General features: G+C 38.0%; 48 protein-coding genes and 1 other annotated feature (1 of these 49 only partly in view). Of the genes, 8 read left to right on the top strand and 40 right to left on the bottom strand.

The features are described from left to right. Positions 1-105: 105 nt before the first annotated feature. From priA to ACIPKN_RS05635, 5 genes are all read right to left on the bottom strand, one after another. Entirely contained in the window at positions 106-2520 is a 2415-nt protein-coding gene (gene priA / locus ACIPKN_RS05655) for a primosomal protein N' (RefSeq protein WP_400934224.1), read from the bottom strand. Continuing rightward, positions 2517-3527 (bottom strand): bifunctional phosphopantothenoylcysteine decarboxylase/phosphopantothenate--cysteine ligase CoaBC, encoded by a 1011-nt coding sequence (gene coaBC, locus ACIPKN_RS05650; protein WP_400934223.1) that lies wholly within the window; start codon positions 3525-3527, stop codon positions 2517-2519. Before coaBC ends, priA begins: the two co-directional genes overlap by 4 nt. 465 nt (positions 3528-3992) lie before the next feature. Next, positions 3993-4220 carry a DNA-directed RNA polymerase subunit omega gene (gene rpoZ / locus ACIPKN_RS05645; protein WP_053483349.1) on the bottom strand — a complete coding sequence of 76 codons (228 nt, stop codon included), beginning with the start codon at positions 4218-4220 and terminating at the stop codon, positions 3993-3995. Between the two features lie 4 nt (positions 4221-4224). Continuing rightward, positions 4225-4842 (bottom strand): guanylate kinase, encoded by a 618-nt coding sequence (gmk, locus tag ACIPKN_RS05640; protein ID WP_132357484.1) that lies wholly within the window; start codon positions 4840-4842, stop codon positions 4225-4227. Between the two features lie 43 nt (positions 4843-4885). Further along, positions 4886-5761, bottom strand: coding sequence for a YicC/YloC family endoribonuclease (locus ACIPKN_RS05635; protein ID WP_400934221.1), 876 nt, complete (start codon positions 5759-5761; stop codon positions 4886-4888). Positions 5762-6367: 606 nt separating this feature from the next. Here ACIPKN_RS05635 and ACIPKN_RS05630 point away from each other — a divergent pair. The 6 genes from ACIPKN_RS05630 to ACIPKN_RS05605 all read left to right on the top strand — a co-directional run bounded on the left by ACIPKN_RS05630 (position 6368) and on the right by ACIPKN_RS05605 (position 14982). Continuing rightward, entirely contained in the window at positions 6368-8065 is a 1698-nt protein-coding gene (locus tag ACIPKN_RS05630; protein ID WP_400934220.1) for an Rqc2 family fibronectin-binding protein, read from the top strand. A 1306-nt stretch (positions 8066-9371) separates the two neighbouring features. Continuing rightward, entirely contained in the window at positions 9372-11021 is a 1650-nt protein-coding gene (locus ACIPKN_RS05625) for a peptide ABC transporter substrate-binding protein (protein ID WP_400934219.1), read from the top strand. A 122-nt stretch (positions 11022-11143) separates the two neighbouring features. Further along, positions 11144-12073: an ABC transporter permease gene (locus ACIPKN_RS05620; protein ID WP_132357488.1), complete on the top strand. Its 930-nt coding sequence runs from the start codon at positions 11144-11146 to the stop codon at positions 12071-12073. Then, the gene (locus ACIPKN_RS05615; protein WP_400934217.1) at positions 12073-12993 is read left to right on the top strand and encodes an ABC transporter permease; all 921 of its coding nucleotides are present in this window, start codon (positions 12073-12075) and stop codon (positions 12991-12993) included. Before ACIPKN_RS05620 ends, ACIPKN_RS05615 begins: the two co-directional genes overlap by 1 nt. A gap of 14 nt (positions 12994-13007) precedes the next feature. Then, a complete protein-coding gene (locus ACIPKN_RS05610; protein ID WP_400934215.1) occupies positions 13008-14063 on the top strand; it encodes an ABC transporter ATP-binding protein in 1056 nt (351 codons plus the stop codon). Beyond that, the gene (locus ACIPKN_RS05605; protein ID WP_142507514.1) at positions 14056-14982 is read left to right on the top strand and encodes an ABC transporter ATP-binding protein; all 927 of its coding nucleotides are present in this window, start codon (positions 14056-14058) and stop codon (positions 14980-14982) included. The genes ACIPKN_RS05610 and ACIPKN_RS05605 overlap by 8 nt, the downstream gene beginning before the upstream one ends. 152 nt (positions 14983-15134) lie before the next feature. Here ACIPKN_RS05605 and opp4C read toward each other — a convergent pair whose 3' ends face one another. The 10 genes from opp4C to ACIPKN_RS05555 all read right to left on the bottom strand — a co-directional run bounded on the left by opp4C (position 15135) and on the right by ACIPKN_RS05555 (position 27806). Further along, positions 15135-16043: an oligopeptide ABC transporter permease gene (gene opp4C / locus ACIPKN_RS05600; protein ID WP_400934213.1), complete on the bottom strand. Its 909-nt coding sequence runs from the start codon at positions 16041-16043 to the stop codon at positions 15135-15137. A 12-nt stretch (positions 16044-16055) separates the two neighbouring features. Next, on the bottom strand, positions 16056-17021 hold the full coding sequence (opp4B, locus tag ACIPKN_RS05595) for an oligopeptide ABC transporter permease (RefSeq protein WP_274066577.1): 966 nt from the start codon (positions 17019-17021) through the stop codon (positions 16056-16058). Between the two features lie 82 nt (positions 17022-17103). Further along, positions 17104-18828 carry an oligopeptide ABC transporter substrate-binding protein gene (gene opp4A, locus ACIPKN_RS05590; RefSeq protein WP_400934211.1) on the bottom strand — a complete coding sequence of 575 codons (1725 nt, stop codon included), beginning with the start codon at positions 18826-18828 and terminating at the stop codon, positions 17104-17106. A 61-nt stretch (positions 18829-18889) separates the two neighbouring features. Continuing rightward, entirely contained in the window at positions 18890-19873 is a 984-nt protein-coding gene (locus tag ACIPKN_RS05585) for an ABC transporter ATP-binding protein (protein WP_400934210.1), read from the bottom strand. Next, the gene (locus tag ACIPKN_RS05580) at positions 19854-20873 is read right to left on the bottom strand and encodes an ABC transporter ATP-binding protein (protein WP_400934209.1); all 1020 of its coding nucleotides are present in this window, start codon (positions 20871-20873) and stop codon (positions 19854-19856) included. The genes ACIPKN_RS05585 and ACIPKN_RS05580 overlap by 20 nt, the downstream gene beginning before the upstream one ends. Positions 20874-22178: 1305 nt before the next feature. Then, entirely contained in the window at positions 22179-23963 is a 1785-nt protein-coding gene (locus ACIPKN_RS05575; RefSeq protein WP_400934207.1) for an oligopeptide ABC transporter substrate-binding protein, read from the bottom strand. A gap of 13 nt (positions 23964-23976) precedes the next feature. Beyond that, a complete protein-coding gene (locus ACIPKN_RS05570; protein ID WP_400934206.1) occupies positions 23977-24879 on the bottom strand; it encodes an ABC transporter permease in 903 nt (300 codons plus the stop codon). A 26-nt stretch (positions 24880-24905) separates the two neighbouring features. After that, positions 24906-25868, bottom strand: coding sequence for an oligopeptide ABC transporter permease (gene opp4B, locus ACIPKN_RS05565; RefSeq protein ID WP_142507522.1), 963 nt, complete (start codon positions 25866-25868; stop codon positions 24906-24908). A 2-nt stretch (positions 25869-25870) separates the two neighbouring features. Continuing rightward, complete coding sequence (locus ACIPKN_RS05560) at positions 25871-26815, bottom strand: ATP-binding cassette domain-containing protein (protein ID WP_142507523.1); 945 nt, start codon at positions 26813-26815, stop codon at positions 25871-25873. Between the two features lies 1 nt (position 26816). Continuing rightward, positions 26817-27806 (bottom strand): ABC transporter ATP-binding protein, encoded by a 990-nt coding sequence (locus tag ACIPKN_RS05555; protein WP_400934517.1) that lies wholly within the window; start codon positions 27804-27806, stop codon positions 26817-26819. Between the two features lie 1172 nt (positions 27807-28978). Here ACIPKN_RS05555 and ACIPKN_RS05550 point away from each other — a divergent pair. Together ACIPKN_RS05550 and ACIPKN_RS05545 are read left to right on the top strand one after the other, a co-directional pair. After that, the gene (locus ACIPKN_RS05550) at positions 28979-30508 is read left to right on the top strand and encodes a cardiolipin synthase (RefSeq protein ID WP_400934203.1); all 1530 of its coding nucleotides are present in this window, start codon (positions 28979-28981) and stop codon (positions 30506-30508) included. Positions 30509-30523: 15 nt separating this feature from the next. Next, positions 30524-30781: a hypothetical protein gene (locus tag ACIPKN_RS05545; protein ID WP_400934202.1), complete on the top strand. Its 258-nt coding sequence runs from the start codon at positions 30524-30526 to the stop codon at positions 30779-30781. 244 nt (positions 30782-31025) lie between these two features. Here ACIPKN_RS05545 and pyrE read toward each other — a convergent pair whose 3' ends face one another. From pyrE to ftsA, 25 genes are all read right to left on the bottom strand, one after another. Beyond that, a complete protein-coding gene (gene pyrE / locus ACIPKN_RS05540) occupies positions 31026-31655 on the bottom strand; it encodes an orotate phosphoribosyltransferase (protein WP_142507525.1) in 630 nt (209 codons plus the stop codon). Positions 31656-31657: 2 nt separating this feature from the next. Next, positions 31658-32362, bottom strand: a complete 705-nt coding sequence (gene pyrF / locus ACIPKN_RS05535; protein WP_400934200.1) for an orotidine-5'-phosphate decarboxylase — start codon at positions 32360-32362, stop codon at positions 31658-31660. After that, positions 32359-33273, bottom strand: coding sequence for a dihydroorotate dehydrogenase (locus tag ACIPKN_RS05530; RefSeq protein ID WP_400934199.1), 915 nt, complete (start codon positions 33271-33273; stop codon positions 32359-32361). The genes pyrF and ACIPKN_RS05530 overlap by 4 nt, the downstream gene beginning before the upstream one ends. Continuing rightward, positions 33270-34043 (bottom strand): dihydroorotate dehydrogenase electron transfer subunit, encoded by a 774-nt coding sequence (locus ACIPKN_RS05525; protein WP_400934197.1) that lies wholly within the window; start codon positions 34041-34043, stop codon positions 33270-33272. The genes ACIPKN_RS05530 and ACIPKN_RS05525 overlap by 4 nt, the downstream gene beginning before the upstream one ends. 1 nt (position 34044) lies before the next feature. Further along, positions 34045-37242, bottom strand: a complete 3198-nt coding sequence (gene carB / locus ACIPKN_RS05520; RefSeq protein ID WP_400934195.1) for a carbamoyl-phosphate synthase large subunit — start codon at positions 37240-37242, stop codon at positions 34045-34047. Next, the gene (locus ACIPKN_RS05515; RefSeq protein WP_400934193.1) at positions 37235-38335 is read right to left on the bottom strand and encodes a carbamoyl phosphate synthase small subunit; all 1101 of its coding nucleotides are present in this window, start codon (positions 38333-38335) and stop codon (positions 37235-37237) included. Before ACIPKN_RS05515 ends, carB begins: the two co-directional genes overlap by 8 nt. Then, positions 38335-39612, bottom strand: coding sequence for a dihydroorotase (locus tag ACIPKN_RS05510; RefSeq protein WP_400934191.1), 1278 nt, complete (start codon positions 39610-39612; stop codon positions 38335-38337). Before ACIPKN_RS05510 ends, ACIPKN_RS05515 begins: the two co-directional genes overlap by 1 nt. A 1-nt stretch (position 39613) precedes the next feature. Next, a complete protein-coding gene (locus tag ACIPKN_RS05505; protein WP_142507632.1) occupies positions 39614-40492 on the bottom strand; it encodes an aspartate carbamoyltransferase catalytic subunit in 879 nt (292 codons plus the stop codon). A gap of 388 nt (positions 40493-40880) precedes the next feature. Then, a complete protein-coding gene (locus ACIPKN_RS05500) occupies positions 40881-42191 on the bottom strand; it encodes a solute carrier family 23 protein (RefSeq protein WP_400934189.1) in 1311 nt (436 codons plus the stop codon). Between the two features lie 20 nt (positions 42192-42211). Beyond that, positions 42212-42754 (bottom strand): bifunctional pyr operon transcriptional regulator/uracil phosphoribosyltransferase PyrR, encoded by a 543-nt coding sequence (pyrR, locus tag ACIPKN_RS05495; protein ID WP_142507533.1) that lies wholly within the window; start codon positions 42752-42754, stop codon positions 42212-42214. 240 nt (positions 42755-42994) lie between these two features. After that, on the bottom strand, positions 42995-43906 hold the full coding sequence (locus tag ACIPKN_RS05490; RefSeq protein WP_400934187.1) for an RluA family pseudouridine synthase: 912 nt from the start codon (positions 43904-43906) through the stop codon (positions 42995-42997). Then, positions 43903-44382, bottom strand: a complete 480-nt coding sequence (gene lspA, locus ACIPKN_RS05485) for a signal peptidase II (protein WP_400934186.1) — start codon at positions 44380-44382, stop codon at positions 43903-43905. The genes ACIPKN_RS05490 and lspA overlap by 4 nt, the downstream gene beginning before the upstream one ends. A 350-nt stretch (positions 44383-44732) precedes the next feature. After that, a complete protein-coding gene (locus tag ACIPKN_RS05480; RefSeq protein WP_400934184.1) occupies positions 44733-45044 on the bottom strand; it encodes a hypothetical protein in 312 nt (103 codons plus the stop codon). A gap of 343 nt (positions 45045-45387) precedes the next feature. Next, entirely contained in the window at positions 45388-48156 is a 2769-nt protein-coding gene (ileS, locus tag ACIPKN_RS05475) for an isoleucine--tRNA ligase (RefSeq protein WP_400934183.1), read from the bottom strand. Between the two features lie 294 nt (positions 48157-48450). Continuing rightward, positions 48451-48672: a binding site (T-box leader), on the bottom strand. A 90-nt stretch (positions 48673-48762) separates the two neighbouring features. After that, on the bottom strand, positions 48763-49287 hold the full coding sequence (locus tag ACIPKN_RS05470) for a DivIVA domain-containing protein (protein WP_100544018.1): 525 nt from the start codon (positions 49285-49287) through the stop codon (positions 48763-48765). Between the two features lie 95 nt (positions 49288-49382). Then, on the bottom strand, positions 49383-50171 hold the full coding sequence (locus ACIPKN_RS05465) for a YlmH family RNA-binding protein (protein WP_400934181.1): 789 nt from the start codon (positions 50169-50171) through the stop codon (positions 49383-49385). A gap of 217 nt (positions 50172-50388) precedes the next feature. Beyond that, a complete protein-coding gene (locus tag ACIPKN_RS05460) occupies positions 50389-50667 on the bottom strand; it encodes a YggT family protein (RefSeq protein WP_142507540.1) in 279 nt (92 codons plus the stop codon). A 20-nt stretch (positions 50668-50687) separates the two neighbouring features. After that, complete coding sequence (locus ACIPKN_RS05455; RefSeq protein ID WP_400934179.1) at positions 50688-51185, bottom strand: cell division protein SepF; 498 nt, start codon at positions 51183-51185, stop codon at positions 50688-50690. Continuing rightward, positions 51169-51873: a YggS family pyridoxal phosphate-dependent enzyme gene (locus ACIPKN_RS05450; RefSeq protein WP_400934178.1), complete on the bottom strand. Its 705-nt coding sequence runs from the start codon at positions 51871-51873 to the stop codon at positions 51169-51171. Before ACIPKN_RS05450 ends, ACIPKN_RS05455 begins: the two co-directional genes overlap by 17 nt. Before the next feature lie 143 nt (positions 51874-52016). Next, positions 52017-52253 (bottom strand): PRC-barrel domain-containing protein, encoded by a 237-nt coding sequence (locus ACIPKN_RS05445; protein ID WP_049668351.1) that lies wholly within the window; start codon positions 52251-52253, stop codon positions 52017-52019. Between the two features lie 767 nt (positions 52254-53020). Beyond that, entirely contained in the window at positions 53021-53794 is a 774-nt protein-coding gene (sigG, locus tag ACIPKN_RS05440) for an RNA polymerase sporulation sigma factor SigG (protein ID WP_142507543.1), read from the bottom strand. Positions 53795-53908: 114 nt separating this feature from the next. Then, the gene (gene sigE, locus ACIPKN_RS05435) at positions 53909-54616 is read right to left on the bottom strand and encodes an RNA polymerase sporulation sigma factor SigE (RefSeq protein ID WP_049668349.1); all 708 of its coding nucleotides are present in this window, start codon (positions 54614-54616) and stop codon (positions 53909-53911) included. 13 nt (positions 54617-54629) lie between these two features. After that, the gene (locus ACIPKN_RS05430; protein ID WP_142507544.1) at positions 54630-55463 is read right to left on the bottom strand and encodes a sigma-E processing peptidase SpoIIGA; all 834 of its coding nucleotides are present in this window, start codon (positions 55461-55463) and stop codon (positions 54630-54632) included. A gap of 622 nt (positions 55464-56085) precedes the next feature. Then, complete coding sequence (gene ftsZ, locus ACIPKN_RS05425; RefSeq protein ID WP_100544024.1) at positions 56086-57243, bottom strand: cell division protein FtsZ; 1158 nt, start codon at positions 57241-57243, stop codon at positions 56086-56088. A 342-nt stretch (positions 57244-57585) separates the two neighbouring features. Further along, positions 57586-57671 carry the 3' end of a cell division protein FtsA gene (gene ftsA / locus ACIPKN_RS05420; RefSeq protein WP_142507546.1) on the bottom strand. The gene runs 1198 nt beyond the window's last position, so 86 of the gene's 1284 nt are visible here — the last part of the coding sequence; its start codon lies beyond the right edge, outside the window; its stop codon occupies positions 57586-57588.

The following is a 57671-nucleotide window of genomic DNA, read 5'->3' as shown; positions in this document are numbered from 1 at the left end:
TCGTTCTATTGCTCATCCCCAAGAAGTCGCCCAACTCCAATCAACTAATCCACATGACATCAGTTTTAACAAAATGTCATCCCAAACTTTGAGTGATGGAGCATTTTATATAGTTGACGGGTCTAAATCTACCGTCATTAATATACCCTGTTTAATCCATTCCGCTCGATACATCGCTAAAAGGCGCTGTAATACAGGAATGAGATTTGGTTCAATTTTATATTTTATCAAACATTGATAACGATATCTATTTTGGAGACGACTAATGCTTGCAGTTGTCGGTCCAATAATGGCTACCCGGTTTGATAAGTTTTCCCTTAGCCAATCCGCTGCACGTCCAGCATACTCTGCTGCCAGCATGACATCCTCATGAGATATTTGAACAAGTGCTACATAATAATACGGTGGATAGCTAGAACGGCGACGTAAAAACATTTCACGTTCGTAAAATGGCTCATAATCTTGTATTTTGGCCAATTCAATTGCATAATGTTCAGGTGTATACGATTGAACAATAACCTCACCATGCTTTTCATGACGTCCAGCTCTACCACTAACCTGCGTTAATAATTGGAATGTACGCTCCGCTGCACGGTAGTCGGGTAAATGCAGAGATGTATCTGCACTAAGTACACCAACAAGCGTAATATTAGGGAAATCAAGACCTTTAGCAATCATTTGCGTCCCGAGCAAAATATCTGCCTGTCCTTCTCCAAATGACTGCAAAATTTCTTCATGTGCACCTTTTTGTTTCGTTGTATCCACATCCATTCGGAGAACCCTTGCCTCAGGAAATAGCTTATAAATTTCTTCCTCGACTTTTTGTGTTCCCGTACCAAAATAACGAATATGCTCACTCTGGCATTGGGGACATATTTGAGGAACACGCTCCTCATAACCGCAATAATGACATTTTAATTTCTCGGTTGTTCGATGATACGTTAACGAGATGTCACAGTTCGGACATTGTACAACCGTTCCACAATCACGGCAAAGCACAAAAGAAGAATAGCCACGACGATTTAAAAATAGCACCATCTGTTCTTTTTTCTCAAGCCGTACACGTATTGCATCAATAAGCTGCTCCGAAAACATAGAACGATTCCCTTTTTGAAGTTCTTCACGCATATCAGCAATATAAACGGTTGGTAACGCTTGATGCAAAGCACGTTGCTTTAAGGATAGCAAACTATATACACCTTTCTTTGCTCTCGCAAATGATTCAAGTGCAGGCGTTGCACTACCTAATATAACAGGACATTTGTAAAATTTACTTCGCCAAATCGCTACATCTCTAGCATGATAACGAGGTGAATCTTCTTGCTTGTAGGTTGATTCATGCTCTTCATCTAAAATAATGAGGCCTAAATTTGTAAAAGGTGCGAAAATGGCTGAACGAGCTCCAACAACAACGCTTACTTTTCCTTGCTGAATTTTTCGCCATTCATCATACTTTTCACCGACAGATAATCCACTATGCATCACAGCCACCATCTCACCAAAACGACTACGAAAACGCTCTGTCATTTGTGGTGTTAATGATATTTCAGGTACTAACATAATAGCTTCCTTACCTTCATCTAACACCTTTTGTATCGCTTGCAAATATATTTCAGTTTTACCGCTTCCCGTGACACCGTGTAGTAAAAAAGTTTGCGCCGTTTGTTCTTCCATCGATCTAGTAATAGCCTTAAGTGCAATGTGCTGCTCATTCGTCAACTGTAAAGATTGAGTACGGGAAACCTCCTTCGTAAAGGGGTCACGATATACCTCTTCTTGTATAAAATGGGCGGCCCCTTTGTCAATAACTGACTGTAAGACCGCGGAAGATGCACCTGTTTCCTCATAGATTTTCTGTGGCAAAAGGACCTCTCCAAGATGTCTGCTCATCCATTCAATCAGTTGGCGTTGTTTAGCTGCTCTCGCTGCACCTTCCATTGCTTTGTCTATATCTTGCTGATAATCGGATATTTTGACCATCCGTATTTCTTTCACATTGCCTTGCTGCTTCACAATATTTTCAATTTTTACAATTTTATTAGTCATAAGCTGTTTTAATAAAGGAAGTAATTCTGCACGCTCGAATTCTTTGAAATTAGCCTGTTGTCGCTTACCAAAAACAGCTTGAGCCTCATCTGGCAAAGCATCTTTCTCCTCTAATAGCGTTATGATTTTTTCATACTTCGCACGAAGCGCTGAAGGGAGCATGACCTGTAAGGCATCAATTTCATAACAAATCGTTTCGTTTTTCAACCATTTCGCCATTAACAACATTTCTTCGGTCAATACCGGCTCTATATCTAAAATTTGCGCAATAGACTTTAATTTATTAGATGGTACATCTGTTTCATTTTTTAATCCGACCACAAAGCCTAGAACATTTCTTGGCCCAAACGGTACTTTTACACGACAACCCAGTTCGATAATATGTGCCCATTCTGTAGGCACTTCATAGTCAAATGGACGATCTACATGGTATGTCGAAACATCCACTATAACCTCTGCAATCAACAAACTCATCGCTTCTCACCCTGTAGTATATATGTCCAAAATGCTTGTGCAAACTGCGTGGCATTTGTCGTATCCCACAGTTGACCATTTACTTCTGCCGTGTCACTAAAATCAATCCACGTGTCAGACATAATTGTTAACATTGGCTCACCAATAACCTTTTGCCCAAAAGTTATTGCGGTCATGCCTTTTACGGATAGCATCGGCGCCCCTTCAATTGTAGGCGTATTTGCTGCATGGATAAAAAATGCAGATGGATATTGCTTTTTATAATCCTCAAGCTGCTCAAAAAGCTTATGCATGCTTCTTCCGTTCTCATCTATGAGGATTACATTTGCCCCAAGTGTTTTTGCCTCTTTTGCTATTGCCTGACCAATTCTACTATTTGACTGTGTACTAATTATATGGTGCTCGTCCATCGGAACATAAAACGCCCCAGCTGTAACTACAACCGTTTTACCAGCTAACGGCTTATGCTTCTCTGAAAAAAACTCTTGCACAATCGCCGTTATTTTTTCTGGCTCCTCTAAACGACCTTTACCAACATAGCCGCATGCTAAAAATCCTTCCGAAGGCTCAATAAATTGATAGCCATCAGATTGTAACTGCGCCAAATTTCGTTTTACCGCTGGATGGTCATACATATGTACATTCATCGCTGGTGCAAGCCATACAGGGGCAGTTGTTGCAAGCAAGGTCGTCGTTACCATATCGTCTGCAATTCCATTCGCCAGTTTCCCTATGACATTTGCAGTAGCTGGTGCAACTAAAATTAAATCTGCCCAATCCGCCAAATCAATATGGGCAATCACACTCGAATCCTTTTCATCAAAAGTATCGAAAAAAACATCATTTTTGGACATAACTTGAAAACTCAGCGGATTCACAAATTGTCTTGCTGATGCTGTCATGATAACCTTTACAGTTGCTCCTGCCTGAGATAGCTTACTAACTAAAGCGACAGCCTTATAAACTGCTATACCACCTGAAACACAAAGTAAAATATTTTTATTCATGCACAATCGTCCTTTCAAATGATAAGCTCCCAAAGGAACATTCCCCGGGAGCTCTCGACATTCTGTATAATCAAAAATCCACTGCAGACGCATAATTGCGTCCGGAATCGGCTTTGTGCTTAGGCCTGCACATGCAGGTCAGTTAGCCGTTATCGCACGGATGCGATGATTTTAGGCTAGCATCCTTTATGAACTCATTTCCGATTCTGGGACACCCGCCGGAGGCTTTAGGCCAACACGATGTTGGTCACTCAGTCGTTGCCACAAGACGTGGCGTTCCTAGACTGAGTTCCTCTATTTCAGCTTGTGTTTGGACATCCGCTGAAAAGTAGCTTAAATCGGCATTCATCTCACCTATAGAGGTGGGAGACTTCTGTAGCTGACGCTTCGCTTTCGTTACAGGATATAAATGCTGAAAGAAGTTAACATTAATTTAGCAATTTGGCAAAAGCTCTCTTATCAATGTTAGATTTCGTCTTCGTACACAGTTGACTCATCCTGTGATACTTTCGTAAGTACACCTGCTGCTACTTCTTCAAGTGCTTTCCCTACGTACTTATGGGAAACGTATTTGTGTAAACGTTCAGTGTCTTGTTCCTCTTGCATTTGACGAGCACGTTTAGATGCTAGACTTACTAAAGAGTATTTTGAATCGATTTCTTTTTTTAATGTATCTACTGATGGGTATAACATAGGTTTATTCTCCTCTCAACATTGACAAATATCTTTTTTCAACACGTTCTCTACGACAATGCTCTGCTTTAATAATCGCATTTATACGATCACAAGCATTTGTCACTTCATCATTTTCAACTACATAATCATAAAGGCTCATCATTTCGAGCTCTTCACTTGCAGTTGCAATACGCTTCGCAATAACGTCTGCTGTTTCTGTCCCTCGACCAACTAAACGGTCTTTTAATTCCGTTAAGCTTGGTGGGGCTAAGAAAATAAATAATGCATCTGGTGCCTTTTTGCGGATTTGTGCAGCACCTTGCACTTCGATTTCTAAAAACACATCGCGTCCTGCATCAAGTGTTTCATTTACGTAGGCTAACGGTGTTCCGTAATAATTCCCTACAAATTCAGCATGCTCCAATAAGCCACCCTGTTCAATCAACGCTTCAAATTCTTCACGTGTCTTGAAAAAATAGTCTACACCATCTACTTCACCTTCGCGAGGATTTCGTGTTGTCATCGAGATGGAATACTCATAATTCGTATTCGGCTGAGAAAATAATTCTTTGCGCACTGTCCCTTTACCTACACCAGATGGGCCAGACAGAACAATTAATAATCCACGTTCTTTTATCATTTATTCTCTATATCTCCCTTAATTTATAACAGATACAGGCAAGCTATTCGATATTTTGAACTTGCTCACGCATCTTTTCTAAAATTGTTTTCGCCTGAACTACTGCAACGGCCGCCTCTGTTGATTGATTTTTGGAACCAATCGTATTGATCTCGCGGTGTATTTCCTGCATTAAAAAGTCTAATTTACGACCAACTGAAATCATTTCTTGTAATGTTTCTTCCAGCTGATTAAAGTGACTATCTAATCGGTCCAATTCTTCAGTGATGTCCACACGTTCTGCGAATATCGCTACTTCGGCAAGTAGGCGATCTTCTAACAACACTCCATCCGCCACTTGAGAAATTCGTTCCGATAATCGTGTACGATATTTTTCTACAGCAAGAGATGCACATGAACGAATCTGGTTCACTTGTTCCATTAACTGTGCTTTATATTGTACAACAACATCATGTAATTCTTGCCCTTCACGCTCACGCATTTGAATAAGCTGTTCAAGTGCTTGTGAAATAGCCTTTTCAACAGCAAAGAGTAAATCCTCAGGTGTAAGCTGTGGCTTATCCTGTACAAGCGCTTGTTCAAGCGATAATAGCTCTTGCATTGTCCATTTTTCTTCTAGTGGTACTTTACTTGCTAATTGCTCTTTTGCCTTACGATACGCTTCAATTAATGACCAATTAATTTCAATAGATTGCTCGACGTTCTCTAAATCCTTAACATAAACCATCACATCAATCTTACCACGTGACAAAGCTTGCGAAATTAATTTCTTTGCAAAAATTTCTGCTTCAAGCCATTCTTTCGGGAATTTTGCATTGATTTCTAAAAATCGATGGTTGACCGAGCGCATTTCTACGGTTAATTGAAAGTCTGTTGTTATTGTGACACCTCTGCCAAAACCAGTCATACTACGCACCAAGGTTCGTCACACCTTTCTTTGCATACTGGCATTATTATAACATAAGCTCTGTCATTTATGATGTCTCTCCGTAAAAAATTAGATCAATTTCGCCTTAGCAAAATTGTAGCTGTCGCTTCGCTTTCGCTACAGAAAACATTTGTTGCTGTGCTAGGTCGTTGGACAACCAATAAATGAAAATAGAACAAAAGCTAATTCTACCACATTCGAAGCTATATTTTAATATTCACCTAAAAAATGCTATGATAAACATAAGAAAAAACTCATTAACAAAAGAAGGGATGACCTTTGTATTAAAATTTATGCCATGTCTAGAAGTTGATTGGCGTGGAGACTGGGCGACTCCTTGGGAATCAGCAATAGAGGAACGAAGGCTAAAACCATCACTCTCTATGACATCTGTTAGCTCGAGACCCTGGAGCGAGCAGCGCGAGTGAAGCGACTCATCGGACTCCCCCAGGAAAGCGCAGCAATCAACCACACGTTATGCCGATGAGTCATAAATAAAATGCATTTGTGCTCCAGCAGAGTGATGAGAATGCACCATAAAAAAATAATAAATACGAAAGTACCAAGATGCTTATATCTTTGGAAAGAGGAATTCATATGGCATTTGATGGCTTATTTACTTATTCAATGACAGCCGACCTCCAACAATTAGTAACAGGTCGGATCACTAAAATACATCAACCAAACGCTCAGGAAGTTGTTCTACATATCCGTGCGAACGGCAGTAATCATAAATTACTTTATTCGATTCATCCTTCTTACGCACGTGTTCACCTTACTGAGCAATCTATAGAAAATCCAGCAGAGCCCCCTATGTTTTGCATGCTGTTGAGAAAGCATTTAGAGGGTGGTTTTATTTCTTCTATTAAACAGCACGATTTTGATCGAATTATAATAGTAGAAATTGAAAGTAAAAATGAAATAGGCGACCCTATTGTACGGGAGTTACATGCTGAAATTATGGGCCGTCACAGTAACCTGTTATTAATAGATAAAGAACAGGGAAAAATAGTCGACAGCTTAAAGCATTTGCCACCTTCCGTGAATAGTTTCCGTACAGTTTTACCTGGTCAGCCTTATATCGCACCGCCCGCACAGAATAAGTGGCACCCTCTAGCAGTAACCGACGAACAGCTTACACTGTTTTTCTCTGAACCAAAAACAGCTAAGGAAGTAGTTTCGCAATTTATTGGTTTCTCGCCTATACATGCTGAGGAATTATTATTCCGATTAACAGACACAGATGACCGTGTAAATTGCTTTAAAAACTTTATAGCTTCCTTTAATAATGGCAGATCAAAGCCGATGTATGTAAACGCAAATAATAAAACGTACTTCTCACCAATCGCGCTAACACATTTACAAGGAGATGTAACGATTTATCCAAATGTCCATGAGCTACTTGACCGTGTATTCTTTGCTCGAGCTGAGCGTGATCGTGTCAAACAGCAAGCTGGTGATTTGGAGCGATGGCTACAAAATGAAATTGACAAACTTATCTTAAAAACTAAAAAGTTGAATAAAGACTACGAACGCGCATCTAAGTTAGATCAGTTCCAACTATATGGAGAATTACTGATGGCAAATATTTACGCGTTTGAAAAAGGTGAAAAGGAAGTAACTGTCACTAACTATTATAGTGACACTGGAGATGAAGAAATCACCATTCCAGTGAGTGAACGTAAAACACCTGTTGAAAATGCTCAAAGCTATTACACAAAATACACAAAAGCAAAAAATGCCCTTATTATGGTTCAAGAACAGTTAGAAAAAACGAAAGAAGAAATTGCCTATTTCGAAATGCTTGCTCAGCAAGTACAACAAGCTGCTCCTGGAGATATTGAAGAAATTCGCGAAGAATTAGCAGAACAAGGTTATTTGAAATTACGTCATGCACGAAAAAAGAAAAAACAAGCGAAGCCTGAGCCTGAACGTTACGTCTCTTCAACAGGTGTAGCGATTTCTGTTGGAAAAAATAACAAACAAAATGACATGCTTACATTTAAAATTGCTAAACGCACAGATATTTGGTTGCATACGAAGGATATTCCAGGCTCACATGTTGTCATCCATACAAGTGAACCTGACGAAACGACATTACGAGAAGCTGCAACACTTGCTGCCTATTTTTCAAAAGCAAGAGACTCTTCCTCTGTTCCAGTAGATTACACAGAAATGCGTCAGGTAAAAAAGCCAAATGGCGCTAAACCTGGGTTTGTTATTTACTTTGAACAAAAGACTGTTTACATCGATCCAGATGAAGCTGTCATTTTACAACTAAAAAAACAGTCCTAAAGATTGAGACTGGGACATAACTGGTTAAAACCTAAAAAGCGCGAGAAATCCATTTTAGAAATGTAGATTTCTCACGCTTTACTAATGTTATTTTTTATTGTGCCTTCCTAGCCTCTCAAACTGTAGACAAACTCTTGAATTATTAGATTTAATCGTAATTCAGTATGTTGGGGAGAGCGTCGATACTTTTCATCTCCGTGGTGAGCTTATCATGGAGATGAAAAGTATCATTCTTTTTTATGGCAGACCACGTATTCTGTACTATACAGCTATCATTCCTACCTCGGCATAATTGATTCATTTAAGCAGAGCATTTCTTTAATCGAAATGCACTACATTCCTAATATCGAAAGCGTGCGTGCAACAGAGCTACCATAGTTAAGGAGACTACCATCATATACGGGCAAATAATCCTTCACACGCCTAAGAAAACGTTCGCCTTTAACTACCGTTAATCGCAACTTTACTGTTTATTTTTAGGAAGACCACCATTAAGTTATTTATATATGGTAAAATAGACCACGCAAAGATGCGCAGTAATTTTCTGCTCATTAAGTTCTACCTACATGTATAGTAACTTTATGTAGGAGCTTTCCTCCTAAGCAAGACAATTGAATTTCTCCATAAAACAACATCAAAAAATAAACATGTTTTTCCATTTATTGCATGTAAAATCCTACATTTATATAATTAATTCTATGCATTGTTTTTATACAGCATTGTATATTCAAGTAATGTGTAAATTATTTCAAAAAAACATATTTTACTAAATACCCGATATTTATTCTTTAAGAGAGGCACATTTTACTCTAATTTTTCTTTCTTTTCTTTTATACTGGTTAATCTTAGATAAATACAAAACAAGTTTCTTATATATTATTAATAGCTAAAAATATTCATTCTTCGAGAATATAAATTACAGAAAATACATTTCTAGGAATCGAAATTACTCTTTTTTACAATGATTTTCTACAAATCTACACAAATATCTTAAATATTCCACACATGACTTTAGACTTATTTTTTAAATAACAATAGTGTTATCTGAAGAATAAGAATTTTCAACATAGCAAGTTACTTTTTTATTTTTATTACTTTTTTGATGTATTGAATAAAAAAATATCATTTTTTTATTACGAAAGCGCTTTCCTGATTTAAAGTAATGAATCAGAAAAAGTTATTATCTTCAAAAATGTCAGATAATACTATATAAATTTGAATATTTTTTATTTTGTACACAATGATTTTTTTGGTATATTAAATAAGAGCTTCATAGAAGGCTTAAAATTGTATAAGGGGGATTTACATGAATAAAAACAAAAAGTTTTTATTATTAACTGTCCTTGCAGTATTCTCATTAGTACTGGCTGCATGTGGCTTTGGTGGTGATAAGTCTGATAATTCTTCATCTTCAGACGGCAGTAAAGATTCTGGTTCAAAATCTAAAGAGCTTAACTTAGCAATTCCTTCAGAACCACCATCTTTAAACCCAGGACTTGCAGAGGATACTACATCTAGTGCAATCTTAATTAATGTTTTTGAGGGTCTAACTGTGTCAGACGCTGAAGGTAAGCCTACTCCAGGTATGGCTGAAAAGTGGGAAATCAGTCCTGATAAAAAGACTTACACTTTCCATTTACGTGATGCAAAATGGTCAAATGGTGATACAGTTGTAGCTGGCGACTTTGAATATGCTTGGAAATGGGCATTAAATCCAGATAACCTTTCTGCGTATTCTTCTATTTTCTACCCAATTAAAGGGGCTCAAGCTTACCACCAAAATGGCGGTTCTGCTGATGACGTTGGTATCAAAGCTGAAGATGACAAAACTTTAGTCGTAACTCTAGAAAACCCAACTCCGTATTTCCTAGAATTAACAGGATTCAAAACTTATTTACCAGTTAACAAAAAAGTGACTGAAGCTAATAAACAATGGTACGCAGACGCAGGTGAAAATTACGTAACAAATGGTCCTTATAAATTAAGCGATTGGAAACATGACGCTTCTATCGTTCTTACAAAATTTGAAGATTATTGGGATGCTTCAAATGTTGATGTTGATACTGTAAATATTGCTATGATTGAAAAAGAACCAACTGTTGCTACTAACTTTAAATCTGGCTCGCTTGACTATATTGGTGCACCATTCCAAACAGTAGATCTTAATGCAATTGATGGCTTCAAAAAAGATGGTTCTTTAAGAATCAAGGACCAAGCAAGTATTTATTGGTATAAATTCAATACAAAAGACAAAATTATGAACAATGCAAATATCCGTAAAGCTCTTGCTCTAGCAATCGATCGTCAAAAATTAATTGACAACGTAACTAAAGGTGAACAAAAACCGGCTACAGGTATGATTCCGGTAGCAGTTCCTAACTTTACAAAAGACCGTGGTTACTTCAAAGATAATGATGTTGATGCAGCAAAAGCTGCTCTTGAAGCAGGGATGAAAGAACTTGGTATTAAAGACGCTAAAGATATTAAAGTGAATATTTCATTCAACACTTCTGAAGCGCATGCAGCAATCGCTCAATATATTCAAGAAGAATGGAGCAAAAAACTTGGTATTTCATCTCAGTTAGATAACTCAGAATGGCAAGTTTATATTGACAAATTAAAAACTGGTGACTATCAAATTGGTCGTATGGGCTGGGTAGCTGATTATCTTGATCCATATACATTCCTTGAACAGTTCGATACAGCTAAAAATGGTAACAATCAAACAGGCTGGGAAAATGCTGAGTACAAAAAATTATTGGACAAAGCAGTTGCTGAGGTAGACGAAGCTAAACGTCTTGATTATTTAAAACAAGCCGAAGCTATTATTATGACAGAATTCCCAGTTGCACCTATTTACTACTACACTAACTTGTCAGTAGTTAAAAAAGGTATTGAAAACTTAGATCCAAATCCAACTGGTGATATTCACCTTAAATATGTAAAGATTAAATAATAATTTCTTTTAAGCTCTAAGCGGAGAGCTGCCTCGTAGCCACTGCGGCGCGAGTCAGCTCTTTTTAAAATACGAAGGCACTTATTTGTCAGAAAATTGACAAATAGAAGGAGGAGTTTTATGTGATTAAATATATTTTGAAAAGGCTGATGTATATACTTCTCGCGCTTTTCGTCATCGTAACGGCTACGTTTTTCCTATTGCGTCTTGCTCCTGGTAACCCATTTGCATCTGAACGTAATTTACCTCCTCAAATAGAGGCAAAGTTAAACGAAACGTATGGATTAAATAACCCTTGGTATATTCAGTACAAAGATTATTTAATCGATGCGGCCACTTTTAATTTCGGTGAATCTATGAAATATAAAGCGCGTTCTACAAATGATATGATTGCAGAAGGCTTCCCTGTATCATTAACTTTAGGAATTGAAGCGATGCTGCTAGCAATTGGATTTGGTGTATTAATCGGTGTAATTGCTGCGCTTTATCATAATAGGTGGCCAGATTATTTGGCAACGACCTTTGCGGTGCTCGGAATTTCCGTTCCATCTTTTATATTAGCTGGACTTATGCAGTATTTCCTTGCCTATAAACTTCAGTTATTCCCAATTAGTGGATGGAAAGGCTTTGCTTATAGTATATTGCCAGCCTTAGCTATTGCATTATCGCATATGGGCTTTATTGCTAAACTAGTACGTTCAAGTATGCTGGATCAAAATAATAGTGATTACGTAAAAATGGCTCGTGCAAAAGGTATAGGTAAATGGACAATCGTCTTCCGCCATACTTTACGAAACGCCCTCTTACCAGTCGTTACTTATTTAGGTCCATTAACAGCTGCTGTTGTTACAGGTAGCTTCATTGTAGAGTCAATTTTTGCGGTTCCTGGATTAGGTAAGCACTTTGTGCAAAGTATTACGAATCGTGATTATACTGTTATTATGGGGACAACCGTGTTCTACGCAATCATTCTTTTATTTGCGGTATTCATCGTAGATATTTTATATAGCGTGATCGATCCGCGAATTAGACTGAAAGGAGCGAAAAAGTAATGACACAGCAACAAATCGAAAAAGATAAATTTAAAATTGTTGGCGGAAATCATGAAGCAACCGAAAAATTAACTGATAAATCTGTCTCTTTTTGGAAGGAAGTATTTATCCGTTTTTCCCATAATAAAATGGCCATTTTTGGCTTAATTGCTTTAATAATTATTGTTTTAATGGCTACCTTTGTGCCGATGTTGTCACAATACCACTATAGCGATCAATTAGGTGCTTTTAATGCCCCACCATCATCAGAATTTTGGTTTGGTACAGATGATTTAGGTCGAGATATTTTCGTTCGCATATGGGCTGGCGCTCGTATTTCTTTATTCATCGGGTTTGCTGCGGCAATCATAGACTTGATCATTGGTGTATTATGGGGAAGTATTTCTGGTTTAGCAGGCGGTCGTGTTGACAATATTATGATGCGTATTGCCGATGTTTTAACAGCAGTACCTTACCTTTTAGTAGTAATCGTACTTTTAGTAGTATTAGAACAAGGTATTTTCCCAATGATTATTGCATTATCCATTACAGGTTGGATCAATATGGCCCGTATTGTACGTGGTGAAGTATTATCTATTAAAAATCAAGAGTATGTTTTAGCGGCTCGTACATTGGGCGCAAGAACAGGACATTTAATTATCAAACATTTAGTGCCAAATGCACTTGGTGCAATTTTAGTATCCATGACATTAACAGTGCCAACTGCTATTTTTACAGAGTCTTTCCTTAGTTATTTAGGACTTGGGGTTCCTGCCCCACAAGCCTCTTGGGGAACAATGGCTTCTGATGGAAATGGAGCGATTGCCAATGCACCGTGGCGTTTAATATTCCCTGCAGTATTCATTTCACTAACAATCTTTGCATTTAACGCAGTTGGTGACGGCTTACGTGATGCATTAGATCCAAAACTACGTAAATAAGGAGGTGGCCGAAAATGAGTAAAACAATTTTAGAAGTAAAAGATTTAAAAATAAACTTTAAAACGTATGCAGGGCTTGTTCATGCTGTTCGTGGTGTTAATTTTGACTTAAAAGAAGGTGAAACACTCGCAATCGTTGGTGAATCCGGTTCTGGTAAGAGTGTTACGAGTAACGCATTAATGAAACTAATTCCACAGCCACCTGGTATTTATGAGTCCGGACAAATTATGTTTAATGGCCGTGATTTAGTGTCTTTAAGCGATAAAGAAATGTCAAAAATACGCGGAAATGAAATTGCAATGATTTTCCAAGATCCAATGACAAGCTTAAATCCGACGATGAAGGTCGGACGTCAAATAACTGAAGTTATTTTACAACATAAAAAGGTATCAAAAGCTGATGCTAAAAAACGTGCAATCGAACTTTTAACACAGGTAGGTATCCCCTTCCCTGAAAAACGTTATAATCAATACCCGCATGAGTTTTCAGGCGGTATGCGTCAACGTGTTGTTATTGCTATCGCACTCGCAGCTGATCCTAAGCTTCTAATTGCCGATGAACCAACAACAGCTTTAGACGTTACTATTCAAGCGCAAATTTTAGAGCTAATGAAAGAAATTCAAAAAAATTCGAAAACATCGATCATTTTCATTACTCACGATTTAGGTGTCGTGGCAAACGTTGCTGACCGAGTTGCAGTTATGTATGCCGGACAAATCGTTGAATATGGTACTGTTAATGATATTTTCTATAACCCTAAGCATCCATATACATGGGGTCTACTTGGTTCAATGCCTGACTTAGATAACGATACGGATGAGCTATTACGCACGATCCCTGGTTCACCACCAGATCTTATTCACCCTCCAAAGGGCGATGCGTTTGCCGCTCGTAATGAATTTGCAATGGCTATTGACTATGAGCAAGAGCCACCGATGTTCCAAGTAAGTGAAACGCACTTTGCAAAAACTTGGTTGATGCATCCTGATGCACCAAAAATTCCGCTTCCAGATGAGGTTGCTAAACGTATTGAAGGATATTTAGCAAAGGAGGCACAATCAAATGACTAAATCGGGCGCAAAAAAAGTTCTTGAAATTAAAAATTTAAAGCAGCATTTCGGTTCAGCAAGTAACCCTATTAAAGCAGTTGACGGTATTAGCTTCGATGTCTACGAAGGTGAAACACTCGGTCTTGTAGGAGAATCAGGCTGTGGTAAATCAACAACTGGGCGTTCCATTATTCGCCTGTACGACATTACAGATGGGGAGATTATTTTCGATGGCGAGAACGTCCATGGGAAAAAAAACAAAAATGAATTAAAGAAATTTAATCGTCAAATGCAAATGATTTTCCAAGATCCATACGCTTCATTAAACCCGCGTATGACAGCTGGAGAAATCATTAGTGAAGGCTTTAAAATTCACGGTCTTTACAAAGATAAAAAAGAGCGCCGTGAAAAAGTAAATCAACTGTTAGAGGCTGTTGGCTTAAACAAAGAGCACGCAAACCGTTATGCTCACGAATTCTCTGGCGGCCAACGTCAACGTATCGGGATCGCCCGTGCGCTAAGCTTAGATCCTAAGTTTATTATCGCCGATGAACCTATTTCTGCACTTGACGTTTCGATTCAAGCGCAAGTTGTAAACTTATTAAAACAACTGCAAAAAGAACGTGGCTTAACATATCTTTTCATTGCCCATGACTTATCAATGGTTAAATATATCAGTGACCGTATCGCTGTTATGTACCGTGGTAAAATCATGGAAATCGGTAAAGCAGATGATATATACAATCACCCTGTTCATCCGTATACAAAATCTTTATTATCTGCGATCCCACTTCCTGACCCAATGTCAGAAAAACGCCGTCAACGTATTCCGTACAAGCATACTGAGGTTGACGATAGCGCAACATACCACGAAGTTGGCGATCAGCATTACGTTTATGGTACTGCAGACCTTATGAAAACTTGGATTGCTAATCGATAAAAACTTATAAATCCATCCATTATTTATTACTGGATGGATTTTCATCTTTTTTTATTCGCCATTCATGTAAATGAAAATTTAACACCTTTAAAAGTGAATTTATTACTTTTAAAGGTGCTTTATTTTCTTCTATAACAAATCCAGCTTATCTATTACCTTCTTGATTTTGGATTTAAAGCATCTTTTAATCCTTCTCCAATAAAGTTGATAGACAAAATAACTAGAGTAATAGCCATTGCAGGTGGTACCCACATCCAAAGCTTATCCTTTAGTACATCTGAGTTTCTAGCCTCAAATAGCATATTGCCCCAGCTAGGTGTATCAGCCGGAACTCCAAGGCCTAAAAAACTTAAACTAGATTCTGCAACAATTGTTACCGCCATCAATAATGTTGCCTGTACAATAATCGTCGATGCAACGTTAGGCAATAAGTGCTTAATGATTATTTTTGATGGTTTACAGCCAATTGACTGAGCAGCTAATATATACTCATTTTCCTTTTCAGTTAAAACCCTACTTCGTACTATCCTTGCAACGCTTCCCCACATTAAAAGTGAAATAACAATTATTAATGTCCATAGACCAGATATTTTTCCTGAAAGTATAGTATTTAAAACAATACAGAAAACTAAAAATGGAAACATTAATACAAAGTCAGTAAATCGCATTAACGTTTGATCTATTTTTCCTCCAAAATACCCTGAAATAGCGCCAACAGCTGTTCCGATCATTACAATAAAAATCATACAGCCTAATCCAACTGTTAAAGATGATCTACCAGCGTAGAGCATTCTAGTAAAAACATCTCGTCCATTCGTATCTGTTCCTAACCAATGCTCGCTTGATGGAGGTAGACTAATTTTCATAAAGTCGACACGTACAATATCTTTTGTTGTAATATAAGGAGCTAAAAACGATACAACAATAACTATTAGTAAAAAAATTAGACTAATCATCGCTAATTTATTTTTAACAAACTTTCGTCTCGCTATCACCCATGGCGAGGGGCTTTTTTTCGGTGTCTTTGGCGATAAAACTTCTTGATCAGTTACCAATGTCATAATTTCCCCTCCTTAATCTAGTCTAATACGCGGATCTACCACACCATATAATATATCCGCTACTAAATTTCCAAAAAGTGTTAAAAACGAAAGTAACATTGTTATCGACATCATGACCGCATAATCTCTACGTCCAACAGATTCTAAGAAGAGTGCGCCTATCCCCGGATAAGTAAAGATGGTTTCTGTTATTACCGCACCACTAATTAATGTGGCAATATCAAAACCTAGATACGTAATTATTGGAATAATAGAATTCCGTAAAATATGTTTGTTATATATTTTCGACTCTTTTGTTCCCTTTGCTCTCGCTGTTCTTACAAAATCTTTCCTACTATTTTCAATAATGTCATTTCGTAAAAATTGTGTATAGGACGCCGTTCCCATTAATCCTAAAATAAGTGCAGGTAACAAAACATGGTGCATCCTACTCATGTAGTACGCCCAAGTTCCTTCCCCTATCCCTACACCTACGGAACCATTGAAAGGAAACCATCCTAGCTTAAAGGAAAAGAAATAAATAGCAACAATCCCTGCAACAAACGATGGAATGGCTAAAGCTAAATAATTATAAGTTGCAATTAAATTATCACCGAGTGTATAAGGTTTTCTTCCTGCATACATTCCCATAAGAAATGCAAAAAAGTACGTAAAAACTAATGATGTTAACGCTAAAAATATTGTATTTGGTATTCGCTGAGCAATAATCTCTGCAGCCGGTTTTTTATAAACTGTAGATTTCCCGAAATCCCCTTGTATAAATTTACCGACCCATCTACCATATTGCACGATAATCGGGTCATTATAGCCTAATTTTTCTCTCATTTCTTCAATGTATTGTGGATTCGTATTAGAAGGATTGATTTCACCAGCAAATGGATCTCCTGGCATCATTTTTGCTAAAAAGAACACCACCACAGAAATAAGGAGTAACAATGGAATCATGCCAAGAAATCTTCTAAGTGTGTATTGAAGCATGTGACGTCTCCTTATCTAGAAATTTACTAACTAGGCCCAATTCATGAAGGTGGCCTAGTTAGTAGGCTTAACAGTTTACAATTTATTCCTCAACATACCATTTATAGACATCTGTTTGGAAACCAACAGCGTTAATATGAACACCTTGTAGTCGATTATTAATGCCATATAAATCTAAGCCTTCCCATAATGGTAGGGCTGGTAATTCTTCATTGAAGTATTTTTGCCATTCCACATAAATTTGCTTACGCTTATCTTTGTCAAATGCTTCTTCACTTAAGCCTTGATCTAATAATTTTTGGTTTTTAGCATCTATATAGCGACCGAAGTTCCATTCTGCATCGTTCCCCCATAAACCAGATGGGTCAGGATCTGCACCTGTACTCCAAGAACCGAAGAATGCTTCTAATGCAGCATCATCATTTTTTTTCATATCATTATATAAGTTAAACTCTATTAAAGTACCAGTTGCTTGCTCTGTTTTCACTCCGATATCATTCCAAGCTTGGATAATCGCTTGAGAGCGACCTTCAAAGGCAGCAGGACCAGCATAGTGAGCAAATGAAATTTTAAATGGCTTCCCTTTAGGATCTTCTACAAAGCCATCACCATTAATATCTACATAACCCGCAGACTTAAGAAGCTCTTTAGCCTTTTCTGGATTGTGTGCATATTGATTTAAGTCAGATTCCTCTGCAGCAATCCAGAAGGCACGTGGAACCACAGTATTCGCAACTTCAGCTTTTCCTTCTAAGAAAGCATCGATCATTGCTGGACGGTTAATTGCGTATAATAGTGCTTGGCGCAATTCTTTTGATTTAAACTTATCAAAATCTGCTACATTTTTAAGAGTAGCTTTATCACGATGACCAAAACGAAGACCGATATACGAGTAAGTTACACCATTCGTTTCTTCAATACGTACATTTTTCAATGCTGACAATTCTTTCACAGCTTGTGGTCTAATATCCATAATGTCAATTTCTCCGTTTTGGAACGCACCAGCTGCCAATGATGGGTCAATTACTTTTACAATCACCCCATCAAGCTGCGGCTTGCCCTTCCAGTAATCATCAAAACGCTCTAATTCAGAATATTCACCGTCTACAACCTTTTTCACTTTAAACGGTCCTACGCCAACAGGATTTTCACGAACTTGTTTCGACTCGCTTAAATCTTTAACAGCAATACCTTCATAATGTTTCTTTGGCATTGGATAAGACCAAAGATTTTCTAAATTATTTACTTTCACTTTGTCAAAAGTAATTTTCACAGTATATGGATCAACGACTTCGATCCCTTCGATTTTGTCAGCTTTCCCTGCTTTTTTTGCTTTTGCCCCTTTAATATTTTCAACATAATTGAATCGTGGGCCATCGTAATCCTTATTAGCTATTGTCTCTAATGCAAATACCCAGTCATCAACTGTTAACTCCTCACCATTGTGCCATTTTACACCTTTCTTAAAGGTAAACGTATACGTTAATTTATCCTCACTAATTTCCCAAGTTGCTAAATTAGGAACATATTCTAAGTCATCATTTACATCATAAATACCATCCATTGTGAAATTTTGAATATAACTATCTACAATACTTCCATTAAATGCTGGGTCAAATACACCTTCAGGCGCTTGGTCAGTACCGAAAGTTACAACCTTATTTTTTGCTGTTTCACTAGTCTTTGTGGAACCACCTTTATCTTTTTCCTTATCTTTGTCAGTTGTCGAGTTGTCGCTATTACACGCTGCTAAAAACAAAGCCGTTACTAGCATTAGCATGAAAGCCCATAATGCTGATTTTTTCATTGTTTATCCCCCCGTGAATTTTATTTTGAAAATAATTGACACACGATTTTCTTATTATTTTTTAATATAAATGGCATGCAACTCTATGCCCCCGCTTCACCTCCTTTAAGGTTGGTTTAGATAATGAACACTCTGCCATTACCTTTGGACAACGTGGATGGAAGGGGCACCCCTGAGGAGGATTAGCCGGACTAGGGATATCCCCCTCTAATACGATACGGCTACTCTTTTTCCTTGGATCAGGTACCGGAATGGCAGAGATTAACGCTTGTGTATACGGATGAAGTGGTTCATCATAAATATGTTCTTTATCTGCAATTTCCACAATGTTTCCTAAATACATCACACCGATTCGATCACTCATATGTTTTACAACACTTAAATCATGAGCAATAAATAAAAATGTTAAGTCAAACTCATCCTGTAACTCTTTTAGCAAATTAAGCACCTGAGATTGCACAGAGACATCTAATGCTGAAACTGGTTCATCCGCTATAATTAGTTTTGGTTTAAGTGCAAGTGCTCTAGCAATACCAATCCGTTGACGCTGTCCACCAGAAAATTCATGTGCATATTTGTAATATGCATCTTCGGGTAAGCCAACTTTTTGTAAAAGCTCCATCACTTCATTTTTCAAGGATTTAAGTGGTTTTTTATGATAATTCATAATTGGTTCAGCTATGATACTACCTACCATTTGCATAGGATTTAATGATGCATAAGGATCTTGAAACACCATTTGGATATCTTTCCTTATTTCTCTTAATGATTTTCCTTGCAATTTTGTAATATCATGACCATTAAAAATAATTTTTCCTTCCGTTGCGTCTAACAATCTTAAAATAGTACGACCTGTTGTTGACTTTCCACAGCCAGATTCGCCTACTAACCCTAATGTTTCACCATTTTTTATTGAAAAAGAAATATTATCTACGGCTTTAACATGTCCAATCGTATGTTTGAATAATCCACCTTTAATCGGGTAATAGGTTTTTAAATTAATTAGCTCCAATAAATTTTCTTTATTATTTGTAGTTTGATTCATATTGTCTGCCCACACCCTTTCTAGAATTACAGCCTTCAAAAAGTAAACAAGAGACTTCATGATTATCATCTACGAAAGTAAGTTGTGGCGTAACATTACTACATTCAGGCATCGCCGATGGACATCTATCAACAAAACGGCAGCCTTCTTGAGGCATATTTTTTAAAGAAGGTACAATGCCTTTAATAGTAGCTAACTCATTTACTTCTGTATCTATTCTCGGAATCGATGCCATTAAGAGTTTTGTATATGGGTGTTTGGGATTGTAAAACAAGTTATCAACAGTTGTCCGTTCTACGATCTTTCCAGCATACATAATAATTACTTCATCACATATTTCCGCAACTACACCTAAATCGTGAGTGATCAGTACAATAGACATGTTATTTTTACCCTGAATACTTTTCAATAAATCTAGTATTTGGGCCTGCACTGTTACATCAAGTGCAGTAGTTGGTTCATCCGCTATTAAAAGTCTAGGCTGACAAGCAATAGCGATAGCGATCATTACTCTTTGCCTCATACCACCTGACAATTGATGAGGGTATTCATTCACAATTTTTTCAGCTCTTGGAATGCCAACCTGTTTTAATAAATCAATCGCCTTACTTCTAGCCTCAGCCTTAGACATTTTACTATGATTAAGCATAATCTCTTCAATTTGTGAGCCTATAGTAAAAACAGGATTTAAGGATGTCATAGGTTCCTGGAAAATCATACTAATATCATTTCCTCTGATTTTATTCATCTCGTCGTTCGAATAATTCTCTATGTTTTTCCCGTGGAATCTTATTTCACCTCCCGTGATTTTACCAACTCCTTTTGGAAGTAATTGCATAATAGAAAGAGACATTACACTTTTTCCACAGCCTGATTCACCAACTACTCCAACGATCTGACCAGATTTAACTGAAAATGAAACATCATCAACAGCATGATATAGCTCCCCGTCTATATCAAAACCAGCTTTAAGGTTTTTCACTTCTAACATTAAGCTCATTTTTACATCACACCTTTTAAGAGTTTTTACTTAACTACTGTTGCAATGTAGTAAGTTAGATGCCGCGTGTTAAGTACTATCCTTTTCACATAAAAATTCCTTTTAAAAATTCATCGACTTTGTGCTTAGGCCTGTATGAGTGCGATACGATGCCGATCCTTTCGGTAATACCACAGCGCCTTCTGAGCTGACGCTTTGCTTTCGCTACAGAAAACAATTGCTAAAAGGCGTTGAATTAATAGCCCGAAAAAATCAGATAAACTTATTTCAAAATCATTTCAATATAAAAATCATCAAAATAAAAGAATATCAATCTCTTCTTTGTAAAGAATTTTAAGATAAGTCTCAAATGAAATAATATTCTGATAATTAAGTGTAATATCATTTTAGCTAGAAATAACATGTTTAATCAAGTGAATTTTTACATTCCTTATATTCTTATATACAAATTAATCCATACAACTATTCCAATTTCACTCAATAAATTTGTATTTTTCTTCAATGAGTATTTTGTTGACTTCCCACTTTATCGGTTTAAAGCATGACTTTTTTATTATTACAATATAGCAAATATTCATTTATTCCTTATACTTTTCCTCATAAATCCTACATTTATTCGGATTCGGTTTTTAGATGAATTTTAGCTGATCACCATAACGTGTGGTTGATTTCCGACTGGGCACTTTCCTGAGGATGTCCGATTGCGTTTACAGAGTCTCCACTATGACGCTGAACTTTTCATATTTTACCATTTTTACACCTTTTCCCTAATAATTATTAATAAATAATTTTTTCTATTAACACATCAACCCCTTAAAGCAAGAATTATTATAGAGGACAAATAATTTAATTCAACTATTTGTTACGGACATCTACTTATTTTTTTGTAAAAAATAAATTAATTTCTCGACATAAAATTAGATAATAATTCTGGATTGTGTTTTAATTTGATGAATGAAAAGCTGCAAGGGGACTTTGATTTGACTAAATTGCTCCTTATTGTCGCATTATGTAATTAACCAAAGCAATAATGTGATATCGCAACGAATGCTTTTTCTTGCCCATTTTAGTTAATGTACGGTCCTACACTTTGAAACAGACCTGTTTCCTTTGATTGTGCTGGCACACGTTGAAAAGTAACTAATTCGCATTCATCTACCCGCCTATAGAGGTGGGAGACTTGTGTAGCTGACGCTGTGCTTTCGGTAATTACTGAAAGAAGTTAAAAAAACGCAAAAAAACTGTAGGAAATTCTTATTAAAGAATTTGCCTACAGTTTATACTCTCACACTTAACTATGTGCTATTAGTTTTTTAATGGAGCATCAGCAGTTAACTCGATTTCATGGTATTGAGTTTCATTTGCATAGTCAAAATTATAGTTTTTAACACGTTTATTAACTGGAATTAGATCAGTAACTGCCACAGTTGGAATTGTTGTAGCCTGTTCAAACATATACTCTTCAAACTTTCGGAATGCTTCTTTGCGATGATTTAAATCTAAAGATTCTTTAGAATCGATATCATCTAAAATTGCAGTTAATTCAGGTGATACAAAACGTGACAAGTTGAATAATGCACCCTCACCATATAATCCTTTTGGAGATGGATTTGTTCCTGTACTCCAAGCACCAAAGAACATTTCAATCTCTGGATCATCTTTTTTAAGCTTATCAGTAAATGAGTTAAACTCCATTAGACGACCAGAAGCTAATTCAACATTAATACCGACTTCTTTCCAGTTTTGACGGTAGTATTCAATCGTAGATTCTAGTACCTCGGTACCACCTTGTGCACCTAATTTGATTGTAAATGGTTTACCATCTTTATCTTCACGAATACCATCGCCATCCACATCTTTATACCCTGCTTCATCTAATAATTGTTGCGCCTTTTTCTTATCATACGTGAAGCCTGGCATATCCTTTGTATGGAATGATGCAAATGCTGGAGGAATTAACGTTGTGGCACGTGTATTAATACCATTGCCTAATTTTTCGTTTACCTCTTCTACATCGATTGCATAAGCTAATGCTTGACGTAATTTTGGGTCACCTAATTTTGCATTTTTATCTGTTACGTTAATTCCTTTTGCATTATCGAATTTACCTAGCTTGAAGCTCAAATAGCTATAAGATAATCGTGGACGCGATAAAATCGCTAAGTTTTTAGAATTTTCAATTTGTGTAATCTTTGAACCTGGGAAACCATTTACCGCTATGTCATAAGTTCCTGAATTTAATGCCTTCGGTAATGTTTCTGGTGAAACTACTTTTACTACTACACCGTCGAGTTTAGGTTCACCTTTCCAGTAATTTTCATTTTTAACAAATTTCACTGACTCACCATTAACAATTTTATCGAATTTGAAAGGCCCTAAAGTTACTGGATTTACACGCACTGCATCAGAGCTTATCATATCTTTTACCGGAATATCTTTTAATTGATGTTTTGGTACAGCTGAACTCCACAATCCATCACCACCGCTGAAAATTGCTGGTGAAATTGATTTAAATGAAATTTCTAATGTATGATCATCTACTCGTTTTAAACCTGAAATTGTATCTGCTTTCTTATCATGGTACTCTTCAGCGCCAATAATATTTTGGAAATCATCGTCATAACGAACGCCTTCATAATCAGGGTGACCGATAATTTCATAAGGGAAAATAACATCGTCGATTGTAAATGGCTCTTTATCAGACCATTTTACATTTTCACGTATTTTTACAGTTGCTTTATTTGCATCTGCGTCAACCTTTAGACTTGCAAGACCTGTATCTGTTAGTAAAAAGTCACCGTCATTATCAAAAAGAATGTTACTTGCAAATTTCATAATCGCTGAGTCATTCGTATCTGAGGAGAATTCTTGTAAAAAGATACCTTTGAACGGTGATGAAGATGGTAAAGCTACTTGTAAAACACCACCTTTAATTGGTTCTCCTTCATTCTTTACTTCCATTGGGAAACTACGAGTTGCTGTTTTCTTCTTGTCATCTTTTGAAGATTCTTTGCCCCCTCCACTACATGCCGCTAGTGCTAAAACTAGTGTTAATAGTAAAGTTAGCAGAAAAACACTTTTTTTCTTCATTTACCCTTCCTCCTTAGCCTAATCGTTGTCTTGAGTCAGCCGCACGTCGTAACGCTTGACCAACATAATTTATACCAAGCATCATCACTAAAATAAATAATGCTGCAGGTAACCAAATCCACCATTTATCTACTAAAATCTCAGGATCTCTCGCATAGCTTACTAGAGTACCTAAACTTGGTGTTGAAGGTGGTAAGCCATACCCTAAAAATGAAAGACCCGTTTCAGCACCCATATTACCCGCTAGACTTAATGTTAAGTTAACGATAATAATAGAGCTTAAGTTTGGTAAAACCTCTCTAAACATAATTTTAAAATCACTTGTACCCATCGTTTTTGAAGCACTTACATAATCTCGACGGGCTTCTGTTAATGTTTTACTACGTATTAACCTTGCCTTCCCAATCCAAGCAAACATACTTAATAATATAACGATGTGGATCGGTGAATATTTCTCTAGCGTTGAAACAATGGCAATCGTAATCATAAAACTAGGTAAAATCATAATGAAATCCATAATTCGCATAATAGCAAGGTCAACTTTACCTGCGTAATAGCCAGTGATTAAACCGATAACGATACCGATAACTGCTGCAATAATCGTAATACATATAGCAATAATTAAAGAGTTTTTCGCTCCGATAATTAATTGTCCAAAAATATCGCGCCCTGCGTCATCTGCACCTAAAATATATCCATCAGCACCCGGCTCCGCAAAGCGACCTAGTAATTTAACTTTCATTATTTCGTCTACATCAATAATAAAACTAGTAATAAACACTGCCGCTATTAATAATGTTAAAAATATTAATGAAAACATCGCTAATTTATCTTTTTTAAACTCGCGCCAAACAACTTGGAAACCTACAGCTGGGCGATGTTGTTCTTCTAATTTTTTCTCTTCTGTTTTATCCATGTAAAGTCACCTCTATTCTTTGCAAGTTAGTCGATACGAATTCGTGGGTCTACAATGCTTAAAATAATGTCTGATAACATACTTCCAAGTAACCCCAAGAAACCATACAACACAATAAGTGCTGTAATTACACTATAGTCACGACTCGCAATCGAAGACATGAATAGTTCTCCCATACCTGGATAACTAAAGATTGTTTCAATAAAGATTGTTCCGCCTAGTAAACCTGTAATAGTGAACCCAAGACCCGCCGCAATCGGAATTAATGAATTACGGAAAATGTGTCGTGTATATACTTTATTCATAGGTAAACCTTTACTACGTGCTGTTTTAACATAGTCTTGGTTTTTAGAATCAATAATTTCTGAACGTAAATATTGAATGATTGTATACGTCCCCAAAACCGCCATCGTAATAGCAGGTGTAATAATATGATATAGTTTATCCCAATAGTAAGAAAAAGTACCTTTTTCGGTTAATACATCTACTGAACCTGATGTTGGAACCCAGCCTAATTTATAGCCGAATACATAAATTAAAATTAAACCAAACACGAACGGCGGTATTGCCATACTTAAAAAGTTATAAAACACGATTCCACGGTCTAATCGAGAATCTTGATAACGACCTGCTAAAAGTCCTAATGGAATAGCGATTAAATAAGTTAGGATCATTGCAACTAATGATAAGTAGAAAGTATTGAGCGCTCGTTCACCAATAAGTGATGTTACACTGCGTTGATATGTGTAGCTTTTACCTAAGTCGCCATGTACTGCATTTGACACCCATCTGGCATATTGTTGATACCATGGGTCGTTTAAGCCTGCTGCTTCGCGTAACTCTTCAATACGGTTAGGATCTGTCTCTGGTCCCATTAAACCTGTAAATGGATCGCCTGGCATTAGCTTAGCAATGATAAACACTAACATACTTAAAATAATAATTTGTGGAACCATGATGATGACTCTTCGAAGAACCGTTTTCCACATAATCACATTCCTCCTTCAATCGACGCCAATGCAACAGCATGTGTATCTGAAATTGATTGTAAAGGATAAACTTTTCCGTCTTTATCAAAAAATTTATGCTGATTTTCTTTATAATACTGACTTACTTTTAAACGCTCTTGCTTACGTTCTACACGTGTTTCAGGCTCAATATCTGGAATGGCAGATAATAAACGGTGTGTATAAATATGACGTGGATCATTATATATATCTGCTCTTTGTCCTTTTTCCACGAAGCGTCCTCGGTACATAATATTGATTTCATCACACATATGCTTTACAACACCTAAGTCATGTGAAATGAATAAGTATGTTACGCCAAATTCCTCTTGTATATCTTGCATAAAGTTTAAAACCTGCGCTTGTACAGATAAATCAAGAGCAGAAACAGGTTCATCTGCAATAATTAATTTGGGGCGACATGCCATAGCACGTGCGATACCCAATCGTTGCTTTTGACCACCAGAAAATTCATGTGGATATTTATATTGGGCATCCTCTTGCATGCCAACAATCGCCAAAAGCTCGTTAATTCGTTTTCGTTCTTCCTCTTCACTTAAACGCAGGAAATTTCGAATAGGCTCTGCAATAACATCACGTATACGTTTTCTTGGATTCATACTGGAATGAGAATCTTGGAAAATCATTTGTACGTCACGATTAAATCCTGAATTACCGCTACGACGCATTTTCGTTACATCTTGTCCTTCATAGATTATTTGACCAGATGTCACTTTCTCTAAACCAATAATTGCCTTACCAGTTGTCGATTTACCACAACCTGATTCTCCAACAAGACCATAAGTTTTTCCTCTTTCAAACTCCATAGTAATGCCATCTACCGCATAAACATGATCTACAATGGTATTGAAGAAACCACCACGGATAGGATAATGTACGCATAAATCATTAATTTGCATAAAGCTCATATTATTTTCCCCCATCCTTCTTAAAGTGAAAGTCTTTCCAACACGTACAACGAACAAAATGTTCTGGTCCAACCTCATGTAATATTGGATTTTCCTCATGGGCGCTTTCGTCAATCCATGGAATACGTGCTGCAAAGCGACAACCTCCACGTGGCAAATTAAATAATGAAGGAACCATACCATGAATAACCTCTAACTTTTCATTTACCTTATGGGATTGAGGAATAGAGTTCAGTAACGAACGTGTATATGGATGTTTAGGATTTTTAAATAATTCAATAACTGGTGCTTCTTCGACAATTTGTCCAGCATACATGACTGCAACACGATCTGCTACTTCAGCTACTACACCTAAGTCATGGGTAATTAACAAAATGCCTGACTCAGTTTCTATTTGTAATTCTTTTAATAAATCTAGTATTTGCGCTTGAATCGTTACATCTAATGCCGTCGTTGGTTCATCTGCTATAATAAGAGGTGGCTTACATGCAATCGCTGTCGCTATCATTACGCGTTGTCGCATACCACCTGATAATTCATGCGGATATTGCTTATAAATACGTTCCGGGTTATGTATACCTACTTGCTGTAATAACTCCATTGCACGCTCACGGCGTTGTGCTTCATTTAAATCCGTATGGTATATAAGCGGTTCTTCAATTTGGAAACCGATTCGCTTTAACGGATTCAATGCAGCCAGTGGATCTTGGAAAATAAAACCGAAATCACTACCACGTAACTGGGTATATTGCTGCTCCGTTATATCTACCAAATTTTTACCTTTATATAATATTTCACCTTCAATTTTTGTGTTGATAGGATTATGTAACCCAACAATTGATGTAGCTAAAGTACTTTTACCACAACCTGACTCACCTACAATTGCAAGCACCTCATTTTTTCGAATGCGCAAATCAACACCATCTACTGCAGCGAAATATTCATCTGCTCGCCGAAAGCTTGTACGTAAATTATTAATCTCAATAATCATTTCATGATTATTTGTCACACGATTACCTCCCTATCAAATCAAAAGAAAAAACCAACTTACTAACACCATATTCAAATGAATTTGCTTTTGTTTATAACGGTTTACTTAATATTTCCTTTACCGCGTATTTCAATTTTCAGAAAAATCAAAACAGTTTCGTCCTTGAATATAATTTACATCTTAATTTCAAATAAATTGTTGTCATTAATAATCACTCTCATTCCCGAACTATTATTCCAACAAAAGAATTATCTGACAATTAATTGTATCATCATTTTATCTAGAAATAATATACTAAATCAAGTACATTTTTAAATTATTGTAAAAATAAATACAATTTCGACTTTACATCATCATCAAAATCATTAGAAATCGAGTTTACAATTTTTCATTATTTATTATTTCATTTCTCAACTCTCTATTATTTTAATAAAATAATTAATGTAAAATAATGGTTAATTATTAATAAAAAAACCTATTTTTTTCACTAAAAAACACAATAAAAATGCATATTTATTACTTATAAAATAAAATATATCATGAAGTACACATTTTTCATTATATTTAAATAATATTAAATCTCTGTTTTTCTTCAATAAAAATATACATACCTCTTACAAATAATTTATAATTTTTTTAATACTAATTTTTTAATCAAATTATTCTATTATTGCGAATATTCCAAATATTGTATACCTTCAAGCGGTAAATATTACGCTTAATGAATTGTTAATTATTATTTTCCGTTAAGTTGATTTATCATTTAGGAGAATTATTATTGAGAAAATTCAACTTCTTTCAGCAAATGTTTTCTGTAGCGACAGGTACGGGTTTAAGTTACTTTTCAGCGAGTGTACAAACATCCGCTAATAATAGAAGAATCTCAGTCTAAAAACGCCACGTCCTGTGACATTGCCGATATGACCGACATCGTGTCGACCCTCATGCAGGCCTAAGCACAAAGCCAATTCCGGATGCATTGTTTATCTGTTTTGATTCACAGTAGAGGAAGCATTCGTGATAACTAAACATATTTTACCATAATTAACAATATCCATCTAACAAAGGAGTGTCTATATTGTAAATAACAAGAAAACAATTTATCATAAAACTATAAAAGTACTACTTCCTCTTTTAAAAATATAAAAAAGAATAGGTGAAAATGTATACATATGAAGAATCGCGTAGTCCAATTACTATTTGTATTTGCAATTGCGGCAATTATGCTCATCGTCTTAAATAAGTCCGTCATTTCCTTATATACCTTAATCGGCATACTATTGCCTATCACAATTATCGGGATTTCCTTTGTTATTTTTATTGAAAACCGTTCCCCGCAAAGTACATTAGCTTGGTTTTTAGTATTAGCCATTCTCCCTGTTATCGGTGTACTACTGTACTTACTGTTCGGAAGAAGTCGCTGGAGAAGAAAGAAACATTTACAACGTTCAGAAGAGAAAAGAATGATATTCCGTGAGATTTTAGAAGGGAGAAGTTTTAACTTAGATATCTCTTCCTCTTTAAATGAAAGATCCACCTATTTGACTCAAATTATCCAAAAATTTGGCGGTGGTCCTGTTGCGAATGAGACAACAACAAAGCTCTTAACAAACGGGAATGAAACATTTTCCGAAATCCTACAAGCAATTGAAAATGCTACACATCATATTCATATTCAATACTATATTTATCGATCAGATGAAATCGGTACAACCATACGAGATGCCTTAATCAAGAAGGCAAAATCTGGCGTGATCGTACGCTTTCTTTACGATGGACTCGGCAGTAATAAATTACGCAGAAGTTTCTTACAACCAATGAAAGATGCAGGGATTGAAGTAGTTGAATTTGATTCTATTCTTTCACCTTGGCTATTAGAAACCGTCAATTATCGTAACCACCGTAAAATTGTTATTGTAGATGGGACGATTGGTTTTACAGGTGGGCTCAATGTCGGAGATGAATATCTTGGTCGTTCAAAGAAGTTTCCTATTTGGCGTGATAGTCATTTAAAAATAGAAGGAAAAGCCTTATATAAACTGCAGGCTATTTTTCTAGAAGATTTTCTGTATGCCACTAGTAGTTTAAATACGGAGTCTTGGAATCAATTTATGGATAGCACATACTTTCCTAGTCAAGGAATTCATCAAGCAGAAGGTGCCGTACAAATCGTCGCAAGTGGACCTAGCTCAGATGATACAAATATTCGAAATGCTTTATTGAAAATTATGGGCTCTGCTAAAAAGTCAATTTGGATTGCCACTCCATATTTCATTCCTGATCAGGAAACATTAACATTATTACGTTTGAGTGCGCTTTCTGGAGTAGATGTCCGCATTTTATACCCAGGAAAAGGCGATAGTATCATTAGTGATCAAGCATCCCAATCATACTTTACACCGCTTCTAAAAGCGGGTGTCTCCATTTATCGCGTTAAAGAAGCTTTTATGCACGCTAAGATTGTACTTGTTGATGATGAAGTTGCATCAATTGGTACAGCAAATATGGATATTCGTAGTTTTGAACTTAATTATGAAATCATTGCGGTCCTATATGAATCTAAAACGGTGCTAGATATTAAAAATGATTTTGAACAAGATTTTAAAGACTCCATAGAAATTACATGGGCGTCATTTCAAAAGCGAAGTATTCAAAAACGCATGCTTGAATCACTTATGCGACTCATTTCTCCGCTACTGTAAATTCGGGTGCGATTCATGATGCTATCGGCGGTTCTTGAAATTGTTATCAGCGATTTTTTTGATGTTATCAGCGATTCTCAGCATTTTATCAGCGGTTTTCTCGATGTTATCAGCGATTCTTGGCATTTTATCAGCGGTTTTCTCGATGTTATCAGCGATTCTCAGCATTTTATCAGCGGTTTTCTCGATGTTATCAGCGATTCTTGGCATTTTATCAGCGATACGGAAACCACCCCCTCGTTTTGCCGAAGAGCCCTGCTTTATTTAGTTTGACATAATAGAACAACATGAAAGGGTGGTATGAAAAAATTCATACCACCCTTTTTATATCAATTATCCCTCGGCATAAATGCGTCGGGAATCGGCTTTGTGCTTAGGCCTGCACGAGGGCCGACATGAGGTCGATCATTTCGGTAATGCCACAAGACGTGGCCTTTGACCGATGCAGGTCACTTAGCCGTTATCGCATGGATGGCTAACATCCTATAAGAATGCCTTTCCGACTCCGTGACACCCGTTAAAGCTCTCCTGCTTTTAATTTTCCATGCCAGTCTTTTAAGAATGGAATATCTTCTTCTTTAATAGTGCCTGATTCATTAGCTGCTTCAATTAAATAATCAAAATTTGTTAGAGATACATATTTTATGCCTGCCTCTTCAAATGCTTGTTCAGCACGTGGAAGGTTGTATGTGTAGACGCAAACAACGCCTAGTACTTCACAGCCTGCAGCACGTAAGGCTTCCACTGCTGTAATGGATGAGCCGCCTGTAGAAACGATGTCCTCTACTACTACGACTTTTTGACCTGCTGCGTATTTTCCTTCGATTTGGTTACCACGGCCATGCTCTTTTGCTTTAGAGCGTACATAAACCATTGGTAATTCTAAAATATCACTTACCCAAGCTGCATGTGGAATGCCTGCCGTTGCTGTACCTGCTACGATTTCAGTTGTACCAAAGTTTTCTTTAATAAGAGATGCTAGACCGTTTGCTAATTGCTTACGAATTACAGGGTCAGAAATTGTCAGACGTGTATCACAGTAGATTGGAGATTTAATGCCTGATGCCCATGTAAATAGTTCTGTTGGATTTAATTCTACTGCACCTACTTTTAACATAGCGTGTGCGATTTCATTTTGTAATGTCATAGTTATGCCTCCCATAATTCACTTACGATTTTATATGCTGCTACTGGATCTTGTGCACCTGTAACGGCACGTCCAACGACGATTAATGAAGAACCGTCACGCTTTGCGCCGTCTGGTGTTGCAATGCGCTTTTGGTCGTGTGCGTCGCCACCTGCTAATCGGATACCAGGTGTCACACGTAAGAAATCTTCACCGCACACTTCAGCAATAGCTTTTGCCTCATGTACGGAGCAGACAACACCATCTAAACCAGCTTGTTTTGTTAAGCTTGCATAATGTAATACAGAGTCCTGTAAAGATAAAGCAATTTTTTGCTCTGCCTGCATTTGCTCTTCTGTTGTTGACGTCAGCTGTGTTACGGCAATTAATGCCGCACGTTCACGTCCTGCCGGAGTACCCGTTTCAAGCCCCTCAAGTGCTGCCTCCATCATTGGACGTCCGCCTGCCGCATGAACGTTGACTAAATCTACGCCTAATTTTGCTAGGCCTTTCATAGCAGAGCCCACTGTATTAGGAATATCGTGTAGCTTTAAATCAAGGAAAATATCATGGCCTAGACCTTTTACTTTTCGTACAATATCTGGCCCTTCCTGCATATATAATTCCATACCAATTTTCACAAAAAGAGGCTCGTTAAAGTGCTTTAGAAAGTTGAATACTTCTGCTTCTCCAGGAAAATCTAGTGCTAATATTGGTTTTGTATTCATAGACGATGGCTCCTTCCGATAATTTCTGAAATATGCTCCACTCCTAATTTATCGAGCTTTGCTGGTAGTTCATCAATAATAGTTGGACAAACGAAGTGATCGACAAAGTTTGCTGTTCCAACAGCAACTGCAGAAGCGCCAGCCGACATAAAGTCAATAACATCCTGTGCTTCTGTCACGCCACCCATCCCAATTATCGGAATATTGACAGCCTTATACACTTCATACACCATACGAATCGCAACTGGCTTTACTGCAGGACCAGATAAGCCGCCTGTACCATTGGCAATCACGGGCTTACCTGTACGCTCGTCTAAACGCATACCAATTAGTGTATTAATCATTGTAATGCCATCTGCACCACCCGCTTCAACAGCTTGTGCAATTTCCACGATACTCGTTACGTTAGGAGACAATTTCACGTATACTGGCACTTCAGAAACAGCTTTGACAGCTTTCACTAGCTCACGTGCAGTTGCAGGATCTGTTCCAAATTGAATACCACCACATTTAACGTTCGGACAAGAAATATTAAGCTCTAATGCTTTCACATTTGGTGCAGTAGAAATGCGTTGCGCTACTTCTACGTAATCCGTTGTCTCTGTACCTGCAACATTTGCAATGATTGGCACATCATACGCTTCTAAAAACTTTAATTCTTCATGCATTACTTTTTCGATTCCGGGATTTTGTAAACCAATGGCATTCAACATCCCTGCTGCTGTTTCTGCTACTCGTGGCGTTGGATTGCCGGGACGTGTTTCCACAGTCGTTGCTTTAATCATAATAGCGCCAAGCTTCGATAAATCATAAAGCTGTGCATATTCACGTCCAAAGCCAAAGCAGCCGGAAGCTGGCATTATTGGATTTTTTAAATCTAAACCTGGTAATTGAATGTTTAAACGACTCATAATGCCACCGTACCTTTCGGGAAAACTGGACCGTCAGAGCATACTTTGACATAGTCTTTTGCTACCTGATCTGTTGTTTTACATACGCATGCAAAGCAAGCACCAATCCCACAGCCCATACGCTCTTCAAATGATAAATAACCTTCTTTTTCTGGATAAAAGCTTTCAAGTGCTTTTAACATTGGTAGCGGACCGCAAGAATAAAAGACATCGAATTCAGGTGCTCGTGACTCTAAAACATTTGTGACAAAGCCCTTTGTTCCTTTAGAACCGTCAACCGTTACATAATACGTTTCACCAAGGGCACTGAATTCTTCCTCATAGAAGCAAACATCTTCCGATTGGAAGCCTAGCACATGAATTGTTTTAACACCACGTGCATTCAATTGCTTGGAAAGCTCATGTAATGGAGGTACGCCAATTCCCCCACCAACTAGTAGAGCTGTACCACCCTCTTTTACAGCTTCTACAGGGAATCCATTACCGATTGGACCCAGGACATTGACAAGTTGCCCTTCACGATTTGTCGCTAACACTTTTGTTCCGCGACCTTCCGCACGATATATCATTGTAAATTCGTTGTTGTCTTTATCTATATTTGCAATACTAATTGGTCGACGTAAAAGCGGCTCCAATGAATCTGACACCTTTACATGGACAAACTGGCCAGGTGTCATATCCTGAACCAGTTCTCCATGAAGTGTCAATTCGAAAATGTTTGTCGCAATATGCTTTTGAGAGACGACCGTCATTTTCTCTTGACGAATCATATTAATGTACTACCTCCGCTTTTGGCATTTGTTCTGCTGTGAATGTCATTGATTCAATAACTCGAACCATCGCTTCCGCTGTGTCTAATGAAGTGAAGCAAGGTACGCCATTTTCTACAGACTCACGACGAATTCTGAAGCCATCACGTGCTGGCTGCTTGCCTTTTGTTAAAGTGTTGACAACAAGTTGTGCCTCACCGTTTTGAATTAAATCGATTAATGTTTCACCTTTTGCACCGATTTTGCCAACTATATCTGTGCGTACGCCAGCCGCTTCGAACGCTTGAGCTGTACCTTCAGTTGCGACAATACGGTAGCCTACTGTTGAGAAGCGTTTTGCAAGTGCAATTGCTTCGTCTTTATCTTTATCGGACACAGTGAACAAGACTGTTCCTTCTGTACGAATTTCCATACCTGCTGCAACTAAGCCTTTGTAAAGGGCTTTTTCTAATGTTGCATCTTTCCCCATTACTTCACCTGTTGATTTCATTTCAGGCCCGAGTGTAATGTCAACACGACGTAATTTAGCGAATGAGAATACTGGCACTTTAACGAAGACACCTTTTTGCTCTGGCGCTAAGCCTGTTGGGTAGCCTTGTTCTACGATTGATTTACCAAGAATCGCTTTCGTTGCAATATTTGCCATCGGAATGTTTGTAATTTTACTTAAGAACGGTACTGTACGAGATGAACGCGGGTTAACTTCGATGACAAATACTTCGCCCTGTGAAATTACATATTGAATGTTCATTAAGCCTACGATGCCAAGACCTTTTGCAAGTCGAGTTGTATAATCCACTAACGTATCTTTTTGCACTTGTGTTAATTTTTGTGGCGGATAGACAGAGATAGAGTCACCAGAGTGAACCCCTGCGCGTTCGATATGCTCCATAATACCTGGAATTAAGACATTTTCACCGTCACAAATGGCATCTACTTCAATTTCTTGACCTGTTAAGTAGCGATCTACTAATACAGGGTGATCAGGTGATGCTTCTACTGCGTTCTCCATATAGTGTTTTAATTCCTCTTGGTTGTAGACGATTTCCATCGCGCGTCCACCTAGTACGTATGAAGGACGAACTAGTACTGGGAAGCCTAGTCGATCACTAATAGCAAGTGCTTCTTCCGTAGATACAGCTGTTTCACCTTGTGGCTGTGGAATGTCCAAGTCACGTAATGCTTGCTCGAATTTATCTCGGTTTTCTGCACGGTCGATATCTTCAAGCGTTGTACCTAGGATTTTCACCCCATTGGCAACTAATTTATCAGCTAGATTAATAGCTGTTTGACCACCGAATTGTACAACTACTCCAATTGGTTGCTCAAGGTCGATAATATGCATAACATCTTCGATTGTTAATGGCTCAAAATATAATTTATCTGAAACCGAGAAGTCAGTAGATACTGTTTCTGGATTCGAGTTAATAATAATTGCTTCGTAGCCCGCTTCTTGAATTGCCCATACTGAATGTACTGTTGCGTAATCGAATTCAACCCCTTGACCAATGCGGATTGGACCAGAACCAAGTACAACAACTGACGGCTTATCTGATTTAATCGATTCGTTCTCATCTTCATATGTGCCATAGAAGTATGGTGTTTCAGATTCAAACTCGGCTGCACATGTATCAACCATTTTATATACAGGAATAATGCCATTTTCTTTACGATATGCATATACTTCTTCTGGTGTTGTTGCCCAAAGCTCGGCAACTTTCTTATCTGCAAAGCCTAGACGTTTTGCTGTACGTAACACATCTTTATCGTTTTTATGGTCAGCAAGTGTTTGCTCCATATCTACGATGTTTTTGAATTTATTTAAGAAGAATAAGTCAATGGCAGACCATTCATGGATTTGCTCAATTGTTACACCGCGACGCAGTGCTTCACCGATGAAGAATAAACGCTCGTCACCTGCTTTGCGAATACGTTTTTCGATCCAAGAATCAGTGTTTTCTTCTGCATGTTTCAGCTCTAAGTGAATTTGACCTGTTTCAAGTGAGCGCACTGCTTTAAGCATAGCTTCCTCAAATGTACGACCAAGTGCCATTACTTCACCAGTCGCTTTCATTTGTGTACCTAGATTACGCTTTGCTGATTCGAATTTATCGAACGGCCAACGTGGAATTTTCGCCACGATGTAGTCTAGAGCTGGCTCGAAGCAAGCATACGTAGAACCTGTTACTGGGTTTTTGATTTCATCTAATGTTAAACCAACTGCGATTTTTGCTGCTAGTTTTGCAATTGGATAGCCTGTTGCCTTTGATGCTAACGCTGATGAACGTGATACACGAGGGTTTACTTCGATTACATAGTAATTAAAGCTATATGGGTCAAGCGCTAACTGTACGTTACAGCCACCTTCAATTTTTAGTGCTCGGATAATATCTAATGAAATATTACGTAGCATTTGGTTTTCTCGATCTGAAAGTGTTTGTGTAGGTGCCACTACGATAGAGTCACCTGTATGAATACCAACTGGGTCAACGTTTTCCATGTTACATACAACGATAGCGTTGTCGGCAGCATCACGCATTACCTCATATTCGATTTCTTTATAACCAGCGATTGATTTTTCTAGTAAACATTGTGTTACTGGAGAATATTTTAGACCTGATGTCACGATCTCCTCTAAATCTTGATCGTTGTAGCAAATACCGCCGCCTGTTCCACCAAGTGTGAAGGCAGGGCGAACGATTACTGGGTAGCCAATTTTCGCTACAAAGTTTTTCGCCTCGTCTAAGTTATGAATAATATCTGATTCAGGTACTGGAGCACCTAGCTCATACATTAAATTACGGAATAGATCGCGGTCTTCTGCTTTATGGATCGCTTCTAATTTTGTACCAAGAATTTCAATATCTAGCTCATCTAGAATTCCTGATTTATCTAATTCAATCGCCATATTTAAACCAGTTTGACCACCAAGTGTTGGTAGGATAGCATCTGGACGCTCTTTACGTAAAATACGTGAAACAAACTCCAGTGTAATTGGCTCAATATATACTTTGTCGGCAATTTCTGTATCTGTCATTATTGTTGCAGGGTTTGAGTTTATTAAGATAACGCGATAGCCTTCTTCTTTTAAAGAAAGACAAGCTTGTGTTCCTGCGTAGTCAAATTCTGCTGCTTGTCCGATCACGATTGGACCTGATCCGATTACTAAAATAGTTTCAATATCTGTACGTTTAGGCATGTTGTTTCCCCTTCCCTGCTTCTACTTCCATCATTTCGATAAATTCATCAAATAGGTGATTTGAATCCTCTGGACCCGGTGATGCTTCTGGGTGATATTGCACCGTGAAGATTGGATATTTCTTGTGACGTACACCTTCACAAGTACTATCATTTAATGCGATATGCGTTATTTCTAAATCTGTATCTTTTAATGAATCGATGTCAATCGCATAACCATGGTTTTGAGATGTTAAATCTGTACGACCAGTGCGTAAATCTTTTACCGGATGGTTACCACCTCGGTGACCGAATGGTAATTTAAAGCTTTGTGCACCACATGCTAGCGAGAAGATTTGGTGACCTAAGCAAATACCGAACATTGGCACTTTTCCGATTAAATTGCGTACAGTTTCAATGCCTTCTACTACGTCTTGAGGGTTACCTGGACCGTTTGACAGCATAATGCCATCTGGATGCCATGCTAAAATTTCTTCTGCCGGTGTATTGTAAGGGACTACAAGCACATCGCAATCACGTTTGTTTAACTCACGAAGAATACCGTGCTTCATACCGTAATCAATTAATACTACTCGTTTGCCACGACCTGGTGATGGGTAGGCTGCTTTCGGTGATACTTCACGAACATGATGTGTAATCGTTGGTGTTGCCTGTAATTTTGCTACGACTTCATCCACATTCACTTCTTCATCAGCCGCTGTTAAAATAGCCTTTACTGACCCTTTACTGCGAATAATGCGTGTTAATTTTCGAGTATCAATTCCTTCAATCCCCGGAATATCCTTTGCAGTTAAATACTCATCTACCGTTAAATCACAACGGAAGTTTGAAGGTGTTTTTGCTAATTCACGAACTACAAATCCACGAATAGCTGGTGTGATCGATTCAAAGTCATCACGGTTAATACCGTAATTCCCGATTAAAGGGTAAGTTAACGTTACGATTTGTCCGTAGAATGAAGGATCTGAAATTGTTTCCTGATAACCTGTCATTCCTGTTGTGAATACAACCTCACCTTGCGAAGCTCGCTCACTACCGAACGCTGTGCCTGTAAATACTGTGCCATCTTCTAAAATAAGTAAACGTTTTTTCATTACTCTGCCTCCTGGTATACGATATTGCCTTCAAAAATTGTTAGGACCGGCCACCCTTTTGCAACCCAACCATTGAATGGTGTATTGCGTCCTTTTGATACAAAGCCCTCTGCATCAATTGTTTGCTCTTTATTTAAATCTATTAAAATCATATCTGCTGAAGCTCCAACTTCTAATGTGCCATATGGTAGATCAAAAATTTGAGCTGCCTTGACAGACATCCAGTCAATCAACTGTTTTAAAGTCCATTTCCCTGTTTCTACAAACTGCGTGTAAAGCAGTGGGAATGCTGTTTCAAAGCCTACAATGCCAAATGGTGCACCAACCATACCACAGCATTTTTCTTCTACTGTATGTGGAGCATGGTCTGTAGCGATACAATCGATTGTGCCGTCTAGCATAGCTGAGTGAAGTGAGTCTTTATCATCTGCTCCACGTAATGGAGGATTCATTTTCCAGTTCGCATCATCTGATGGGATATCCATTTCTTCAAGTAATAAATGATGTGGGCAAACTTCTGCAGTGACACGAATACCCGCTGCCTTCGCGTCACGTACTGCACGTACAGATTCCTTCGTAGATACGTGACATACGTGGTAGCGTGCTCCAGCTGCTTCTGCCAGTAGAACATCTCGTGCAATTTGAACAGATTCACAAATCGATGGAATTCCTGGTAAACCAAGCTCTTGATTACGCTTCCCTTCATGCATCACCCCGTCGTAAATTAATGAGTTATCTTCGCAGTGTGCTACAACTACCATATCGTGCTGTGCGGCATCCTTCATTTGCTCATACATTGTGGATGCAAGCTGGATACCAACACCATCGTCTGAAAATGCGACAGCCCCATGTGCTTTTAATTCTTCAATACTTGTACGAACCTCACCTGAGATATCTTTTGTTAATGAGCCATATGGAAGTACTCGAATAACTGCACTTTCTTTAATAAGACCGTTAATCAACTGCATATTTTCTACTGAATCTGGCACTGGTTTTGTATTTGGCATCGCACAAATTGTTGTAAAGCCACCTTTTGCTGCTGATGCTGACCCTGTAGCAATTGTTTCTTTATGTTCAAAGCCTGGCTCACGTAAATGTGTATGTACATCAACAAAGCCTGGTGCAACAACTAAACCATTTCCTTCGATCATTTCTGCGCCTACTACATTGACGTTTTGACCTATTGCCGTAATTTTGCCATCCGCCATAGCGATATTTACTGTTTGTAACTCGCCTTGTTCATTTAGCATTTGTACATTTTGAAGAACCTTTGTCATGTTACTCTCTCCCCTTTAATATTGTTTCAACAATAGCCATCCGTGTATAGACACCGTTACGAACCTGCTCGAAAATTCTAGAACGCTCGCATTCTACTAGCTCTGACGCAATTTCTACATCACGATTGACCGGTGCTGGATGCATAATAATTGCCTTTTCTTTCATTTGTTTCTCACGTTCAATTGTTAAACCGTACTCTTCATGATAGCTCTCTTTTGAGAAGCTTTTATTTACCTTATGGCGTTCATGCTGTACACGAAGTAACATAATCACATCGCTTATTTCGATTAAATCATCCCAAGAATGATGTGCTTCGAAACTGCCTTGCCACTCTTCTGGACAAAGGAAATGAACATTTGCCCCTAAGCGCTGTAACGCTAATGCATTCGATTTCGCTACACGGCTATGGCATATATCTCCAGCAATTGTAACATTCAACCCTTCAAAAGAACCAAACTCTTTTTTGATCGTATAAAGATCTAATAATGATTGAGACGGATGCTGACCAGTGCCGTCACCTCCATTAATGATCGACACATTGATATCTTCAAGTAGTTCATTGTAATACGCATCTTCCTTTGCGCGAATGACTACTGCATCCATGCCAATCATTTCTAGCGTCTTTACCGTATCGTACAATGTCTCCCCTTTAGAGACGCTCGAAAAGCTTCCATCAAATGGGATAACGATACAACCAACTTTGCGCTCTGCCATTTCAAAGCTTGTTTTCGTGCGTGTACTTGGTTCAAAAAATAAATTTGCGACGTTGTATGGGCGAGATAATGATGAAGTTTCACCATTCTCAAAAGCTTGCGCGCGATCTAGAATGTGGTTAATTTCTTCAATTGTTAAATGTTCCATCGATAATAAGTTTTTCATCATGTACCTCCATTGGGTTGTGTTTCATGAACGTTATGTATAACTAACGTTTTATAAAATCAATTTCGCCTTGGCGTAATTGCGTCCGGATCTTGATTTGTGCTCAAGCCTGCACGATGCAGGTCAGTTAGCCGTTTTCGCAGGATGCGAAGGTTTTAGGCTAACATCCTTTATTCATTCCTTTCAAAATCCGTGACATCCGCCGAAGGCTTTATCTTCATTCATCTCACCTTCAGAGGTAGGATGAATGAAGATAATAAAAGCCTCGTTGATGTCATCAACGAGGCATAAGGAGGCGTGACAAACTACAGCAGGATACACTCCTACTACTAGCTTATCTACAACTTCCCTTTTTTTGCCTCTCTGGACAATTCATTAAAAGGTACTTCTATGAATTTTTATTTTGATTGTACGGTACTGGTATTTCCGCTTCTTTTTTACCTGGTAGGATAGCATTTAAAACAACCCCGATAATCGCTGCTAATGCCATACCTTCGATACTTAGTGATTCCGAAATAACGAACTTCGCACCACCGATACCAATGACTAAAATAACAGAGGCGATGACCAAGTTACGACTATTTCCAAAGTCGATATGATTATCAACTAACATTCGTAATCCACTTGCTGCAATGATACCGAAAAGCAAGATGGAAACCCCACCAAGTACAGCTGTTGGAATCGTTGCAATCACTGCCATTGCTTTCCCGAAGAATGATAGTAAAATTGCTACGACTGCCGCACCTGCAATGACATACACACTGTAAACACGTGTGATAGCAAGAACACCGATATTTTCACCGTAAGTTGTTTTCGGTGGACCACCGATTAATGAACTTATAAATGTTCCAATTCCATCACCTAAAAGTGAACGGTGTAAGCCTGGCTCTTTAATATAATCTCGGTTAACAACTTTCCCTAATACTAATTGGTGACCAATATGCTCTGAGATAGTTACGATAACGATTGGCACCATTGTTAGTAGTAGCTTAGTTGTGATTTCAAAGTTATAGTGAACACCTGGGATTAAAAAATCAGGCTTTGCAAAGAAATCTGCTTTGGCAATTGGTGAATAATCTACAATTCCGATCATCATTGAGTAAATATATCCCACGATTAAGCCAATTAAGATTGGCATTGTGCTTAAAATGCCTCTAAAGAAAATCGTGAAAATAATAGCTGTAAATAATGTCACTAACGCTGCTGAGAAGTGTAAAAAGCTATATTTACCATCTACATTCATCGCCATATTTACCGCTGTCCCTGATAACCCAAGACCAATTACCATAATGACAGGTCCTACTACAATCGGCGGTAAAATTTTCATAATCCATTTGTAGCCGCTTTTCCAGATGATTAGGGATACGATTCCATATGTAATCCCGACTGCCATTGCACCAATCATCGCATGACCTGGATTTACACTTGAACCATCTTTATTTAAACCACCTGCGGCAAGTAAAATTGGGGCGATAAAAGCAAAGGATGAACCTAAATATGCTGGCACTTGAAATTTCGTAATTAATAAGAAGAACAGTGTAGCAATTCCACTTGTTAAAAGGGCAATCGCTGGACTAAGACCAACCAACTGAGGAACTAAGATCGTTGACCCAAACATGGCAAACATGTGCTGGAAACTTAATGTCACTAGTTGGACTGGGGTCGGTTTATCTTTAATATCTAATACTGCATTTGACATAAGGTTTCCTCACTTTATAGTTAGTCTTCTTTAAAAATGATGACGCAATCTTCTCCGTCTACCTCTTGTAAATTTACGACAATTCGCTCAGCGCCAGATGTTGGTACATTTTTGCCAACATAATCAGCTCTTATTGGTAGTTCTCTATGACCTCTATCGATCAGTACTGCAAGTTGAATTTGTGAAGGTCGCCCTAAATCCATTACTGCATCAAGCGCTGCGCGTACTGTACGTCCTGTGTAAAGTACATCATCGACTAAAATAATTTTTTGATTAACGACCACATCATCAATATCTACTTGTTCAACATGTGCCTGTTCATTATCATGCTTTGTCGTTAAATCATCTCGATAAAGGGTAATGTCTAGCTCCCCTGTACGGATCGGTTTGCCTTCAATTTTTTCAATTCGTTCTGCAAGACGTCTTGCAAGAAAGGCACCTCGTGTTTTAATACCAACTAAAATACATTCATCGATTCCTTTATTGCGTTCAATAATTTCGTGTGCAATGCGTGTTAACGCTCTTGCCATAGATGGGCCATCTAATAACTCATTTTGTGCCATGTAAGTTTCCTCCTCTCTTTTATCTATTGTTGGCCATGTGTCCATAAAAAAACCTCTCAAGGCGAATGGCCTGAGAGGGTTATATACGTGTTTAAATAGTATGTTGAAAAATTTGCAGCACAAATTTTTTACAACACATTCACATGTACCTTCTCAGCCTCTCTGGACTGTCATTAAAGGTGAATATTTAGTTAAGTTGTTCATTCACTTTTGTTAGTATAGACCTTCTTTTACTATACGTCAATGCCTATTTCTTAAATCATTTAATAATTGTTCATAATCAGCAGGAATTGGTGCTTCAAACTGCAAATATTCACCTGATGTAGGATGATCAAAGCCTAATACACCCGCGTGTAATACTTGTCCACCAAAGTCGATTGTCTTTTTCGGTCCATATTTTGGGTCACCAACAAGTGGGAATCCAATATATTTCATATGCACACGAATCTGATGAGTTCGTCCCGTTTCTAAGCGACATTCTACAAGCGTGTATTCACCAAAGCGTTCGATAACTTGGAAGTGAGTTACTGCATGCTTCCCTTTATCGACAACTGCTTGTTTTTGACGATCTTTTTGATCGCGACCAATCGGTGCATCAATAGTGCCTTTGTCATGTGCAATGTGCCCGTGAACTAGCGCAGTATATTTACGTGTCACTGTTTTATTGACTAACTGATTCACTAACGATTCATGAGCTGCATCATTTTTAGCAACCATTAATAATCCTGATGTATCTTTATCGATACGGTGAACAATTCCTGGTCGCATAATACCATTAATGCCCGATAAATCCTTGCAATGATACATTAAGCCGTTTACAAGCGTACCCGTCAAATGTCCAGGTGCTGGATGGACAACCATGCCCTTTGGTTTATTCACAACAAGGACATCTGCATCTTCATAAACAATATCAAGGTCTAAGTTTTCAGCAATAACATCTAATGGCTCTGCTTCGGGTACATCAATCTCTATAATATCCCCTATTTTCACCTTATACTTCGCCTTAACAGTCTCTCCATTTACTTTGACAATACCCTCAGTAATCCAATTCCCGATTTGTGTACGCGACCATTCTGATTGCACACCCGAAAGCGCCTTATCAATGCGCTCTCCCTGTTGTTGTTCTTCCATTGTATATGATACTTGCGTCATTCTTTCACCTGTTTCTTTCCTTTTTTATCTTCAACGATTAAGCCAATCATTAATATCACTACCGCCATTGTTAAAGCAGCATCTGCAATATTGAAGATTGGGAAATCATAATTAATTACTGGAATTAAGACATTTACAAAATCGACCACTTCACCTCTAAAGATACGGTCAATAAAATTACCTACAGCTCCACCTAATAAAAACATTAAGCCTACTTGAAAAATAGGTTTACCTTTAGCCTCTTTATGATAAAAGTACAGGATCGCACAAATAACGCCTATCGTGACAATGCTAAATAACCACATTTGTCCTTCTAACATTCCCCATGCCGCTCCTCTATTTCGATGAGACAATATCCCAAACCACGGATCCCATACTGAAATTCGTTCGCCAAACTCCATATTTTTCACAATTAGCCATTTTGTCCACTGATCTAAAATAACTACGAATACGGCCAATCCATAATATTTATACACAGACACTCCTCCGTTCGCTCAACATCTAACCTATTCTACCATAACAGCCCATCTCAGAATAACTAATATAGCATGAAAATATGGATCAATACCATTGTGTGGAGGGATTTTCGTTCCTACTGGGCGCTTTCCTGCGGATATTTTGTGTGCTGTCCGTCGCTTTGACTCTTCTTTCCGTCGTTTTCGTCTTTCTATCCGTCGCTTTGGCTTTTCGTCGCTTCGACTCTTCTTTCCGTCGCTTCGGCTCTTCTTTCCGTCGCTCTGGCTTTCATCCGTCGCTTTGACCTTTCCTTCCGTCGCTTTGGCTCTTCTTTCCGTCACTTCGACTCTTCTTTCCGTCGCTCTGGTTTTCATCCGTCGCTTTGACCTTTCTTTCCGTCGCTTCGGCTCTTCTTTCCGTCACTTCGACTCTTCTTTCCGTCGCTCTGGTTTTCATCCGTCGCTTTGACCTTTCCTTCCGTCGCTTCGGCTCTTCTTTCCGTCGCTCTGGCTTTTTCCGTCGTTTCAGCTCTTCTTTCCGTCACTTTCGTCTTTCTATCCGTAGCTTTGGCTACTCTATCCACGACTTTGGCCATTCTATCCACGATTTTGGCTACTCTATCCACGACTTTGGCTGCTCTATCCGTCGTTTCGACTCTTCTTTCCGTCGCTCTGGATTTCATCCGTCATTCAGGCTCTTATTTCCATCGCTTTGGCTACTCTATCCACGATGTTGACCATTCTATCCACGACTTTGGCTGCTCTATCCGTCGTTTCAGCTCTGGTTTTCATCCGTCGCTTTGACCTTTCCTTCCGCCACTTCGACTCTTCTTTCCGTCGTTTCGGCTCTTCTTTCCGTCACTCTGATTTTCATCCGTCGCTTCTTCTGTTCTTTCCGTCGCTTTGATTTTCATCCTTCGCTCTCGGCCTCCAAAAAAACGCAAGCCCCCATTACTAAGGAGACTTGCGTTATTCATTACATAGAATGTAGATTCTTATTTTTAGTTTGCATTACTATTGTTTATTTTAAACGTAATACTTTTCTACAACTTCTGCACAACGCGCACACACAGTTGGTTGTGCTTCATTTGAACCGACTGATTCAGAAATAGACCAGCAACGCTCACATTTTTCACCTGTTGCTTTTTCTACAACAATCGATGCATGCTCTAGAGCTAATGCATCTGCAGGTGCAGCTTCAATTGACGCTACTTCAAAAGCAGAAACGATTGAAAGCTGTGCAAAATCAATGCTTGCATCATTTAATAATGCTGCCACATCTTCTTTCGCATAAACTGTCACTTTTGCTTCAAGTGATTTACCAATTGTTTTTGCATTACGAGCTTCCTCTAATGCTTTTAAAATATCGTCACGAACATCAATAATTTTCACCCATTTTGCACGTAGACTTTCGAAGTTTGCATGTTCATCTACCTCTGGGAAGTCTGTTAATTGTACAGATACCTCTTCTACAACACCTTGAGCATGTAAGTAAGACCACATCTCGTCACTTGTATGAGGAATAATAGGTGACATTACTTTTACTAATGTCATTAATGTATCATAAATAACTGTTTGCATTGCACGGCGATCTTTGTTGTCATGGCCTTCGATGTACACAACATCTTTTGCAATATCTAAATAGAATGAAGATAGTTCTACTGCAACAAAGTTATTCACTGCATGATACACAGCTGCGAAATCATAGCGATCAAATGCAGCACGTACAGTTTTTAATACATCCTGTAGACGCATATAAACGTACTGATCCATTTCACGAAGATCCTCATATGCTACTCGATCTTTCGTTGCATCGAAATCAGCTACATTTCCGTGTAAGAAACGGAATGTGTTACGGATTTTTCGATAAACCTCAGATACTTGCTTCAACATATCCATTGAGATACGAACGTCGGCTGTATAATCTACAGAAGCAACCCATAAACGAAGAATATCTGCTCCATATTGATCCATAACTTTTTTCGGGATAATTACATTCCCTAAAGATTTACTCATCTTACGACCTTCACCATCTAGCACGAAACCATGAGTTAATAGTCCCTTATATGGTGCATAGCCATTAGTAGCTACAGAAGTAATTAATGATGAGTTAAACCATCCACGGTGTTGGTCAGAACCCTCTAAATATAAATCAGCTGGATACTTCATACCACGTTCTACTAGCACACCTTGGTGAGAAGAACCTGAGTCAAACCAAACGTCCATAATATCGTTTTCTTTTGTAAATTCACCATTCGGGCTACCAGCGTGTGTGAAGCCTTCAGGTAATAATTCTTTCGCTGTTTTTTGGAACCAAATATTTGACCCATGCTCACGGAATAATGCAGAGATATGGGCAATTGTTTCTGGTGTAATAATTGGTTCGCCATTTTCAGCATAGAAAATTGGAATTGGCACACCCCATGCACGTTGACGTGAAATTACCCAGTCTCCACGGTCACGAATCATATTATAAAGACGAGTTTCACCCCAAGCAGGTGTAAATGTTGTTGATTTTACAGCGTCTAGTAACTCATCACGGAATGCATCAACTGACGCAAACCATTGTGGTGTTGCACGATAAATAACTGGTTTTTTCGTACGCCAGTCATGTGGATATGAGTGTGTAAAGAAGTTAAGCTTTTCTAAAGCGCCTACTTCTTTTAATTTTTCTGTAACCAATTTGTTTGCATCATTGTAGAATATACCTTCAAAACCAGGTGCTTCATCTGTATAGCAGCCGCTATTATCAACAGGGCTAAGAATAGGTAGACCGTATTGTTTACTAATATGATAGTCATCTTCCCCGTGTCCTGGTGCTGTATGAACACAGCCGGTACCCGCTTCAGCAGTTACGTGCTCTCCAACCATTACAAGAGATTCACGGTCATAGAATGGATGCTGTGCAACAATTCGGTCTAATGCTTCACCTTTAACTTCTTGAACAACTTCATACGCTTCCCATTCAAGTACGTTAGCAACTGTTTCTAATAATTCTTTTGCAATGATGAATTTTTTATCTGCAACTGCAACAACTACATAGATAAATTCAGGGTTTACAGAAATCCCTAAGTTCGCTGGAATCGTCCAAGGTGTTGTTGTCCAAATGATCATTTTAGCGTCTGCTGGGACAACACCTTTAGCATCTTTTAGCGCAAAGCTTACATAAATAGAAGCCGATTTAACATCTTTATATTCAATCTCAGCTTCTGCAAGTGCAGATTCAGATGATGGAGACCAGTAAACTGGTTTTAAACCTTTATAAATATAGCCTTTTTCAGCCATCTTACCGAAAACTTCAATTTGACGTGCTTCAAATTCAGGCTTTAATGTAATATATGGATTTTCCCAATCACCACGAACACCTAAACGGCGGAATTGTGTACGTTGGTTGTCGATTTGCTCGTAAGCATACTCTCCACATAATTTACGGAATTCAGCAACAGACATTTCTTTGCGCTTTACACCTTTGTTCGTAAGTGCTTGCTCAATTGGTAAACCATGAGTATCCCAGCCTGGAATATAGTTTACATGGTAGCCAGTCATAGAACGATGACGTGTAATCATATCTTTCAGCACTTTGTTTAATGCATGGCCGATATGGATATCACCATTTGCATATGGAGGTCCATCATGTAATACATACTCAGGGTAACCTTTAGTTCGCTCCATCTGTAATTTATTAATGTCCATTTCATCCCATTTTTCTTGCATCTTCGGTTCATTTGCAGGTAAATTTCCACGCATTGGGAAATCTGTTTTTGGCATTAATAAAGTATCTTTGTACTCAACCATTTTTCAATTCCTCCTTTATGTTTACAAACAAAGAACATATGCAATTAGGCACTCATTCACATACGACAATTATTAGACTCATCACCATAACGCAGGGTTGATTCCACTCCGACTTGGCGCTTTCTAGGGGGTGTGCATGATAATTTATATTCACGGCATACGTTTTGAGAAATGCTATCCCTAAGTTTTAGTTATTAGCAAAATCAATACTTTTCAATAACGAAAGTATAGAGCCACACGACTAAAAATGGAAGCCTTCCGCCATTTGAACATAAAAAAAGCCCCTCAATCCCTCAAAGGGACGAGAAGCTTATACTCGCGGTACCACCCTAATTGTAGCACAAAATCGTACTACCACTCTTAAAGCACATTAACGTTGTGCATCACGAAATAACTTACTGCATTCAGTTATTTTAGCTCAGAAGTGATGTTCATTGTTATTTGCTGTTCGGGCTCACACTATCCCCAAATCGCTTAACTACGCCTAACAAATACTGTCTTCGTCTCTGCCTATTTTGCATATGTGTTCAAAATAATTACTATTACATTAGTATATGAAAATCATACAATCACGTCAAGTTTCACTTATTGCTACCTACTATAGGATTAAACTTGATCAGCTTCCTGTGCTTCTTCAACAGATACTTGAATTTCAGTAAGGTCAATATCATATTGTAGCAAATGGTCCCAATCGTCAGCATTTAATAAATCCAGCTGTGCTTCTACAAGCATTTTAAAACGATTACGGAATACCTTTGATTGCTTTTTCAGCTCATCAATTTCAATTGTCACCTTTCGAGCCTTTGTTAAAGCCTCATTGATAATACGATCAGCATTTTTTTCTGCTTCCTTCACAATGAGTTTAGCCTCTTTTTGAGAATTTCTTCGTACTTCATCAGCTGCTTCTTGTGCAACAACAATTGATTTTTGTAACGTTTCCTCTAATGAGTTAAAATGTCTCGCTTGTTCTAAGGAAATTTCTAGTTGTCTGTCTACTTCCTTTTTTTCACGTAACAAAATTTCATAGTCTTTGATAATTTGATCTAAAAATTCATTTACTTCATCTTCAGCATAACCTCTGAAAGATTTAGTAAACTCCTTATTATGTATATCAATAGGTGATAATGGCATACGATCCTTCTCTCCTTTACATGTACATTCGTACTTTCTATTATACAATTGTTCCAACAACTTAGCAGTAAAAATTAATGGAATTCACTTGATTTTTAGCTTTTTTGGGTCAATCGACCGATTTGTAAACGAATTTTATCTTTTTTTGTACGACCTTCAGTCATCATCATTTTTATTCGACCGCTTCCACGTACAGATAAAATATCTCCTTCTTGTAATTCAAAAGCAACTGAATCTCGTTCAGTCCAATTGACACGTACCTTTTTACCTGTAATTAATGCTTGTGCCTTCTGGCGAGAAATTTTTAAAATCGTTGAAATAATCACATCTAAACGCATAGAAGAAACAGTATGAGATTCTTCTAGCCACTCATCCTCGTTTTGAAGCAATGGCTCCGTCTCTTTAATCGATTCTACATGTACCTTTACCTTGCCAATGCCTGTTAAATGTAAGCGTACATATTCAGCCACCTCAATCGCTACTACAAATTGTACATGATGGTCACTGACACGAATATCACCGAATTTGCCACGATCCAATCCTAAAGATAACAAAGCTCCAAGGACATCTGGATGGCTTAATTGGACAAATTTCACAGGATATTGAATCGTAAATACTGTAAGCTGAAAATCTTCCTCCATAGGCTCATAATAAGTAGGATAAATCAGCATGCGTTGTCTTTCTGCTTCATCAAAGAGCCCAGAACTAGCTGTTTTTAATGTATCATACTGCCCAATTATCGATGCTACAATAAAGCGCTGTCGAGGATCTAGAAAATCAGTAAGCTTTGGAGCATATCGATCCTCTACCTCATGCTGCCAGCCCACAACTTGTTCAATGAAAGGCTGTTCATCTTTCCTAAAATGCTGTATTAAATGCTCCATATAACTTCACCTCTATTATGACTCTTTTATTTGTACAATTTCATTGGTATTTTAAGGCAAAACGGGGTTAATTTCCGTTCTTGGGCATCCGACGAGCCGATTCGCACAGGGTCTTGCTGCACCTGCTGAGGAGTTCTAGGGATCACCACTAAATATTGTTTAAATTTAGTATTCCCCATAAATAAAAAATCCCCACCGTTCGTGAGGATTTCTTTTATTAAAACATAAAGTATATTTTTTGAATAACAATAAAAAGCCCATTTTTAATAAAATTAAGTAAAAAAATCGCCACAATCGGTGATATGTCAATCATCCCAATCGGAGGGATAAATTTCCTAAAAATACCCAAATAAGGCTCACATACTATTTTAAGGAAACGGCCAATTGCTGAATCTTGTACAGCAGGCACCCATGACATTAAAACATATCCAACTAACATATAAGAATACACGTTAAATGCTAATGATATATAACTTAGAATTATCCATAAATCCATATAAACTACAATCCTCGCTATTAATTATCGTCTAAAATAAAATTTGAAATTTCGCCAGACACTTCTACATTATCAGGTGTGCATAGGAAAATGTCTTTACCGATTCTTTGGATATCACCGCTAAGTGCATAAACTGTGCCACTTAAAAAATCAATAATTCGTACACCTTGCTCTCGCTCAATACGTTGTAAATTGACGATCGTTGCACGCTTATTTTTCAAGTGTTCAGCAATATCCTGTGCTTCGGCATAAACTCTAGGTTCAACTAAGATAACTTTTGCACCTTTAGAATTCATTGCTGCCTGCAAACTTACTATGTTGTTTGTAGGTGTTGTACTTTGTGGAAAAATTTCCTGAACTTGTGCTTTACGCTCCTTCATAACTTTTTTAGGCTTCGCAGATTGAATCTGTTGCTGTTGTTGTACGGGTTGTTGCTGTTGAATAGGAGCTTGCGTGATTTCTTCTTCTAGTTCTTCCTCAAGATAAAAGAAATTTTTAATTTTATTTTTCATGCTCATCCTGTTCCCTTCTTTCATATCCAACAAGAGCCGTTCCAACTCGAACAAATGTAGCCCCTTCTTCTACCGCAATTTCAAAGTCATTAGACATGCCCATTGATAACTCGGTACAAGGAGCGTGCGCGAATCCTTGCTCGGCTATTTGCTGTTGACATTGTTTTAATTGCTTAAAAACAGAGCGAATAATTGTATCCTCATCTGTGTTTGGTGCCATTGTCATTAAACCAACAATTTGAATTTTTGTAAAATCCTTTAATGATTCAATAAAAGGCAGGACTTCTTCAATCGATAAACCATGTTTTGCTTCCTCGCCAGATACATTAACTTGTACAAAACATTTGACAGGTTTGTCTGCTCTTTTTTCAATTTCCTGTGCTAAACTCAAACGATCTAATGAATGTAAAAAATCAATACTGTCAATAACTTGTCTGACCTTACGGGTTTGTAAAGACCCGATATAATGCCAATGTACATCAGCTTGAATCGTTTCAATTTTACGATTTAAGCCTTCAGGACGGTTCTCACCTAAATGTATAAGCCCTGCATCAATTGCTTCTTGTGTTCTTTCTACAGAAACTTCTTTTGTCACTGCAATAACTTGGACTTTTTCCGTTTCACGATTTGCACGTTTTTTTGCTGTTTGTATAAGATCATTAATTTTCTTCAAATTTACTAAGATTTTTGTCACTGTTTTTCCCAACTTTACAACAATAGTTTCTTTTATTGTAACAAGCAATGCTTGAATTATCAATGAATAGCCTGGACTATGTGAAAGTACTTATACCCTGCCTATGCTTTAAAATTGCTTAATTTGTATAAATATTTTTCTCTTTAGGATAGTGCTTTTACTAAAATTACATCTTTCCCCACTACAAGTACATCTTTCATATACACTTTCCTAACAGATTCTTCTCCGCGAAAAAAGCCTAGATATTTACGGGGTTCTGCAATCATAAAAGCCGTTACATAGCCTGTTTCTTTGGAAACTTCTGCATCTACCACAAATCCTAAAAAGCGTCCATTGCCTGCTTCAATAACTTCTTTTTGCTGTAACATCGAGAAACGCATTTTATCCCTCCCTAAATCAATTACTCACAACATCGTTTTATCTCAATAAACTATGTTTTCTATATATATTTATGTGTTTATTGTTGTTTAAATGAAAATGAAATGATTAACGAATCTCTCTTTGGCAAAAAGAAGAGGTGATTTCCGTTCCAGGCTACTCGCTTTGTCGCTGACGCTTCGCTTTCGCGCAGAGCTTCCTGTGGGCGAGCGTCGAGCCGCTTCCTCCGCTTCGTTGCTGCCGCTACGCTTTCGCACAGAAAACATTCGCTCCGTCCAGGGTCTCGACTGTCTCGCTTTCCCACGGGAGTCGAGTAGCCTTCCACTCCAATCAGCGATAGCGTAGAAATTCAATAGTGGACGCTATAACAACATACCTTAAGTTAACACTTCGTCTTCGCACGGAAAACATTAGACAAAACCCTTTTGCTAAAGTAACGTTTTATCACTTAAATTATAGCGATTGGATAAGGATACATGCTATATGAATTGGTTGATTGGAGTGGAGACTGGGCGACCTTGGGGATCAGCGATATAGAGGAACGAAGGCTAAAAGCATCACGTCCTGTGATAACGCCTTCGTGACCAACATCCTGTTGGCCCGAGACCCTGGAGCGAGCAACGCGAGTGAAGCGGCTCATCGGACGCCCCCAGGAAAGCACCCAGTCGGAACGGAAATCCATCCCTCATTTTGCCGAGGAGCCCTACTTAATTTATACCATTGATATAAATTAAAATGCGCACCGAGAATTCGGGTGCGCATTGTTTTTTTACTTATAATCTTTCTGCATTGTTTCAATTGCATTTTTTTCTAGACGTGAAATTTGCGCTTGAGAAATCCCCAATTCTTTTGCAATTTCAGTTTGTGTCTCACCGTAATAAAAACGCTTTGCAACAATCATTTGTTGACGATCATCTAACTTTTGCAAACTTTCCTTTACTGACACGTAGGCAACCCATTGATCTTCCGATACATCATCATCACGTAATTGGTCCATCATATAAACAGCGTCTCCACCGTCTGAATAAATGGGTTCCTGTAAGGAAACTGGGTCTTGAATGGCATCTAAAGCAAATAAAACATCTTCCTTTTTCATGTCAATCATTTCAGCAATTTCTTCAATTGTTGGCTCTCGTAAATTATCGGTTATCCATTGTTCTTTTGCCTGCATTGCTTTATATGCAATATCTCTTAAAGAACGAGAAACGCGCAATGCATGATGATCACGCAGATGGCGACGAATTTCACCAATGATCATTGGAACAGCATATGTTGAAAAACGTACATTATGTTTCAAATCAAAATGATCAATAGCTTTCATGAGGCCAATACAGCCTACCTGAAATAAATCATCTGCCTGTTCACCCCTGTAGGCAAATCTACCGACTATACTGAGCACTAACCTTAAATTGCACATTACAAGCTCTTCCCTAATCTCATTTTCTCCAGCTTGTAAACGAATGAATAGTTCTTTCATTTCCTCGTGCTTTAAAATTGGCAAAGTCGATGTATCTAAGCCGCAAAGATCTACTTTAGTTCGCATATTCGATTCCTCCGGATGTTATTCTCTGACTAAACCGTTACATCAGTTTGTCCGAGAGAAACGAGAATATGCACAAAAGCTAAGACCAATTTTAGGTAGGTTAAATTTCCCTCTCTAAGATATTGGCTGATTCAGATTTTCACGTAAATCTTGAATAATTTTCTTCTCTAATCGGGAAATATAGGATTGCGAAATACCTAAATGATCAGCAACTTCTTTTTGAGTCATTTCAATTTTTCCATTGAGGCCAAATCGGCATTCCATAATATATCTTTCACGCGCACCTAGTAAATTAATGGCATGAAACATATGTTGACGCTCAATTTTCTTCTCTACATTGTCTAAAATAATATGCTCTTCAGTTCCTAAAATATCAGACAATAACAACTCGTTTCCATCAGCATCGGAGTTTAATGGTTCATCTAGTGAAACTTCACCCTTCATGCGACTTGTTTTACGTAAATGCATCAAAATCTCATTTTCAATACAACGAGATGCGTATGTGGCAAGCTTAATATTTTTATCTGTATTGAACGTTTCAATCGCCTTTATTAAACCGATTGAGCCAATACTTATTAAATCCTCAATCGGCGTTCCCGTATTATCAAAACGTCTAGCAATATAAACAACAAGACGTAAATTACGTTCAATTAGTGTATCTCTAGCTCGTAAATCACCATTCATAAAGGATGCAATGACTGTAACTTCTTCTTCTCGACTTAATGGCACTGGCAATGAATCATTTCCCCCTATATAGTACGTTTCACGACTCCGAAACTTACTCCAAAATTTTTTCAAGCTAGCAAGTAGCCTAAGAAGCAATAGTTCTCCCCCTCTATGAGTTATTTGAAAGCGCTGAAAAATGCAAAATTGCTGCTGTGCTATGTGGAAAATTTTTAGCCTTTTTTGTTAAAACGATATATTCATTCGTTTTCACTTGTGAGTGCTCCCCCTTTATATGCCACTCTTCAAAGCGAAAACCTAATACAACCGATTGCTGTTGTACTGTATTGACATGAATAAATCGAATATAACGCTGATAATCTTCTGAAAACATGGATACATTATACGGATCAGTTTCTTGCCATTCTAATAATGATTTGCAAAATGCTGCAGGTAAGTGTGGACGTAATGCTGCATAAGAGACAAAGTGTACAGGTTTTCCTGATAGTGGCTCAATCGCTTGATTTCCCGTATCCACAAATGCAGAAAGCGGTATCTTTACATCAAAAATTTTTAACGTCGTAGCAAACACAAACTGACCACTTAACCGCTCAAGCTTTACAAATCCCCATTGCTTATAAAAAGCTACAAGATTACCAACAGCTAGTAGTAGGCAAATCATTATAAAATGGACAACAGAAAGATTCTTTAAATACGGTTGTAATGCTGTTAATAATCCACCAATAATAATTGTTGCTGTTAAAACGATTGGTCCTTGCTTTTGAAAGCTTCGAATCTTGAAGCGAAAAGCTAGTCCAATCAGTAAGATAAAGCTCAGTAGCGTCGTTAACAGCATTTGCCCACCTATTACAGCTACAAAACTACTACAAATAGAACTCATTAATAATCTTGTGTTCTTTACAAAAACCCCTGTTACTTTTGCCGTAAACTTGAGTATCGCTAGATTAAAAAGTGTATTAATGAGCACCAGCCATTCTCCATACATAACAGCCGCCTCCTACATACAAAGTTAGCATGTTACTCCCACAAATATTGTCAAACAATCGCATCATTTTATTAAAATGTTTTGACAAAATACATCCTTTCCTTACACATTTGAACATAATTAATTTTTAAGTCACTGAAAATATCAATGGAATATGAATGAAATTATGCTGGCATATTAAATATAGTATATGGCTTTTCTGCAAGGCGAGTGGTTGATTTCCGTTCCTACTGGGCGCTTTGCCGCTGACGCTTCGCTTTCGCGCAGAGCAGAGCTTCCTGGGGGCGTCCGATGAGCCGCTTCACTCGCGTTGCTCGCTGCAGGGTCTCGGGCCAACAGGATGTTGGTCACGAAGGCGTTATCACAGGACGTGATGCTTTTAGCCTTCGTTCCTCAATATCGCTGATCCCCAAGGAGTCGCCCAGTCTCCACTCCAATCAACCACTTCATAGAATATATCTTCTGGGGATGTCAATCTCTAATTTAAAGAAAACAAGTATTTTCAGTGCGAAAGCGTAGTGACAGCAGCAACAACATTCATAACAATAGTTTTTCAACAACACAAAAAAGCTCGTATTTCACATAATGTAAAATACGAGCTTTTTAAAGTTTGAATGCTGATTTATCCGCGATTTTTACGGTTACGTAAAAATGCTGGTACCTCAAGCATGTCATCCTGTACATAATTTTGTTGATTTTGGCGTGGTTGTTCTTGCTGTACATGCACATCTTGACGTTGCTCACGAATCGGAGCTTGCTGTTGTTGTGCAGCTTGTCTATTTGTATTTAACGTCGGTCGTGTAGTATTACGCTGTTGCTGTAAAGCTTCCTCTGAGAAACCAGTCGCAATTACTGTAACAATAATTTCATCCTTTAGATTTTCGTTAATAACAGAACCGAAAATCATATTTACTTCTTCGTCTGATGCTGATGCTACAATATCTGCAGCCTCTTGTACTTCAAATAGGCTTAGATTTGAGCCACCAGTAATATTCATGAGGACACCTTTTGCGCCATCAATTGATGATTCAAGTAAAGGACTTGAAATAGCTTTCTTAGCTGCTTCTGCAGCACGGTTTTCACCTGTAGCAATACCAATACCCATTAACGCTGAACCTTTGTTAGACATAATTGTTTTTACGTCTGCAAAGTCTAAGTTAATAAGACCTGGCGTTGCAATTAAATCCGAAATACCTTGTACACCTTGTCGTAAAACATTATCTGCTTCACGGAATGCCTCTAGCATTGGCGTAGATTTATCAACAATTTGTAACAGCTTGTCGTTCGGAATAACGATTAAAGTATCAACAGACTCCTTCATGCCACCAATACCGCCGATAGCTTGTGTTTGTCGTTTGCGACCTTCAAACGTAAATGGACGCGTTACAACACCGACTGTAAGAGCTCCTAAATCGCGAGCAATTTGAGCGATTACTGGCGCGGCACCAGTACCAGTTCCCCCGCCCATTCCAGCTGTAACGAATACCATATCTGCACCACGTAGAACCTCTTCTAATTGTTCACGGCTCTCTTCAGCAGCTTTTTTCCCTACTTCAGGATTTGCACCTGCACCTAATCCACGTGTAAGTTTTGTTCCAATCTGTAGCTTTATTTCTGCTTTCGATAAATTTAGCGCTTGTGCATCTGTGTTTACTGCGATAAAGTCAACACCTTGTACACCATGTTCTATCATTCGATTGACAGCGTTGTTACCGCCGCCACCAACACCAATGACTTTTATTACTGCAAGTTGATCAACACTTGTATCAAATTCTAACATTTCTTTTTCCTCCCACGGTAACTCGACTCTGTATCATTCATTACGCATTCAAGATCAATTATGCCTCGGTATAATTGCGTCCGGAATCGGCTTTGTTCTTAGGCCTGCACGACGCAGGTCAGTTAGCCGTTATCGCATGGATGCGATGATTTTAGGCTAACATCCTCTTAGAACTCCTTTCCGATTCCGTGACATCCGCCGGAGGCATTAACTTCTTTCGGCAGGTGTTTGGACATCTGCTGAAAAGTAGCTTAAATCCGAATTCATCTCACCACCTATAGAGGTGGAGACTTCTGTACCTGTCGCTACGCTTTCGGTACAAAGGACATTTGCTGAAAGAAGTTAATCAAAAAATTTATCAAATAATTTTTTTGCTCTTCCGATTACGCTTCCTTTTGATTCTGAAGGTGCAGCATATTCTTGCTTCT

This window comes from Lysinibacillus sp. NPDC086135, from assembly GCF_044746345.1.
GTDB lineage: Bacteria > Bacillota > Bacilli > Bacillales_A > Planococcaceae > Lysinibacillus.
The sequence above is the reverse complement of the archived record's forward strand: the minus strand, read 5'-3'. Positions and strand labels throughout refer to the sequence as shown.

What these genes read in the sequence shown, in the direction of transcription:
- priA (WP_400934224.1), bottom strand. Translation starts at nt 2,520, where the DNA reads ATGAGTTTGTTGATTGCAGAGGTTATAGTGGATGTTTCGACATACCAT.
- coaBC (WP_400934223.1), bottom strand. Translation starts at nt 3,527, where the DNA reads ATGAATAAAAATATTTTACTTTGTGTTTCAGGTGGTATAGCAGTTTAT.
- rpoZ (WP_053483349.1), bottom strand. Translation starts at nt 4,220, where the DNA reads ATGTTATACCCATCAGTAGATACATTAAAAAAAGAAATCGATTCAAAA.
- gmk (WP_132357484.1), bottom strand. Translation starts at nt 4,842, where the DNA reads ATGATAAAAGAACGTGGATTATTAATTGTTCTGTCTGGCCCATCTGGT.
- ACIPKN_RS05630 (WP_400934220.1), top strand. Translation starts at nt 6,368, where the DNA reads ATGGCATTTGATGGCTTATTTACTTATTCAATGACAGCCGACCTCCAA.
- ACIPKN_RS05625 (WP_400934219.1), top strand. Translation starts at nt 9,372, where the DNA reads ATGAATAAAAACAAAAAGTTTTTATTATTAACTGTCCTTGCAGTATTC.
- ACIPKN_RS05615 (WP_400934217.1), top strand. Translation starts at nt 12,073, where the DNA reads ATGACACAGCAACAAATCGAAAAAGATAAATTTAAAATTGTTGGCGGA.
- ACIPKN_RS05610 (WP_400934215.1), top strand. Translation starts at nt 13,008, where the DNA reads ATGAGTAAAACAATTTTAGAAGTAAAAGATTTAAAAATAAACTTTAAA.
- ACIPKN_RS05605 (WP_142507514.1), top strand. Translation starts at nt 14,056, where the DNA reads ATGACTAAATCGGGCGCAAAAAAAGTTCTTGAAATTAAAAATTTAAAG.
- opp4C (WP_400934213.1), bottom strand. Translation starts at nt 16,043, where the DNA reads ATGACATTGGTAACTGATCAAGAAGTTTTATCGCCAAAGACACCGAAA.
- opp4B (WP_274066577.1), bottom strand. Translation starts at nt 17,021, where the DNA reads ATGCTTCAATACACACTTAGAAGATTTCTTGGCATGATTCCATTGTTA.
- opp4A (WP_400934211.1), bottom strand. Translation starts at nt 18,828, where the DNA reads ATGAAAAAATCAGCATTATGGGCTTTCATGCTAATGCTAGTAACGGCT.
- ACIPKN_RS05585 (WP_400934210.1), bottom strand. Translation starts at nt 19,873, where the DNA reads ATGAATCAAACTACAAATAATAAAGAAAATTTATTGGAGCTAATTAAT.
- ACIPKN_RS05580 (WP_400934209.1), bottom strand. Translation starts at nt 20,873, where the DNA reads ATGAGCTTAATGTTAGAAGTGAAAAACCTTAAAGCTGGTTTTGATATA.
- ACIPKN_RS05575 (WP_400934207.1), bottom strand. Translation starts at nt 23,963, where the DNA reads ATGAAGAAAAAAAGTGTTTTTCTGCTAACTTTACTATTAACACTAGTT.
- ACIPKN_RS05570 (WP_400934206.1), bottom strand. Translation starts at nt 24,879, where the DNA reads ATGGATAAAACAGAAGAGAAAAAATTAGAAGAACAACATCGCCCAGCT.
- opp4B (WP_142507522.1), bottom strand. Translation starts at nt 25,868, where the DNA reads ATGTGGAAAACGGTTCTTCGAAGAGTCATCATCATGGTTCCACAAATT.
- ACIPKN_RS05560 (WP_142507523.1), bottom strand. Translation starts at nt 26,815, where the DNA reads ATGAGCTTTATGCAAATTAATGATTTATGCGTACATTATCCTATCCGT.
- ACIPKN_RS05555 (WP_400934517.1), bottom strand. Translation starts at nt 27,806, where the DNA reads ATGATTATTGAGATTAATAATTTACGTACAAGCTTTCGGCGAGCAGAT.
- ACIPKN_RS05550 (WP_400934203.1), top strand. Translation starts at nt 28,979, where the DNA reads ATGAAGAATCGCGTAGTCCAATTACTATTTGTATTTGCAATTGCGGCA.
- ACIPKN_RS05545 (WP_400934202.1), top strand. Translation starts at nt 30,524, where the DNA reads ATGATGCTATCGGCGGTTCTTGAAATTGTTATCAGCGATTTTTTTGAT.
- pyrE (WP_142507525.1), bottom strand. Translation starts at nt 31,655, where the DNA reads ATGACATTACAAAATGAAATCGCACACGCTATGTTAAAAGTAGGTGCA.
- pyrF (WP_400934200.1), bottom strand. Translation starts at nt 32,362, where the DNA reads ATGAATACAAAACCAATATTAGCACTAGATTTTCCTGGAGAAGCAGAA.
- ACIPKN_RS05530 (WP_400934199.1), bottom strand. Translation starts at nt 33,273, where the DNA reads ATGAGTCGTTTAAACATTCAATTACCAGGTTTAGATTTAAAAAATCCA.
- ACIPKN_RS05525 (WP_400934197.1), bottom strand. Translation starts at nt 34,043, where the DNA reads ATGATTCGTCAAGAGAAAATGACGGTCGTCTCTCAAAAGCATATTGCG.
- carB (WP_400934195.1), bottom strand. Translation starts at nt 37,242, where the DNA reads ATGCCTAAACGTACAGATATTGAAACTATTTTAGTAATCGGATCAGGT.
- ACIPKN_RS05515 (WP_400934193.1), bottom strand. Translation starts at nt 38,335, where the DNA reads ATGAAAAAACGTTTACTTATTTTAGAAGATGGCACAGTATTTACAGGC.
- ACIPKN_RS05510 (WP_400934191.1), bottom strand. Translation starts at nt 39,612, where the DNA reads ATGACAAAGGTTCTTCAAAATGTACAAATGCTAAATGAACAAGGCGAG.
- ACIPKN_RS05505 (WP_142507632.1), bottom strand. Translation starts at nt 40,492, where the DNA reads ATGAAAAACTTATTATCGATGGAACATTTAACAATTGAAGAAATTAAC.
- ACIPKN_RS05500 (WP_400934189.1), bottom strand. Translation starts at nt 42,191, where the DNA reads ATGTCAAATGCAGTATTAGATATTAAAGATAAACCGACCCCAGTCCAA.
- pyrR (WP_142507533.1), bottom strand. Translation starts at nt 42,754, where the DNA reads ATGGCACAAAATGAGTTATTAGATGGCCCATCTATGGCAAGAGCGTTA.
- ACIPKN_RS05490 (WP_400934187.1), bottom strand. Translation starts at nt 43,906, where the DNA reads ATGACGCAAGTATCATATACAATGGAAGAACAACAACAGGGAGAGCGC.
- ACIPKN_RS05480 (WP_400934184.1), bottom strand. Translation starts at nt 45,044, where the DNA reads ATGAAATCCAGAGCGACGGAAAGAAGAGTCGAAACGACGGATAGAGCA.
- ileS (WP_400934183.1), bottom strand. Translation starts at nt 48,156, where the DNA reads ATGGTTGAGTACAAAGATACTTTATTAATGCCAAAAACAGATTTCCCA.
- ACIPKN_RS05470 (WP_100544018.1), bottom strand. Translation starts at nt 49,287, where the DNA reads ATGCCATTATCACCTATTGATATACATAATAAGGAGTTTACTAAATCT.
- ACIPKN_RS05465 (WP_400934181.1), bottom strand. Translation starts at nt 50,171, where the DNA reads ATGGAGCATTTAATACAGCATTTTAGGAAAGATGAACAGCCTTTCATT.
- ACIPKN_RS05460 (WP_142507540.1), bottom strand. Translation starts at nt 50,667, where the DNA reads ATGGATTTATGGATAATTCTAAGTTATATATCATTAGCATTTAACGTG.
- ACIPKN_RS05455 (WP_400934179.1), bottom strand. Translation starts at nt 51,185, where the DNA reads ATGAGCATGAAAAATAAAATTAAAAATTTCTTTTATCTTGAGGAAGAA.
- ACIPKN_RS05445 (WP_049668351.1), bottom strand. Translation starts at nt 52,253, where the DNA reads ATGCGTTTCTCGATGTTACAGCAAAAAGAAGTTATTGAAGCAGGCAAT.
- sigG (WP_142507543.1), bottom strand. Translation starts at nt 53,794, where the DNA reads ATGCGAACTAAAGTAGATCTTTGCGGCTTAGATACATCGACTTTGCCA.
- ACIPKN_RS05430 (WP_142507544.1), bottom strand. Translation starts at nt 55,463, where the DNA reads ATGTATGGAGAATGGCTGGTGCTCATTAATACACTTTTTAATCTAGCG.
- ftsZ (WP_100544024.1), bottom strand. Translation starts at nt 57,243, where the DNA reads ATGTTAGAATTTGATACAAGTGTTGATCAACTTGCAGTAATAAAAGTC.